We start from the raw sequence: 49,122 nt of genomic DNA on the forward strand, positions 1-49,122 counted from the left end.
CCGGCGCATCGCCACCCACGGCCACCGACCCCACCTGGATCCGGCGCGAGACCCGGCGCGGCGCGAGTGGCCTGTCCGGCATGGCGGGCAGGCCGAGTGCGATTGGTTCCGCTGAACTCATCGAGTCACCTTTGGCTTCCGGCGGCGGTTTCACGGGCGGCGCGCAGCGACTCCTTGAGAGAGCCCATGGTCGCCAGGACCGCGGTGGGCTCATAGCCGCAGTGGGCCATGCAGTTGTCGCAGCGCGGGTCCTTGCCGCGGCCGTACTTGTCCCAGTCGGTCTCCTCGACCAGCTGGCGGTAGGTCGGGACATAGCCGTCGCTCATCAGGTAGCAGGGTCGCTGCCAGCCGAAGAGGGAGTAGTTGGGGATGCCCCAGGCGGTGCACGGGAAGTCCGTCTTGCCTTCGAGGAAGTCGAGGAAGAGCGGGCTGTGGTTGAGCCGCCATCGGCGGCGGTTGCCTCCGGCGAACGCCTTCCGGAACAGCTCGCGGGTCTGCTCCACGCCCAGGAAGTGCTCCTGGTCGGGCGCCTTCTCATAGGCGTAGGCGGGCGAGATCATCATCTCGTCCACCTCGAGCTCGTCATTGAGGAAGTCGAGGACGTCCACGATGGTCTGGGGGGTGTCGGTATTGAAGAAGGTGGAATTGGTGGTGACCCGGAAGCCGCGCCGCTTGGCCTCCTTGATGGCCTCCACCGCCTCGTCGAACACCCCCTCCTTCGCGACCGATTCGTCATGCCGCTCCCGCAGCCCGTCGATGTGCACCGCGAAGGCGAAGTACGGGGAGGGGGTGAACAGATGCATCTTCTTCCGCAACAGCATCGCGTTGGTGCACAGGAAGACATACTTCTTCCGCTCCACCAGCTGCCGTGCGATCTCGTCGATCTGTGGATGCATCAGGGGTTCGCCGCCCGCGATGGACACCATCGGGGCACCCGACTCCAGCACCGCGCCCACCGCCTGGGCGACCGGCATGCGCTGCTTGAGGACCCCGGCCGGATGCTGGATCTTTCCGCAGCCCTCGCATTTGAGATTGCACGCGAAGAGCGGCTCGAGCTCGACGATCAGCGGGAACTTGTCCCGCCGTTTGATCATCTTCTGTTCAAAGAGATACGTCGCGACCCGGATGGTCTGGCGGAGAGGCATGGCCATCTAGCTCACCTCCTGGGAGCAGCGAAGAACGGTGCCAGTGAAAGAAAGCGGGAAGAACGGTTCGTAGAACCCGGAAAGCCGATATTCCACCGCGCAGGGTGCCAATTCGGACGAGTTCATGTTCAGGAGCGTCCACGACCACCCGGACGGCCGCAACCGGACGGACGCCGTGGCCGACGGCGGTGCGCAGGGTCGCGGCGGACTCCATGTCCACCGCGATGGCTCCGGTGCGGTGCAGCGCGGTCCGCTCCGCACCGCGCACCACATGGTCGGAGCCCACGACCGGGCCGATGTGCACGGCGCGGCGGGGGCCGCCCGGGAGCGGCCGTGACAGGGCGTCGGCGAGGATCCGGGTGCCGGTGCACACGGTGCGGCCCGCCGGATCGCGGGTCTCGGCGGCGACGACGAGGTCCCCCGGGTGCATCCCGGGGGCCAGCCCGGCGCAGAAGCCGGTGGCGATGACGGCGGTGCGCCACTCCCCGGACCCGCCGGACCCGCCGGTCAGCGCCCGGGTCACGGCGCGCTCGGCCGACTGCGGCCCCATACCGGTGCGCAGCACGGTCACCTCCCCGGCGGCGCCGGGGCCGGCGCCGCGCAGGGCGAACCGCTCGATGCCGAGCGCGCAGGCGATCAGCAGCGGCGCACCACCGGCCTCCGGGGCCGGATCGGCGGACATCAACTGCTCCGCGGTCGCGCCCCGGTGGGCTCGCCGTGGACAAACCGGCCGAGTGCCGTGACCGGGAAGACCTGACGGTACAGGTGGTAGTTGATGGAGAAGTCCCAGGGGAAACCGGTACCGGTGAAGTACGGCTCGTCCCAGGAGCCGTCCTCCCGCTGGGTCTCGGCGAGCCAGGTGACCCCGCGCTCGACGGCCGCGCCGCCCCGCTCCCCCGCCGCGAGCAGCGCGAGCAGCGCCCACGCGGTCTGGGAGGCGGTGGAGGCGCCCCGGCCCATCCACTCGGCGTCGAGGTAGGAGCGCTGGTCCTCGCCCCAGCCGCCGTCCTCGTTCTGGACGCTCTCCAGCCAGCGGACGGCCCGGCGGACCGCCGGATGGGAGGCGGGGACGCCCGCGGAGATCAGCGCGGGGACGACCGAGCCGGTGCCGTAGACGTAGTTGGTGCCCCAGCGGCCGAACCAGGCGCCGCTCGGCTCCTGCTCGGACAGCAGCCAGGAGATACCGCGCCGGGTGCGGGCGTCGTACGTCCTGCCCTCGTGCGCGAGCATCTCCACGACATGCGCGGTGACATCGGCCGACGGCGGGTCCACGACCTCGCCGAAGTCGCAGAACGGCAGCTTGTTGGGCAGCGGGCTGGTGTTGTCGACGTCGAACGCGCCCCACGCCCCGTTCTTGGACTGCATGCCCAGGGTCCAGCGCATGGCGCGCCGCACGGCCGCCTCGATCCGCGCGGGCTCGGGGTGGTCGACCCGGCGCAGCGCCAGGATGACCTCGGCGGTGTCGTCGATATCGGGGTAGTTGTCGTTGTGGAATTCGAACGCCCAGCCGCCGGAGGGCAGCCCCGGCCGCCGGACCGACCAGTCGCCGGGCCGGTCGATCTGCTCGGCCATCATCCAGTCGGCGGCCTTGACCAGCGCCGGATGGTCCGGGGCGAGTCCGGCGTCGGCGAGCGCGATGGCGGCCAGACAGGTGTCCCAGACCGGGGACTGACAGGCTTCGATCATCCGGCTGCCGTCCTCGCGCCACACCGCGAACCGGTCGAGCGACTCCAGACCGGCGCGCATCACGGGGTGGTCGAGGTCGTAGCCGAGCAGATGGAGGGCGATGACGGAGTAGACGGCGGGTGGCTGGATACCGCCCCAGCAGCCGTCGTTCTCCTGCCGCTCCACGATCCAGCGGGCGCAGGAGCGCAGCGCGGACCGGCGCAGCGGGCGGAGGGCGACCTTGTGGTAGGCGTGCAGCGCCCGGTCCAGCCGCTGGAAGACGCCGTCCCAGGTGGCGATGGGGGCCTGCGGAAGCGGCGGATTGGGCTTGCGGGGGTCGGTGTGGAGCTCGTCGAGGGGGAAGGGGGCCGGGCGCACGGGGCGTTTGGCCGAGACGACGGTGAGGGGCACGATGGTCTGCCGGGCCCAGCAGCCGAAGTCGTAGATGTTGAGCGGAAACCACTTCGGGAAGTAGATGATCTCCGGTGGCAGCTCGGGCAGGTCCTCCCAGCGCCACCAGCCGAAGAGGGCCAGCCAGATCCGGGTGAACACCCTGCTGGCCGCGACGCCGCCCCGGGAGCGCACCCAGGCGGAGGCGGCGGTCATATGGGGCGCGTCGGGCTCGTCGCCGGCCAGCCGCAGGGCGACATACGCCTCGATGGTGGTGGAGAGCTCGGGCGGGCCGCCGTGGAAGGTGGCCCAGGTGCCGTCGGGGGCCTGCTGGGAGCGCAGATAGCGGGCGGCGGCGTCGAGGGTGTCGGGGTCCTGGATGCCGAGGAACTGCCGGAGCATCAGATCCTCGGCGTCCATGGTGACGTTGGTCTCCAGGTCGCCCTTCCACCAGCCGCGCTCGTCCTGGCGGGACAGCAGGTGCTCCACCGCGCGGGCCGTCGCCTCGCGGGCGGCGCTCAAGGTCTTGGACTCGGATGACTCGGAGGGTTGGACGGTCGGTGTCGCTGTCATGGCTTCCCCTCGCAGTGTGTTCATCTGCCGTCTTTGGGGCTTCCGTCGGCCGACACCCCGGCTGGGTGCCGGCCGGCGACTGCGAACGCGAACTAGCGGTCCATGGCGATCATCTCTTTCGTACGACGACGAAGTCGGCGAGCGCCACGAACCGGGCCCGGATCTCGGCGGGCATGTCCACCGAGCCCAGCGCCTCCATGGCGGTCGCATGCTGTCTGCGGGCCTCCTGCGAGGTCCAGTCCCGGCCACCCGCTTGTTCGATCAACGCGGCGCGGACGGCGAATTCTTCCTCCGAGAAGTCCGCGAACTCCTCCTCCGGCTTGCGCGCGTCGGCCGCGAGGATCTGGGCCAGGCGCTCGGAGTCGGGGCCGCCGGCGGCGAGCGCGGCGACCACCGGCAGGGACTTCTTGCGCTGGCGCAGATCGCTCCAGGTCCGCTTGCCGGTGGCCTCCGGGTTGCCCCAGATGCCGAGCAGGTCGTCGACGGCCTGGAAGGCGAGGCCCAGGTGGTGGCCGTAGCGCTCCAGGATGTCGGCGGTGCGGTCGTCGGCGCCGCCGAGCACGGCGCCGATGGAGGCCGCGCAGGCGAGCAGGGCGCCGGTCTTGTTGCCCTCCATCTCCAGGCACTCCTCGACGGTGACCCGCTCGCGGTGCTCGAAGGAGATGTCCTGGGCCTGGCCGTCGATCAGTTTCCGGGTCGCCGCGGTGAGCCGGCGGGTGGCCCGCCCGGCCTCCACGGTGCCGATCTCCAGCAGTATCTCGTTGGCCAGGGCGAACAGGGCGTCACCGACCAGGATGGCCTGGGCCGGGCCGTGCTCCTTCCACACCGTGTTGCGGTGGCGGCGCTGCTCGTCCCCGTCCATCAGGTCGTCGTGGAGCAGCGAGAAGTTGTGCACCAGCTCGACCGCGACCGCGCCGGGCACCCCGGCCTCGGGGGCGGCGCCCGCCGCCTCGGCGGACAGCAGGGCGAGCGCGGGGCGCACGGCCTTGCCGCCGTCGCCCTCCGCCGGGTTGCCCTCGGCGTCGATCCAGCCGAAGTGGTACGCGGCGACGGTGTTCATGGGCGGAGCCAACCGGTGCACGGCGGCGCGCAGCACCGGCGTGGCGAGCGTGCGGCCGCGCTCCAGCAGCGGCATGACGCCTGCGGTGTCGGCAGCTGGGGTCGCCGAGGTCACGGTCTCTCCTCTGTTTTTGGTGGTGGTGCTCATGCCACCTCCTTGGGCGTCCCCCCGCCGAGGGCGGGGAGAGGGTTCACATGTGGGCGGCCGAGGTCGGTGAGGGCGGTGCGGGCTGCGGAAAGACCACTGCGCACGGCGCCCTCCATGGTCGCGGGCCAGCCGGTGGCGGTCCACGCACCGGCCAGGTAGAGGCCGGGCGCGTCGGTCGGGGCGGAGGGCCGCAGGAGGCCGACGCCGGGGACGGGTGCGAAGGTGGCGGTGCGCTCCCGGGTGACGAAGAAGTCCCGCACCCGGGCACCGCGGGCGACCGGAAGCAGCCGCTCCAGCTCGGGCAGATAGCGGGCGCGCAGCTCGGCCACCGGGCGGTCGATGTCGTCGTACGCGGCGGACTGCGACACCGCCAGGTACTGGCTGTCCCCGGCCCCGGGCGCGTCCCTCAGCCCCGAGGCGTCCGTACGGTCGAAGACCCACTGGACGGGGGAGCCGATCGCGGCGAAGAACGGACGGCGCAGCACCGTGCGGTCGTAGATCACATGCAGATTGAGGATGGGCGCGGAGCCGATGCGCAGCAGCCGGCCGGGGTCCTTCAGGGCGCCGTCGGGCAGCAGGGCGTGCGCCTCGCGCTGCGGTACGGCCAGCACGAGAACGTCCGCCTCGGCCGGCGAGCCGTCCGCCGGCCGCCCGGCGGTGGCGGCGCTCCAGCAGCCCTCGGGGGTGCGGGTGACGCCGGTCACCCGGGTGCGCAGCTCGGTCGTCACACCCGCCGCGTCCAGGGCGCGGCGGGCGTAGGTGTGGTGCAGCTCGCCCAGCGGGGCGCGGGCCCAGCCGATGTCGGCGGCGCCGGGCCGGGAGAGCAGCCCGGTCTTGAAGACCATCGCGGCCAGGCCGAGCGAGGCGTTGGAAGCGGTGGCGTTGAGCGTGGCCACGCCGACCAGGTCCCACAGCGCCTCGACGGCGCGCGGCGACTGGCCGTGGCGGCGCAGCCAGCCGGCGAAGTCCACCCCGTCCAGCTCCGGGTCCCGGGGGTCGAGCCGCCCCAGGGCGAGCGCGGCGCGGCCCACCTGGGCGCGCTCGGCGAGGGAGAGATGGGGGTAGGTGGCCAGGCTCGCGGACAGATGGAGCGGCACCGGCAGGGCGGTGCGGCGCAGCCGGCCGAGCCGCCGCCCGCTCCGCCCCCGGGCGTCGAGGACGGGGACGTCCAACCGGCCCTGGAGCGGGGCGAGTCGGGCGGCGCCGACCCGCTCCAGGAACCACTGGTAGGCGTCGCAGCAGCGCAGGTATACATGCTGGCCGTTGTCGACGCTCAGCACGCCCGCCGGGGAGGAGCGGTGGAAGGAGAAGGCGAGGCCCCCCAGCCGGGGACGCCCCTCGATCAGGGTGACCCGGAGCCCGGCGTCGGCCAGCGCGAGCGCCGCCGCCGTACCGGCGAGCCCGCCCCCGACCACCAGCGCGGCGCGCCCTCCGGGGCGTGGCCCGGCGGGCGGGGCGGGGTCCAGGGCCGAGTGGGTCACACCGCCCTCCCGGTACCGCGCCGCTCGACGGCGCGGGCGTCGAGACCGGCCAGCCCGCGCACCGCCACATACGCCTTCTCATGTCCGGGCAGCGAGACGCGGCCGCGCAGGACGGCCGCGGGGTCCTTGGCGATCCGGTCCAGGAGTCTGCGGTAGATGCCCGCCATGGCGGACACACACGCACCGCTGCGCCGGTCCAGCAGCGGCAGCAGCCGGAAGCCCTCGGCGAACAGGGCCCTGGCCCGGCGCACCTCGAAGTGGACCAGACCGGTGAAATCGGCGTCGGGCGGTGCGGTGGAGCTGCGGAACGCGGTGGCGCAGCCGAATTTGGCCAGGTCGTCGGCGGGCAGATAGGTGCGTCCGGTGGCGGCGTCCTCGCGGACGTCCCGGAGGATGTTGGTCAGCTGAAGGGCGAGCCCGAGGGTGTCGGCGTAGTACGGGGCGCGCTCGAGCTCGTCCTCGCTGTGGCCGGTGCCGGGGGCGGTGCCGAAGACGCCGAGCGACAGCCGTCCGATGGCGCCCGCCACACAGCGGCAGTAGACCTTGAGGTCGTCCCAGGTCTCGTAGGTCTGCCCGGCCACGTCCATCAGCACGCCGTCGATCAGCTCGTCCAGCGCGTCCAGCGGGATCGGGAAGCGGTGCGCGGCATGGGAGAGGGCGACGGCGACCGGGTCGGTGTCGTCCTCCTCGATCCCGCCGCTCCGCATCCGGTCCAGCAGGGCACGGGTGTCCGCCAGCCGGGTGCGCTTTTCCTCCGGGTCGAGGGGGCCGTCCCCGATGTCGTCGACCCGGCGGGAGAAGGCGTACAGAGCCGACATCGCATGGCGCTTCTCCGTCGGCAACAGCCTGATGCCGTAGGCGAAGTTGCGGGCCTGGTGGCCGGTCACGGCCTCGCAGTAGCGGTACGCCGCGAGTACTGGCGCGGACGCGTGCGGAGATCCCTTCACGGTCCGGCTCACCCCTCTCTTCGCAGTGTCGCCCCCACCTCGCGCAGCAGGCTGAGCTTGGTGGGCCTGGGCGGTCCAGGGAGTACGTCATGTCCCGCGGCCGCGACCGCCCGCAAGGCGGCCCGCCCCCCGGCCACGAATCCGGCGAGCAGCACCTTGAGCCTGCCGTGGACGCTACCCACCAGGGGGGTGCCTTCATTCAGCAGGGCCGCGGCGCGTTCCGCCTCCTTCGCGACCAGGGCGCGCAACCGTACGCCGCCCCTGGGGGCGGCGAGGTCGGCCTCGGTCACGCCGAAGCGTTTCATGTCCTCGGCGGGCAGGTAGACGCGGTCCCTGCGGAGGTCCTCGGCCACGTCCTGCACATGCTCGATGATCTGAAGGGCGGTGCAGATGGCGTCCGAGTGGCGGATCCGCTCGGGGCTGGTGGTACCGGTGATGCCGAGGACGAGCCGCCCGACCGGGTTGGCGGACAGCTCGCAGTAGCCGAGGAGATCCTGGTAGGTGGCGTACCGCCGGACGCTCTGGTCCTGGCGGTTGGCCTCGATCAGGCCGAGGAAGGGCTCGGGGGTGAGCCCATGGCGGCGGACGGTGGGGCGCAGCGCCCGCAGCAGCGGATGGCGCGGCTCCCCGGCGGGCCGGAAGACCCGGTGGAGGTCGGCCTCGAACGCGTCCAGCATCGCGAGCGCGTCGTCCGCCCGGTCGCGGTCGAGACCGAGCAGTTCGGCGTCGGCGCCGCCGGGGGCCAGATCGCCGTCGCCGATGTCGTCGACCAGCCGGGCATAGCCGTAAACGGCCATCAGATCGGTGCGCCAGGCGCGGGGGAGGAAGAAGGGAGCCACGGGAAAGTTCTCGTGGGCGGCCTTGTCGAGCACGGCACGGGCGGCTTCCTGCCCGCCGCTCCGGCTGCTCGACGTGGTATAGGACCCGCTGCGCTCGTCCTCCACGCTCACCGTGGACAGCCAGGCGTACGGGCGAGACCCAGGACGCCACCTGGGTCCCGGCGACCGGGCCCCGCGGGAGCGCTGGAGATGGGCCGTGTGGCCAATGCCGTCACATCCCCCGTTCTACACCGGTTACCAGGGTCGGCACGATCCGGACACGCCGCTCCGTCTTGTCAACGGACTCCGGCCCCGAGCCCCCGAACAGGGGACAAGGGCCCGGCTCCGGCATGATCCGGACAGGCATTGGCACAGCTTACGCCTCTCGGTGTACAGGTGTACGGGGCGATACCCCGATGTGACCTCCGAAGTGGCGCCGGGCGGGTGACCGGCGAACACCCCCGGACCGGTCTCCGGGGGCTTTCGGGTGACCTCAGACGACCTCTTCGTAGAACTCGGAGATATCCAGCACCCGGCACAGATCGCGCAGCTCGAACTCGAAGAAGCGCTGGCCCTCGGAGAGCGCGAAGGACATATGGCCGAGCGCCTCCATGGAGATCACCCCGTACAGCCGCACCCAGCAGCGGAGCATCACGGCGATGGCTCCCGGGGGCATGTCGACGTCCTGGTCCTCGCTGAGCACGGTGAGCGTGCGCGCGAGCCCGGGGTCGAGCTCCTCGACCTCGGGGGCGGGGAAGCCCCGCACCCGCCACAGATCGGCGACCAGATCGGAGTAGACGGAGCCGAAGACCCAGCTCATATGGCGCTCGGGCTTGGTCTCCTCGCGGCCGAGCCCCGGGGCCCAGGGGCCGAGGATGAGCCCGAACTCATGGGGGTGCTTGATCGCCCAGACGCGCAGCGCCCGGGCGCCGCTGATCCACCGGCGGCCCGGCTCCTCCTCGGGATGCTGGCCGAGGACCCCCTGCATGAAGCGGGCCATCTCCTCGAAGATGTCCACACGCAGCTGGAGGATCAGCGCGTCCCGGCTGCTGAAGTAGCGGTAGACGGCGGGCGCGGTCATGCCCATCTCACGCGCGATGGCCCGGATGGTCACATTTTCCGGGCCCTCCTGAACCAGGAGCGTCCGGGCGACGTCCTTGATTTCACGGATGGTCGCGATGCGCAGCCGCTCGCGCCGTGAGTACGGTGCGACGTGCGCTTCCCCTGGCGACACGCGTCCCCCTCCCTGATGCTGCGCCGCTCGACAACCCGGCGTACACGCACACGATACAGCGCCTCCGTTTAGTGAACAGCGGCGGTGACAGAGCCTCTGGTTCAACTGCTAGCTCCCCGACCCTGCCACAGATCCGTCGGGATGCCCCGCCGGATGGCTCAGCGACCACCGTCCGGGTCACCGGAGGGCGCGCGGGAGCGCGCCTGCATACGTCGGACATTCATTCGGGAGGAATGCGCGCGAGTGGTCCGGTAAGCGGCCGGGGAATCGCCGACCGCCATACGCGGTACCGCTCGGCGGTAAACAGGCGTAGCGGAGGTGAGATCGACTTCTTGTGCGCCTCGTCGGACGTGCGGAAAGGTCCCGTTCCCGCCACTTGGGCGGGGCGGAAAGGAAACCGACCGGTCGGGACACTGGTTTTCCACTTCGACCCGCCGGCGGGGGCCTCGAGCGCCCGGAGAAAACGGGTCATGGCATTGCGGCCGGCGGCGCCGCGGCGTTCGGCCACCGGAGGTTTCCGCGGCTCAGCCGGAGGATGCCGCCGTGCCGCGGGAGCACTTCCGCGCGGTTCGCCCGGGGCGATCTCCGCTCACACCGCCCGGCCCATCCGAATAGGAAGCGGCGGAAGCAAGGGCGGACACCGATGAGCGATATCGCCCTTGTCTCCCATATCCGGCACCCGGCCTGCGGACTTTCGCGGTGGACCGGCAGTGCGCCCACGAGAAGACCGGGCCGGGCGGTTCCCACGGGCCCCGCCCTTCGGGAGCTCCCGTACACCGTCCGCATTCCCGTCCGGATCACGGCGAGGAACGCTTTCCCGAAAAGCGTCAGGGCCCGTCGACAACACCTGCCCGCCGCGGCTCCCCAACCCCGGCGACGGCCGCGCCCATTACCACACCTGTTCGGTTTCTATTCGGTCAGCAGTTCAATCCGCAACCGTTCCCGCCGCGCTATCCCGGGCCGGAGCGAACGCACGAAATCAAGGAAGCCGGCGGCATCTCACTCGGCTGGGAACTCCGATTCCGCTTCCGCCGTCGGAGCGCGGCGGAAGAGTGCGCCCACGTCCATGATCATCACCTTGTGCGCATCCGCCAACCCGCCCTCCCCGAACGGCGTTTACGGTATTTTTACCAGCCGTACCGCCCGCGCGACAGACTACGGACGCGCGGCGCTCGCCGACGGGTGACGGCGGGGCCTCAAGGGCGGTGGGGGCAGGCGGCGGATTCGGCGGGGGCGGTGTGCCGGGACGGCCGGGGCGCGGCGGTGCCGCGCTCACGCGCGGTCACCGTCACCATCACGTCCTGGAGTGGCCGCAGCGAGATCACCGGTGAGCCGTGCCTCAGCTCGGTCCCCGGGATCCGGCTGACCCGGAAGCGCTGGTTCACCATCGCCACGATGATGCGCAGTTCCAGCAGCGCCATAAAGTTGCCGACGCACTGCCGGGGCCCGGAGCCGAACGGGAGATACGCCATCCGCGGCCGCTCCTTGATGGCCCGCGGGGTGAACCGGTACGGGTCGAAGGCCAGCGGGTTGTCGCAGTGGCGCGGGTTGTGGTGGGAGACCAGCGGGGACAGCAGCACCGAGGAGCCCGGCCCGATGTCGTAGCCGCCGAGGGTGTCCGCCTCGACCGCCGCCCTGGGGAAGATCCAGATCGGCGGGTGCATCCGCAGGCTCTCGTCCACCACCATCGTGGTGTACGTGAGCGAGTCGGCGCTCTCCGCGTCCGGCGGCCCGCCCCCGAGCACCGTGGCGATCTCGGCGTCCAGCTCCTCCTGGACGGCGGGGTGGGCGGCGATCGACAGCAGCGTCCAGCACAGGGCGACCGCGGTGGTCTCATGGCCGGCCAGATAGACGGTGAGCAGCTCGTCCTTGATCTACTGATCGGTTCAGGGCGCACCGGTGGCCGGGTCGGTGGCCCGCTCCATCAGCGCGATCAGCGGCCCCTCCCCGGTCTCCGCATGAGCCCGGCGCACATCGGCCACGATGCGGTCGAAGACCCGGTGGATCCGGAGGATCTTGCGCTGACGGTCCGTCGGCACCCAGGACGGCAGCATCTCGGTGGCGGTGCCGCGCCGGAACATCACCTCCACCACATCGTCCACGATCGTCTTCAGCAGGGCCGAGTCCGGCTTGATGTCGTAGGCGAACAGCGAGCGGCTGAGGGTGACCAGGGTCAGCCGCAGCATGTCGGTCATCAGGTCGACCGGCTCACCGGCGGCGGCCTTGCGCTCCCAGGTCTCCAGCATCTCCTCGGTGGCCCGGATGATGTTGGGGATGATGTCGGTGATGGCGTTCCTGAGGAAGACCGGCTGCACCGCCCGCCGGTGGGCGCGCCAGAACTCGCCGTCGGTGGTGAGCAGTCCCTTGCCCATGACGACGCCGAACTGCTCGTAGAGCGGGCCGCGGACGTAGTTGCCGTTGTTCTCCAGCAGCACCCGGCGCACCGCCTCGGGCTCGGTCACCTGGTGCACCAGGAAGGGGCCGAGCCGCATCCGGACGATCCCGCCGTGGTCGCGCTGGAGTCCGAGCAGGAATTCGGCGGTGTTCCACTTCCAGGGGCCCAGACTGCCCATCAGCGGGACGCCCTTGGGGCCGGGCGCCAGGCGCGGCGCGGAGGTCGCTGTGGTCATCGGTGGTCTCCTTGCTTTCGCGGCCGCGGCCCGCGGGGCACCGGGAAGAGGCGGCGCACGAAGAGATGGTCGAAAAGGGCGTCGGGCGCGAGGCGCCGCAGGGCGATCGTGCTGTGGGCGAGGAATCCGACGGGGTAGCGGGCCCGCGGCCGGGCGCCGCGGACGCCCTTGGCCACCACCTTCGCCACCCTCCGGGCCACATCGTCGGACTGGATGGCGAAGCTGCCCGCCAGGGTGCGGCGGCTGCCGGTGTAGATCGCCTCGAAGTACTCGGCGCTCTCCCGGCGGCTCGTCGATGACGATGCCGGGGATCTCCAGCTTGCGGCCCCGCGCCGGGATCAGGCCCGCGTAGTCGTCCCCCGTGTGGGTGCCGCGTGCGGTGAACCGGCTGACGACCTTGTTCCCCTCCAGGATCCAGTCGTCCACGGTGACCTGGAGATCGGGGAAGGAGGCGCGCTGGAGCCGCACCCACTCCTTGAGGTGCTCCACGCCGTCCTTGCCGTTGGCGGCGGTGCCGTGGCTGATGTGGTCCTCGGTGGCGCCCTCGTAGATGACGTCGAGATTGCCCTTGTTGAGGCACTGCTCGTAGTAGCGCTCCAGGACTGCCTTGTTCTGTTCGGGAGTTGACATGGACTGCCTTTCTATTCGGTCGGGGTTGCCAGTGGGCCGGGGAGTCCCGAGACGGTCGCCACGGGGTCCCCGGAGTCCGCGTCGGTGATCCGCCAGACGCCGAGCGAGGGATCGCCCTCGACACGGGTGGGTCCGCGCTCGGCGGAGTGCGGTGCGATACGGCCGAGGATCAGTGGATCGGCGGTGACCGAGAGCCCGTCGCCCTGGGTGGCGCAGCGCCGCACCACGTTCTCCAGGGCGGCGATCGGCAGGGCCGTCCCGGGCACCAGGGGGGTCGCCCACAGGTCGGCGGGCGGACAGCGCGGGACCTCGGCCACCACCCGGCCCTCCGGCCCCGCCGTCCATGGGGAGAGCGGCACCACGGCGCCGCGCCAGTGCAGGAAGGGCGGCCCGGAGCGCAGCGTGGTGTCTGGACGGCGGGGCGCGGCGGGGCGGGCGGCCGGGGCGCACCGGTCTGGTGGACGATGCGCAGGCTCGCCTCGGGGCCGTCCGCGGCCCCCTCGTGGCGGTAGCGGACCTCCACGATCCAGTCGTGTCCCTCGTGGAAGCCGCGGGCCTCGCGGACCAGCCGGATCGCGGGGCCGTCCGGGCGCAGCAGCGACACCCCGATCTTCTCCAGCAGACCGGCCCGCAGCGCGGGGAAGTCCTCCGGGACGATCCATTCGGCGGCCCGCAGGGCGTTCTCCAGCAGGAGGGAGGGCGGCAGCGCGGGGGCGCCGTCGATACGGAAGTCGCCCAGCGCGGGGGTGTGTCGGGGGGTCGAAGACGACACGTGCGGTCAGCCGGGCGTGCGGCTGGTAGGCGGTCACCTCGCCGAGGTGGAAGATCTTCGGATGGGCGGTGGCGAAGCCGGGCAGCGCGGGCACCACCGGATAGCCGACCGCCTGTCCCGGGTCGATGGCCCTGCCCAGCGGCCCGACGAAGGTGATCTCGCCCTCGGAGCCCGCCAGGAGTTCGGCCCGCCAGCGCTCCAGCCCGTCGGCCACGTCGATCGCGGCCATGTAGCGCAGGGTGGCGGCGAAGTTGGAGATCAGCCCGATGCGGTCCCAGGTGGGCCAGGCGAGGGTCATCACGGGGAACGCGGCCCGGCGGGCAGCCCATCGGCCCAGCCGCGCGAGACCGTCGTTGGCCGCCGCGTATTCGAGCTGGCCGACCATGCCGCCGAGGCGTCCGGTGAGGGAGCCGACGCCGCACCAGAACTTCAGATCGCGGTCGCGCACCTCCTCGAAGAGGTTGCGGAAGCCCTCGATCTTGACCTCGACGGTGCGCAGGATCTCCTCGTCGGTCTTCTTCGGCAGCCGGGCGGCGGTGTCCACCCCCGCGTTGTGCACCACTCCGGCGAGCCGGCCGCCCGCCAGCGCGTCCTCGCGCCGGATGAGCTCGCGCACCTGGGCGCGGTCGGTGACGTCGCAGCGCGCGTACTCGATGCGCAGCCCCTCCCGCCGGGCACCGGCCACATGGGTGGCCAGCTCCCACAGCCGGCGGGTGCGGGCCAGCCGGCCGCGGATCAGCGCGGGCGACCCGCCCTCGGCACGGCCCGCCCAGACCTCCTTCTCGTAACAGCCCGGTGAACAGCCCGGTGTACGGATGCGGGATGCCGCCCGGCGCGGCGCCCAGCAGCAGCGCCACGGCCGAGGAGCCGGGGTCGCCCAGGTCGTCGTAGAGGTGCTGGAGGGTCAGATAGGCGGCGTCGTGCAGGGCGGTGAGGGTGGGCGCGGGGCCGTCCGTGGCGGCCCGGCCGAGGTCGCCGACCACCCGGAGGTGGATGGTCCCGGGGCCCGCACCGGCCAGGGCCCGGCGGACCGACTCCTCGGTGACCTCGGGCAGGTGGTGCCAGCCGGGGCGCGGGGCCGCGAGCGGCGCCGTGGACAGGACGGTGAGATCCGCGTCCGGCGGTACGGCGGCGGCGAGCAACTCGGGGGCGTCGGTGAGCACCACCGCACCGGGGGGCAGGAACGGAGTGCGCTCGCGCACGGTACGCGCGGGCAGTTCGGTCAGAACGGGGATGAGACCGGTGTTCGCGAAACGGCTATTTGCCGGTCTCCTTCTCGTACGCCTTGATGACCTCGTCGGTCGGGCCGTCCATCAGCAGCTCGCCCTTCTCCAGCCACAGCACCCGGTCGCAAGTGTCCCGGATGGACTTGTTGTTGTGGCTGACGAGGAAGACCGTGCCGGCCTCCTGGCGGAGCTCGCGGATACGGGCCTCGGAGCGCTTCTGGAACTTCCTGTCACCGGTGGCCAGCGCCTCGTCGATCATCAGCACATCGTGGTCCTTGGCCGCGGCGATGGAGAAGCGCAGCCGGGCCGCCATACCGGAGGAGTAGGTCCGCATCGGCAGGGTGATGAAGTCACCCTTCTCATTGATGCCCGAGAAGTCCACGATGTCCTGGTAGCGATCCCGGATCTGCTCACGCGACATCCCCATGGCCAGACCGCCGAGAATCACGTTCCGCTCACCGGTGAGGTCGTTCATCAGCGCCGCGTTCACCCCGAGCAGCGACGGCTGGCCGTCGGTGTAGACCTTGCCGCGCTCGGTGGGCAGCAGCCCCGCGACGGCCTTGAGCAGCGTGGACTTACCGGAGCCGTTGGACCCGATCAGACCGATCGACTCGCCCTTGTACGCCACGAAGGTGACCCCGCGCACGGCGTGCACCTCGCGCATCCCCGGGGCGCCCTTGCGGCGCAGGATGCGGCTGAGGGCGGCGGTGGCGCTGCCCTTCCCCTTGGGGCCGCCGTTGACGCGGTAGACGATGTGGACGTCGTCCGCGACGACGGTGGGCACCCGCGACCGTGCGGAAGCCGCCTGCTCGGCCTTGCCGGCCTGCTCCGCCTGAGCGGCCTTGGCACCCTTGTCGAGAGTCTGCTCAGCCACGGCCGTACTGCTCCTCTGCCTTCCAGAAGTACACAAAGCCACCGGCGCCGAAGAGAACCGCCCAGCCCAGGGCCAGCGCCCAGACATGCGGCGGCAGGTTGGCCGCGGTGTAGTCGTCGATCAGCGCGTACCGCATCAGGTCCATGTACACGGCGGCCGGGTTCCCCAGCATGGCGTCCGAGATCCACTTGCTCGCCCCGGCGTGCTCCAGCGTACGGGCCAGCGGAAACATCACACCGGACGCGTACATCCAGGTACGGAGGATGAAGGGCAGCAGCTGGGCGAGGTCCGGGGTCTTGGCCCCCAGCCGAGCCATGATCAGCGAAAGCCCGGTGTTGAAGACGAACTGGAGCGCCAGCGTGGGAATGATCAGCAGCCAGGAGAAGGCCGGGTAGTGACCGAATCCCAGCAACACGACGACCAGCACGATCATCGAGAACAGCAGCTGCTGGAGCTGCTGGAGCGAGAACGAGATGGGGAGCGAGGCGCGGGGGAAGTGCAGGGCCCGCACCAGCCCGAGGTTCCCGGAGATCGCCCGTACACCCGCCATGGCGGACGCCTGGGTGAAGGTGAAGACGAACACCCCCGTCACCAGGAACGGAATGTACATGTCGTTCGGCATACCGCGGCTGCTCTTCAGCAGCAGGCCGAAGATGAAGAAGTACACCGCCGCGTTGAGCAGCGGGGTCGCCACCTGCCACACCTGCCCCAGCTTGGCCTGGCTGTACTGGGCAGTGAGCTTGGCCGACGAGAAGGCCACGATGAAGTGCCGCCGGCCCCACATCTGATTGATGTACTCGCGAAGGCCCACCCGGGCGCCACTGACCGACAGCCCGTACTTCTGCGCCAGCTCGGCCGGGGACAGGCCGTCGTCGGCTGATGGCGGGCCACTCACGGCTACCGCACCGTCGTGCGTAGTCTCGCTCACAGTTGACACTTTCGTCTTCAGGGTGCGCTGAGCGGGGCCGCGCCCCGGGTCGCGCCCGATGCTCTTCGTTACGAGCTTGTCAGATGACAGGAGGTCGGCCCAGTCGGGTCAGGCGCCATACCGTACGCCACTTCATGGGCCGACGTGGACCACACGGTGTCTTCCAGCCTTCTCTGAACCCTCCGAACCAGGCCCGAAGTGCGGTTTTCGAGGGACGCCTGGCCAGTGTGAGCAGCAGCCAGACGCCCAGATAGACGGGTACGAGCAGCGCAGGAAGGTTACGCCGGGCCAGCCAGACCCGGTTGCGGGCCACCATCCGGTGGTAGACCGCGTGCCTGCTCGGCGCGGTGGTCGGATGGTGCAGCACCATGTCCGACCGGTAATCGATCATCCATCCGGCATCCAGCGCCCGCCAGGCCAGGTCGGTCTCCTCATGGGCGTAGAAGAAGTCGTCCGGCAACCCCCCGACCTGCTGGAACACCGCGGTACGGACCGCGTTGGCACCGCCGAGGAAGGTGGTCACCCGGGAGGACCGCAGCGGGTCGGAGGCGCGCAGCCGGGGCACATGGCGACGCTGGGTGACACCGGTGTCGGGGTCGGCGATACGGAACGAGATGATGCCCAGCCCCGGATCGGCGGCGAACGCCGCACGGCACAGCTCGGCCGTGTCGGTGCCCGGCAGCAGCCCGTCGTCGTCGAGGAAGAGCAGCACATCGACGTCCGACCCGCCGGGCCCGAACGCCTCGATGCCGACGTTGCGCCCCGCGGGAATGCCCACGTTCTCCGGCAGCTCGACGGTCCGGACGCCCTCGGGGAGCGGTGGCAGCGGCGAGCCGTTGCCCACGACGACCGCCTCGACCGGGTCGCCGTCCTGCTTGGCGACCGAGTCCAGGAGTGCGCGCAGCTCCTCGGGACGGTTGCCCATCGTCAGGACGACCGCTCCGACCTTCATTGTGTTCATGCTCACTTGAGCCTGCTCGACGCGAGGATGGACACGAGGTGAAGCAGGGTTTGCAGCAGGGCGATACCGGCCAGTACGGCCACGCCCAGCCGGGTGAAGAACAGGTCGCCGCGCACCTGGTCCACGACCGCCAGCACGAGGATGAGCAGCGATGCCTCGATCCCGAGGACCAGCCGGTGGAACTTCAGCGCCGCGGCCGCCCTGCGGGCCAGCGCCACACCGGAGGAGCGCGGCTCGGAGGCCGCCTCCTTGACCGGCGGCAGACCGCCCTGGTGCCGGGCGACCCCGACGAGGTCGGTCTCGGCCTTGATCAGGATGGCGCCGAGCGCGGCGAGGGTGCCGAGGAACGCCCACAGCCAGTCGATCCGCCCGGAGCCCCACAGATCGGCGGCGCGCAGACCGAAGCCGACGAGCACGGCGGCGTCGCACAGGTAGGCGCCGACCCGGTCCAGATACACACCGCCCAGCGAGAACTGCTGCTTCCACCGGGCTATCTCGCCGTCCACGCAGTCCAGCAGCAGGTAGAGCTGGACCATCAGCACCCCGAGCACGGCGCCCGCGATCCCCGGCACCAGCAGGGCCGGGGCGGCGAGGACGCCGAAGACGGTCATCAGATACGTCAGCTGGTTGGGTGTGACCCGCGTGTTCACCAGGTACCGGTCGCAGCGCAGCGAGATCTCCCGCATGTACAGGCGCCCGGCCCAGTGTTCACCGCTCCGCCGGTCCTTCACCCCTTCGGGGTGGACGACCGGGCGGAGTTCAGCCACTGATGGTTTGACTGACTGCTTTGGCATAGTCGGCGTATGCGTCCCTGATCGCGTCGGTGGACAGGTCGAGGTGCTCGAGGATCGTGTAGCGGCCGGGGCGCGTCTTCGGAGCGAACTCCACGACCTGGACGAACTCGTCCACGGTGAAGCCGATCTCCTCGGGCAGCACCGGCAGACCGTGCCGGTGCAGCACCTCGGCCATATGCTGCGACTCCTCGTGCGCCCCGCGCAGACGCATCGCGAAGGCGGCGGCCAGGCCACACTGCTCGCCGTGGCTGGCGGCGCGCTTGGGGAAGAGGAGGTCGAAGGCGTGGTTGATCTCGTGGCAGGCACCGGAGGCCGGGCGGGAGTCCCCCGCGACCGACATGGAGATGCCGGTGAGCACCAGTCCCTCGGCCAGCACCTGGAGGAAGCCGTCGTCGCCGACCCCGCCGGGGTGGCGCAGCACGGCCTCGCCGGCCTGGCGCGCCATCGCGGCCGCGAGCCCGTCGATCTGTTCACCGGTCTCGCGGTGGGACAGCTCCCAGTCGGCGACCGCGGAGACGTTGGACAGCGCGTCGCCGATACCGGAGCGGACGAAGCGGACCGGCGCCTCCCGGATCACATCGAGGTCGATGACCACGGCGATCGGGTTGGGCACCCCGTACGAGCCGCGGCCCGCGTCGTTGTCGAGGGTCGCGACCGGGGAGCACAGACCGTCGTGCGAGAGGTTGGTGGCGACGGCGACCAGCGGAAGGCCGATGCGCGCCGCGGCGAACTTCGCACAGTCGATGATCTTTCCGCCGCCCAGCCCCACGACCGCGTCGTAGTGCCCCGACTTCATGCGGTCGGCGAGCTTGATCGCGTCGTCCAGGGTGCCGCCGCCGACCTCGTACCAGCTCGCGCCCGGCAGTGCGGGCGCCAGCCGCTCGCGCAGCACGGCGCCGGAGCCGCCGCTGATGGCGATCGCCAGCTTGCCGGAGGCGGAGATCCGCTGGTCGGCGAGGACCCCCGCGAGATCGTCCAGGGCGCCCGCGCGGATGTCGACGACGAGCGGCGAGGGGATGAGCCTCGTCAGTACAGGCACGCGATCTCACGGCCCTTCGCCAGATCGTCGTGGTTGTCGATCTCGACCCACTTGACGTCGCCGATCGGGGCCACGTCCACCTTGAAGCCCCGGTTGACCAGCTCCTGGTAGCCGTCCTCGTAGTAGAGGTCGGGGTCGCGCTCGAAGGTGGTCTTCAGCGCGTCCGCGAGGTCGGCGGCGGCCTCGCCCTCGATGAGGGTGACGCCGATGTACTCACCGGTGGCCTCGGCCGGGTCCATCAGCTTGGTGATCTTCTGGACGCCCTTGTCGGGGTCGGCGACGACCTTCATCTCCTCGTCGGCGAGCTGCTTGACGGTGTCCAGGGCGAGGATGATCTTCTGCCCGTTGCCGCGCGCGGCCAGCAGGGTCTTCTCGACCGAGACCGGGTGCACGGTGTCGCCGTTGGCGAGGATCACGGAGTGCTGGATCGCGTCACGGGCGCACCACAGGGAGTAGGCGTTGTTCCACTCCTCGGCCTTGTCGTTGTCGATCAGCGTGAGCTTCACGCCGTACTTCCGCTCCAGGGCCTCCTTGCGCTCGTACACGGCCTCCTTGCGGTAGCCGACGACGATGGCGACCTCGGTCAGACCGATCTCCGCGAAGTTGCCGAGGGTCAGGTCGAGGACGGTCGTCTCGTCTTCCTTTCCCTCGGGTCCCACCGGCACCAGGGCCTTGGGAAGCGTGTCGGTGTAGGGGCGCAGACGCCGTCCGGCGCCGGCCGCGAGCACGAGGCCGATCATGCGGGTTCTCCTGTTTCGTCGTGTACGGCGGGTGCTCCTGAGGACACCCAGAAGCGGATGCTCTCGGTGAGCACCGCCAGCGCGAGGGCCGCCGCCAAAGCGGTCAACGCGATGGTGAAACCTTGGTTCCGGTGGTGCAGCAGGGCAGCGGCGACCGTGACCGCCACCGTCCGCCCCTCGTGCCCGCCGATCGCCCGCACCAGCAGGTGCGGAGGCGCCCCCGTGCCGCCCCGGATGCGGTACACGGTGTCGTAGTGATGGTAGGCGACGGCCGCAATCAGCCCGAAAGCCGCCGGCAAGGCGCCGTTCACCTCCGAGCAAGCCGCAAGGATGAGGATGACGCCGTATTCGGCGACGCGGAAGAGCGGCGGCACCAGCCAGTCGAGCGGGCCCTTGAGGGGCGCGGCGACGGCGACGCCCGCGAGGACCGCGTAGAGCACCGCGCATCCGACCGGCACCCAGGAGCCGAAACCGGCGGCCGCGGTGCCGGCCAGGACGGCCGCGGCCCCGAGGGCGGCGGAGAGCGGGGCGAGGTACGAACTCGGCCCGCGGGAGGCGGCCTTGGCCACCAGCTCGGCCAGCGGACCGGTGTCCGCGAGCTGGGCGAGGGCGTGGGCGGCCCGGTCGGTGCGCTCCGCCCGGCGGGTCAGCGAGCGCAGCACCCGGCCGGCGGTGGTGTAGCAGGCGGCCAGCGCACAGCCGACGAGCAGCACATAGAAGGTGATACGGGGGGTGGTGAACGCCGTCAGCACGGCGATCATCGCCCAGCGCTCACCGATCGGCAGCACGATCATGCGGCGCACCCAGACCGTCCAGCCGACGCTGTCCAGGCGGCCGGAGAGGGCGGCGGTGGGGCTGGTGTTGCCGGTGGCGTCGTGGTTGGCCTCGTTGAAGGCGAAGTCCACGACATGGCGGCAGGTCTGGAGCACCATCGCGCCCAGCGCCAGCGCCCAGACGTCATCGCCGTCGGCGCGGGCGGCGCCGAGGGCGAGGCCCGCGTAGTAGGCGTACTCCTTGGCCCGGTCGAACGTGGCGTCCAGCCAGGCGCCGAGCGTGGAGTACTGGAGCGAGTAGCGGGCCAGCTGCCCGTCGGTGCAGTCGAGCACGAACGAGGCGATCAGCAGCACACCGGCCGAGACGAACCCGGGCCGGGTGCCGGTGGCGGCGCACGCCGCCGCGATGAGCGCGGTGAGCAGGGAAGCGGTGGTGACCTGATTGGGGGTCAGCCCGCGCCGGGCGCACCAGCGGGCGATATAGCGGGAGTACGGGCTGATGCAGAAGGTCGTGAAGAAGCCGTCCCGCGACTTCACGGCGGACCGCAGCCGCACCCGCTCGTCGTCCACCGCGTCCACGGCGTCCTGTGCCTTCGCCCGCGACAGCGCGTCCGCGGGCACGGCGGCCACGAGCACACCGAGCTCGGGCCGGTGCACGGGGACGCCTTCGGCGTCGAGGGCGGCAGCGAGGTCGTCCACGCGGGAGTGGGCGCCGGCGCCATGCATGGCCGCCACCTCGGCGGGGGCCACGGAGCGGGACTGCGTGGCGGGCCGGTGAGACGCCACGGCGTCCGCGTGTACGCCTGCGGCGGCGGCGCGGTCCGGCGAAGCTCCGTGCGTGGCCTCGCCGGGCGCGGCGGCAGTGAGCGCGTCGGCGGCGCCGGGGGCAGCGGCGGTCCCGGACGGTCGCGTCCGGCTCCGGCTTTCGGCGTACTCGCCCGATGCGTGTGCCGCGTCGGGCGCGCGAAGCGTGGCGTCCGCGCTCGAAGCCGCGCCTGCTCCGGGCGCGCCCGCGTCGCCGCCCCCGGCGTCCACGCCGGGGCGCGGGGCCGAGCCGAGGGGCGGCCGTGCCTGCCCCGCCCGGCCGGGCACGGTGGCGGGCACCCCTGTCGGCGCGGTCTCGCGCTCCAGGCTCTCGGCGGGGCCGAGGGCCCGAGCGGGGGCGGCGGTGGTCGCCCCGCCTCCGCTCCCGGAGGTCCGCGCCGTGGCAGTGGTAGCCGTCACCGCGCGGACCAGCGCCGTACGGGCCTCCGGCTGAACGCTGAGCGCGCCGCGCACCGCGGCCGCGGGGAAGCGGGGGTCGGTGAGGGCCAGCCGCAGGGCATGGACATGGCCGACGAACCGGGGGTCCACGAGGGCCACCCGCTCATGCGCCGGGACGGCGGCGAGCTCCGCCGTGACCCCGGCGGCGTCGTTCGCCGTACGCACGTCGAAGCCCAGCGACCGCAGGCCGTCCTCGAGGGACGAGCCGGCGACCGGCGCACCGGTGAGAATCGCGGTCGACAGACGAACTCACTCCTTGGCAGCTGACATGGTGGCCGCGCCGCTGATGGCGCGGGCAGGGGCCCTCCGGGCCATGGGCATCACACGCCCTCGCCCCGCTGGGGCGGGCGGCACGTCCGGCAGAGGCTATCGGATCGATGGAAGCCGCCGTTCACCGCGCATTCACCACACGATCGGGGGAACGACCACTTCCGCGTGACGTCGATCATCATGGTGGATGGCGGCTGCCCTCCACAAACGGCGACCGTCCCGGCCACGGATAGGGTGCGGGGCATGACATGGCTGATCACAGGTGGTGCCGGATATATCGGGTCGCATGTAGTGCGGGCCATGGCCGAGGCGGGCGAGTCCGTGGCCGTGCTCGACGATCTGTCCAGCGGCGTACGGGCGCGGCTGCCCGAGGATGTGCCGCTGGTCCGCGGCTCCGCCCTCGACCGTGAGCTGCTGGACCGCACCTTCGCCGAGCTGAACGTGACCGGTGTGGTGCATCTCGCGGCGAAGAAGCAGGTCGGGGAGTCCGTGGAGCAGCCGCTGCGCTACTACCGCGAGAATGTGCACGGGCTCACGGTGCTGCTGGAGGCGGCGGTCGCGGCCGGGGTCGGCCGCTTCCTCTTCTCCTCCTCCGCCGCCGTCTACGGCATGCCCGATGTGGAACTCGTCACCGAGGACACCCCGTGCCGGCCGATCAATCCGTACGGGGAGACCAAGCTGGCCGGAGAATGGCTGGTCAGAGCGGCGGGCGCGGCCCACTCCCTGTCCACGGCCTGTCTGCGCTACTTCAATGTGGCGGGTGCCACGCGCCCCGAGCTGTCCGACACCGGAGTGTTCAACATCATCCCGATGATGTTCGAGCGGATCACCGAGGGGCGGCCGCCCCGGATCTTCGGTGCCGACTACGACTCCCCCGACGGCACCTGTATCCGCGACTACATCCATGTCGAGGATCTGGCCTCCGCCCATCTGGCCGTGGCCCGCCGGCTGGCCGCGCAGCCGGGGCCGGGCGACCTCACGGTGAACATCGGCACCGGTCAGGGCGTCTCGGTGCGCGAGATGTCCGATCTCATCGGCGAGATCACCGGCCGCCCCGAGCTCACCCCCGTGGTCGAGCCGCGCCGGGCGGGCGATCCGGCGCGGGTCGTGGGATCCACCGAACTGATCGCCAAGGAGCTGGGCTGGAGCGCCCGGCACGATGTCCGCGCGATGGTGGAGTCGGCCTGGGAGGGCTGGTGCCTGCACCACCCCGAGGCCCGGCGCGGCTGACCGGAGCGCGTCCCGGCGCCGTAGTTCACTGGTGAGCAGGGGGCCGCGGCGCCGGGAGGAGGGCCCTACGCACATGGGCGCAGGCCATGACCACGCGCGCGGCCACCCCACCACGGGCGCCGCCCACCGCTGGCAGTTGCGGATCGCCCTGGGCATCACCCTCACCGTGATGGCCGTGGAGATCATCGGTGGTCTGCTCGCCGGCTCCCTGGCCCTGCTCGCGGACGCCGGCCATATGGCGACGGACGCGCTCGGGCTCTCGATGGCGCTGCTGGCGATCCACTTCGCGGGCCGTCCCCCGAGCCCGCACCGCACCTACGGCTATGCCCGCGCCGAGATCCTGGCGGCCCTGGGCAACTGTCTGCTGCTGTTCGGCGTCGGCGGCTACATCCTCTACGAGGCGGTGCTGCGGTTCCTCACCCCGACCGCCACCGAGGGCGGGCTGACCATCGTCTTCGGCGCCGTCGGCCTGGCGGCGAACCTGGTGTCGCTGGCCCTGCTCAGGGGCGGCCGGCGCACCAGCCTGAACGTCCGGGGCGCCTTCCTGGAGGTCGCGGCGGACGCGCTGGGCTCGGTGGCGGTGCTGGTGTCCGCCGGGATCATCCTCACGACCGGCTGGCAGACGGCCGATCCCCTGGCCTCGCTGGTGATCGCGCTCATGATCGTCCCGCGGGCGTACAAGCTGCTGCGCGAGACGCTGAACGTGCTCCTGGAGGCGGCGCCGCGCGATGTCGACATGGCGGCCGTACGCGCCCATATCCTCGGCCTGCCCGGGGTCGAGGGGCTGCACGACCTCCATGTGTGGACCATCACCTCGGGGATGCCGGTGCTCTCGGCGCATGTGGTGGTCGCCCCGGGGGCCCTGGACACGATGGGTCACGAGCGGATGCTGCACGCCCTCCAGGAATGTCTGGGGGAGCACTTCGATGTCGCGCACTGCACGTTCCAGCTGGAACCGGGTGGGCATGCTGATCACGAAGCCAAGCTGTGCCACTGACACGGTCACCGGGCACACGTGCGGCAGACTTGGACGTTCACGAGTCGGAACTATGAGGATGGTCATGCCGATCACACCTGCCAACGGCGGCTCCGCCAAGACCGCCGAGACCGCCGCACCCAGCGGTTCCGCGGAACCGATCATGCTCGAGCTGGTCGACGAGGACGGCACGACGATCGGTACCGCGGAGAAGCTCTCCGCGCATCTCGCACCCGGCAAGCTGCACCGGGCGTTCTCCGTCTTCCTCTTCGACGACGAGGGGCGGCTGCTGCTTCAGCGCCGTGCGCTGAGCAAATACCACTCCCCCGGGGTCTGGTCCAACACCTGCTGCGGCCACCCCTACCCCGGTGAGCCGCCGTTCGCGGCCGCCGCCCGGCGCACCGGTGAGGAGCTGGGCGCGGCGCCCGCGCTGCTGCGGGAGGCGGGCACGGTCCGCTACAACCACCCCGACCCGGCCTCTGGCCTGGTGGAGCAGGAGTACAACCACGTCTTCGCGGGGCTGGTGGGGGCCACTCCCAACCCGGATCCCGAGGAGATCAGCGAGATCGCCTTCGTCACCCCCGATGAGCTGGAGAAGCTGCTGCGCGACGCGGGGCCGTTCTCGGCGTGGTTCATGAACGTGCTGGACACGGCCCGCCCGACGGTCCGTGAGCTCACCGGGACGGCGGCCGGCTGGTAGTGGCGCCGGGCAGCGGAAGGGCGGCCCAGACCACCTTGCCGCCGCTCGCCGTGTGGTCGACGTCGTAGACCCCGCCGGCCTCCTCCGTGATCGCCGTCACGAGCAGCAGTCCACGCCCGCCGGTCCCGCCCTGGTCCGCCATCAGCGCGACGGGCCGGTAGGGATGGTTGTCCTCGACGGCGATCCTGACCCAGCCCCGGCTCAGGGAGACCTCGACGGCGATCTCGGGGGAGAGCAGCGCGGCGTGCCGTACCGCGTTGGTGACCAGCTCGGAGGCGATCAGGAGCAGACTCTCCACCAGTTCCTCGTCGACCGGCGCACGCTGATGGACCAGCAGCTCGCGCACCGCGCGCCGGGCCTGGGGCACGGAGGAGTCCAGGGCGGGTGCGGTGAACCGCCAGGTCCCCTCGTAGGCGGCCGGCGGCGGGGGCGCGGGCGGGGCGTGCCCCGGTTCGGAGGGGACTCTCCCGACGATCTCCATGTCCGATACTCACCCCTCGCCGCGGCCCGACCACTCATACCGAGTGTTGGGAAGCCCCGGTACTGACCGATGGAGTAGCCGGAACTTGGCGCTTATCGAGCGCTTTTGACCGTTGGCGTATGCCAGCGTCACGCGCTCGACTGTTCCTGCTCGCCTGGATTCCGACCATGGTGACTCTGGTTTGACCGTCTGTGCCCGGCCCCGACCGGGGCCGGGCACAGACGGTCGGGCACCGGCGGAGGTGCCCCGAGCGGCCCGGATACGATCCGCCGCGTGACTCCGCTCCCCCACCTGAAGGAGGGGGGCTTCCAACCCGAAGGTTGCGGTCCAGCCCGAACCGGTCCCTTCCGGGACAGAAGGAAAATATCACAGGCCAGGGAAGCGATTCCCCCACCGGCTGAAGCCGGTGGTCCCCTCGTTAGGAGACTGATGGAGCCCTGTCTGGAGCACGAGGTCGCCGACGGCATAGCGACCGTCGTCATCCACAATCCCGCCAAGCGCAACGCGATGACCCCTGGGATGTGGCGGGCGCTGCCGCCGCTGCTGGCCCGGCTCGCCGCCGACCCCGCCGTACGGGCGCTGGTCCTCACCGGCGACGGCGACACCTTCTGCGCGGGCGCCGACATCGGCTCCCTGAGCGGCACGTACGAGGCGACCACCGGGGTCGCGCTGCCCGCCGAGGAGGCACTGGCCGCCTTCCCCAAGCCGACCCTGGCCGCGCTGCGCGGCTACTGCGTGGGCGGCGGCTGCCAGCTCGCGGCCGCCTGCGATCTGCGGTTCGCCGAGGAGGGCACCCGCTTCGGGATCACCCCGGCCAAGCTGGGCATCGTCTACGCCCCCGGCTCGACCCGCCGGCTGGTCGAGCTGGTGGGCCCGGCCACCGCCAAGTTCCTGCTGTTCTCGGGCGAACTGATCGACGCCGAACGGGCGCTGCGCACCGGGCTGGTGGACGAGGTGCTGCCGGCGGGCGGACTCGACAAGCGGGTGGCGGAGTTCACGCGGGTGCTGGTCTCCCGGTCGCAGCTCACCCAGTCGGCGGTCAAGGAGTTCGCGGCCGGGCCCGTGGAGCCGGACCGGGTGGCGTACTGGCAGGAGCAGATACGGCACAGCGCGGAGGCCGCGGAGGGCATCGCGGCCTTCCTGGAACGCCGCACGCCGCGCTTCCGCTGGACGCCGCCGACCGGCTGAGCGGGGATGAGCCCACAGGCCGAGCGCGGGGTGAGCCGACCGGCTGAGCGCGGGGGTCGGCCGACCGTTTGAGCGCGGGGTGAAGGGCCGGATCGGGCGGGCCGTCGGGGCCCGGCAGGGCATCGCGGCGGCCGGGAGTGGCCGGATCCGGCGGGCCGGTGGGATCTTGGTGAGGTCCGGGCTACCGGGTGTGACTACCTGTCGGTAGCGTGCGGCCCATGACCACTCTCCCCGAGCTTGCCGCTCGTCGCTGCTACGGCGTCGTCAACCCGATCCACTCCGCCATCTACTTCTCCCCCGACTTCGGCGAGGAACTCGCCGAGCTGGGCCTGAAGGACAGCACGGCCGGCTACTTCATCGGCCGCGCGGCGCCGCTGGGACGGGTGTGCGCGGGCACCGTCACCGCGACCTTCTTCAACTTTAACCATGAGTTGATCGCCCGTCATATTCCGGCCGCGTGGGACGTGGTCTCCCCCGAGGCCGCCCTCGAGGCCCGGCTGCGGGCCGCCGACTCGGTGCTGCGGCGGGTGCTGGGCGAGGAGGTCATAGCCTCCAAGGAGGTGGCCGAGGCCGCGGAGCTGGCGCTGCGCGCCACCGAGGCGTGTACGCGCCAGGCGCGCCCCCTCTACGCGGCCCACGCCGATCTGCCCGTGCCGGACGCCCCGCATCTGGCGCTGTGGCACGCCGCCACGCTGCTGCGCGAACACCGCGGCGACGGCCATCTGATGACCTTGGTCGGCGCCGGGCTCGACCCGGTCGAGGCGCTGGCCTCGCACACCGCGACCGGTCAGGGCATGTCCACCAAGTGGATCCTGCGGACCCGCGGCTTCAGCGCCGAGGAGTGGGAGGCGGGCCGGCAGCGGCTGCGCGACCGCGGGGTGCTCACCGCCGACAACGAGCTGACGGAGGCGGGCGAGCGGCTGCGCAAGGACCTCGAGGCCGAGACCGACCGCCTGGACGCGGCCCCGTACGAGCACCTGGGCGCCGAGGGTGTGGCCCGGCTGACCGAGCTGGCCACCGCCCTCAGCACCACCGCCCGTGAGAACGGCGCCTTCCCGGCGGACCTCCGCGGCAAGGACTGACACCGACGGCCCGGCCGAGCCGCCCGTCCCGTGGCCGTGCCTCCCCCGGGGGCACGGCCACGGCCGCGGGGTGGCCGGGTTTGGCAGGGGCACATCGGGATACCCGCCTTGTTGTGCGCGATCGGCCGTCTGACAACCGGGCGCCCACACCGCGCGCCGCGTACGCCGGCACCAGCCCGTGCGCCGCGTTGCGAACGGTGCTCGGCGGCCGCCGCCGACCCGCCACCGACCGACAGGAGGTATCCCCGTGTTCCGCGCCATCGCCGACGTGCTCCGTGCCATCGGTGCCGCCATCGCGACCGTGGTGACGCTTCCCTTCCGCGCGCTGGCCCGCCTCTTCGGCGGCGCCTCGGACGCGGTGAGCGGACCGCGCCGCAGGCGGGTGTGATGACCGTTTCCGGCTGATACCGGTGTCCGACCGGCCCGTATCCGACCCTCCCGGCCCGCCGAAAGCGTCGGCCGCGACCGCTTCGTCAGTGCCACCTGCCACAATGCAGGAGCAGTGCAGACCGAAAGCGGAGCGTGATCGTGACGACGTCCATCGAAGGCAGGATCGCCGAGGAACTCGGCGTACGGGAACGGCAGGTCAAAGCCGCCGTCGAGCTGCTCGACGGCGGCTCCACCGTGCCGTTCATCGCGCGCTACCGCAAGGAAGCGACGGAGATGCTCGACGACGCGCAGCTGCGCTCCCTGGAGGAGCGGCTGCGCTATCTGCGGGAGCTCGAGGAGCGGCGCGCCGCCGTCCTCGAGTCGATCCGCTCCCAGGGCAAGCTGGACGAGGCCCTGGAGGCGCAGATCCTCGCCGCGGACTCCAAGGCCCGGCTGGAGGACATCTACCTCCCCTACAAGCCCAAGCGGCGCACGAAGGCGCAGATCGCCCGCGAGGCCGGGCTGGAGCCGCTCGCGGACGGGCTGCTGGGCGACCCGGCCGTGGAGCCCCTGGCCGCCGCGGCGGCCTTCGTGGACGCCGAGAAGGGCGTCGCGGACGCGGCCGCCGCGCTGGAGGGGGCCCGCGCCATCCTCACCGAGCGGTTCAGCGAGGACGCCGACCTCATCGGCGAGCTGCGTGAGCGCATGTGGGAGCACGGCCGGGTGGCCACCAAGGTGCGGGACGGCAAGGAGGAGGCGGGCGCCAAGTTCGCCGACTACTTCGACTTCGCCGAGCCGTTCACCGAGCTGCCCTCGCACCGGGTGCTGGCGATGTTCCGCGGTGAGAAGGAGGAGGTCCTCGACCTCACCCTGGAGCCGGAGGAGCCCTCCGAGGAGACCGGCCCCACCTCCTACGAGCGCTCCATCGCCCACCGCTTCGGCATCGCGGACCGCGGCCGCCCCGCCGACAAGTGGCTGGCCGACACGGTGCGCTGGGCCTGGCGCACCCGCGTCCTGGTCCACCTCGGCATCGATCTGCGGCTGCGGCTGCGGCAGGCCGCCGAGGACGAGGCCGTTCGCGTCTTCGCCGCCAACCTCCGCGATCTGCTGCTCGCCGCCCCGGCCGGGACGCGCGCCACGATGGGCCTCGACCCCGGCTTCCGTACGGGCGTGAAGGTGGCGGTGGTCGACGCGACCGGCAAGGTGGCGGCCACCGACACGATCTATCCGCACGTCCCCCGCAACCAGTGGGACGAGGCCATCGCCAAGCTGGCCGCGCTGGCGCGGGAGCACAAGGTGGAGCTCATCGCGATCGGCAACGGCACGGCGTCCCGCGAGACCGACAAGCTGGCGGGCGAGCTGTGCGGCAAGCACCCCGAGCTCAAGCTCACCAAGGTGATGGTCTCGGAGGCGGGCGCCTCGGTGTACTCGGCCTCCGCCTTCGCCTCGCAGGAGCTGCCGGAGCTCGATGTCTCGCTGCGCGGCGCCGTGTCCATCGCGCGCCGGCTCCAGGATCCACTGGCCGAGCTGGTCAAGATCGACCCGAAGTCGATCGGCGTCGGTCAGTACCAGCACGACCTGTCCGAGGTGAAGCTCTCCCGCTCGCTCGACGCGGTCGTCGAGGACTGTGTGAACGGCGTGGGGGTGGACGTCAACACGGCGTCCGCCCCGCTGCTCAGCCGGGTTTCGGGCATCGGCACCGGCCTCGCGGAGAACATCGTCTCCCACCGCGACGCCAACGGCCCGTTCCGCGACCGCAAGGCGCTCAAGGACGTGGCCCGGCTCGGCCCCAAGGCGTATGAGCAGTGCGCGGGCTTCCTGCGCATCCGCGGCGGCGACGACCCGCTGGACGCGTCGAGCGTGCACCCCGAGTCGTATCCGGTGGTGCGGCGGATGGCCACCAAGGCGGGCGGCGAGGTGGCCACCCTCATCGGCAACACGGGGGTGCTGCGGGGCCTGCGGCCGGACGAGTTCGTGGACGACGCCTTCGGTCTGCCGACCGTCACCGACATCCTCAAGGAGCTGGAGAAGCCGGGCCGCGACCCGCGTCCCGCCTTCAAGACGGCGACCTTCAAGGACGGCGTCGAGAAGATCGGCGACCTGTCCGCCGGGATGATCCTGGAGGGCGTGGTCACCAATGTCGCGGCGTTCGGGGCGTTCGTCGACGTCGGTGTGCACCAGGACGGTCTGGTGCACGTCTCCGCGATGTCCAAGACGTTCGTCAAGGACCCGCGGGATGTGGTCAAGCCCGGTGACATCGTGCGGGTCAAGGTCCTGGACGTCGACATCCCGCGCAAGCGGATCTCGCTGACGCTCCGGCTCGACGACGAGGCGGGCGCGCCATCCGGCGGCGGCCGTGACCGCAACCGCTCCGAGGACGCCCGCGGCCAGCGGGGCGGGGGCCGCCGCGGCGCGCCCCAGCAGCGCCAGGGCGGCGGCCGTGGCCAGCGCGGCGGCGGCCGCGACGCGGCCCCGGTGAACGGGGCGATGGCCGACGCCCTGCGGCGTGCGGGCCTGCTGGACCCGAAGAAGCGCTGAGCGCTCCGCTGGGAGTGCCCTGAGCTGCCGTCGATCGTCCGCGGCACCGTCGTGGCCGGTCGCGCCCGCGCGGCGGAGCCGCAGATCGACACAGCCCGGCGCCCCTTCGGGGCGCCACCGAACCGCAGCCGACCTCCGCCGATCCGCTCAGCCCTCCGGCGCCGAAACCGGCTCACCCCGCCCGGCCCCGCCATGACGGCGAGGCCGGGCGGGGCGAGCAGCGGGCGGCGGGACGACCAAGCGAGCCGATTCGGCCTCGTAACGCCCGGCGTGCGCGGCCCCGGCCACCGCTGAGAGGTGGTCGGAGCCGCGCGTCACCGTCGCGCGCGGCGCCTTCCTCAGGCGCCGTTCGACCATGCCCCCATGCCCCCGCCTGGGACCGCGGCGCGGCAGGCGCCTTCTGGCCGCCCGTTCTGATCCGGCATGATCCACGCGTCGTGGCGGCACGGGCCGACGGCGAGGTCGCCGCGGACCTGGGCCGCCGGGGAGAGGGCATGGGACCGACGCCCCTCCCCTAGCGTTCCACGGGGGTGATCCGCACCGTGTCGTTCGTTCGGGCCACCAGGAAGGACCGGCCGCGGATGGCGCGGGGGTCCAGGGGGACGCGGTGGGTGCCCGGGGGCAGGACGGCGTCGAGGAGTGCGTGCGTACGGGGGCGGGACAGCCGGTCGAGGCGATGGGCCACCAGCCGCACCCGGCAGGCCGACGCGATCTCGACCGCCGCCTCGGCGCCGCCCGCCACCGCCGTCAGGCCGAGCAGGCGGCGGTGGTCCTGGGAGGTGCGGTCCAGGGCCTGGACGACCTGGGCGACGAGCAGCGGGACGATCGGGGCGAGCGCCGTGACGCACACCGCCTCCGAGCGCGCCGCCGCGAAGGCCCGCCGGACCGCGTCGCGCTCATCCTCGCGCACCGTCCCGCCGAAGACCACCACACCGTATTTGCGCAGCTCATCCGCGTGAGCGCCCACGGCGTCCAGGGTGATCTCGGCGCCGATGCCGATACGGCGCAGCGCGGCGGCCAGCTTGGCGAGGAGGGCGGCGCGCGGCCCGATCAGCAGCGCCCTCGGGCCCGTGGGGGTCCCGGGCGCGGGCGCGCCGTCGGCCGTCAGCAGCCGCTTCAGCGCGGCTCGGTAACGCTCACCGTGGAAGCGGTAGGGGCCGATGTCGTGGTAGCCGTCGCGCTCGGCGTCCGGGGCCTCGCCGGTCTGCCAGCCGAAGTCGCGCCAGACGACGTCCGGACCGTCCCGTTCGATGACGGCGGTGAGGGCCCCGCACTCCGGCCCCTCGCACTCCGGGCAGCCGTAGATGATGAACCGGCTCCCGTCCAGCGGCGGCTCCGCATCCAGCAGCAGCCTCCGGACCTGGTCGGCGAAGGCGGCGGGCCCGGTGTGGGCGGTGAGCGGTGAGACCGCGTCGAGGTCGGCGAGGCGCGCCAGCAGGGGTCTGCCGTCCACCACAAAGTCCAGGAAGTCGCGGTGGGTTCGGTACGCGCCGTCGGCCTGCACACCGCCCGCGCGCATCGCCGGCACCAGCCCGAAGGTCACGTACTCGGAGGTCATGTCCCAAGTATTCCCGGTTCGGGCGGTTTCGGGGGGAAACCGGCGGTGCGCCGGGCGGCCCGGGTCGCCGCCCGGCTCTCCTCGGGGTGCCAGGACGGCCGCCCAACTCTCCCCCGGCACACACGACGCGCCGCCCGGACCGACGGGGGTCCGGGCGGCGGGGTACGGTCACGCCCGGCACACGGGCGGGCGGAGAGCGACCGGCGGAACCGGCCTAACGGGCCTCGGCGACGGAGGCCCGGTCGCCCGATTCGGCCGCGCCGTCCTCGTTCCCCGACGGGGAGTCGGACGCGGAGGGGCTCGCCGGGCCGATGCGGATCTCGAACTCGCCGTCGTACTTCTCATGACCGGCGATGACCGCCATCTCGACGGCCTCCTCGCCCTTCTCGCCCCGGACGATCAGCGGATCGCGGCGCAGATCCTTCAGCAGCGCCCAGCACAGCCCGACCATCACCAGCGTGAAGGGGGCCGCCACCAGGATCGTCAGATTCTGGAGCCCGGTGAGGGCGTCGCCCCCACCACCGCCGATCAGCAGCATCACGGCCGCCACCGCGCCCGTGACCACGCCCCAGAAGATGACGACGAAGCGGGTCGGCTCGAACGCGCCCTTCTGCGAGAGCGTGCCCATCACGATGGACGCCGCGTCGGCGCCGGAGACGAAGAAGATGCCGACCAGGACCATCACCAGCACGCTCATCACACCGGCGACCGGGTACTGGTCCAGCACCCCGAACAGCTGCCCCTCGGGGGTGGTTTCCTTCCCCAGCCGGCCCGCGGCCTGGAGCTTCATCGACGAGCCGCCGAAGATGGCGAACCACAGCAGGCTGACGGTGCTCGGGACCAGGATCACACCGCCCACGAACTGCCGGATGGTGCGGCCGCGGCTGATCCGGGCGATGAACATGCCCACGAACGGCGTCCAGGAGATCCACCAGGCCCAGTAGAAGACCGTCCAGCTGCTCAGCCAGTCCGCGACCGACTTGCCGCCGGTGGCCTCGGTGCGGCCCACCAGCTGCGGCAGATCGCCGATGTAGGAGCCGATCGAGGTCGGCAGCAGATCGAGGATGATGATGGTCGGCCCGGCCACGAAGACGAAGACCGCGAGGAAGAGCGCCAGCACCATATTGATGTTGGACAGCCACTGGATGCCCTTGGCGACACCCGAGACGGCGGACGCGATGAAGGCCGCGGTCAGGATCGCGATGACGGCGACCAGCAGCCCCGTGCCCACATCGCTCTTCCAGCCCAGCACCTCCACACCGCTGCCGATCTGGAGCGCGCCGAGGCCGAGCGAGGCGGCGGAGCCGAAGAGCGTGGCGAAGATGGCCAGGATGTCGATGACCCGGCCGCCCCAGCCGTTGGCGTTCTTCGAGCCGATGAGCGGGGTGAAGACCGCGCTGATCGTCTGCCGGCGGCCGCGGCGGAAGGTGCTGTACGCGATGGCCAGGCCGACGACCGCGTAGATGGCCCAGGGGTGCAGCGTCCAGTGGAAGAGCGTGGTGGACATCGCGGTCTGCATCTTCTCGGCCGCGCTGGCGGGGTCGGTCCCGGGTGGCGGGGACACGAAGTGCGCCAGCGGCTCACTGACGCCGTAGAACATCAGACCGATGCCCATGCCCGCGCTGAACATCATCGCGACCCATGAGACGGTCCGGAATTCGGGTTCCTCACCCTCCTTTCCAAGGGTGATCTTGCCGTAGCGGCTCATGGCCAGCCAGAGGGCGAAGATCACAAATCCCGACGCGGCCAGGACGAAGGCCCATCCGCCGTTGTGGATCAGCCCGGAGAGCATGCTGTCCGAGACGCTCTCCAGGGTGTCGCTGGCCACCGCCCCCCAGATGACGAAGGCGACCGTGAGCGCGGCGGAGACGCCGAAAACCACACGGTCCGTGCTGGGGGACCGATGGGTCCCGGCGTGGTCGGGGCCGGGAAGATCCGCGGTCACCGGCGGATCGCCGCTGACGTCCCCCGTAGTTGTACCTGTCTGCGGCACGCAAGAGCCCTTTCACTGGAGGTTTATCTGACGAACTTTCGGCTACCCAGGACTCTGAGATGCATGCCAACCGACCCTGAGGGCCGGTGTTTTCGTGTGCCCTCGGGGCGTTCGCGCCCTCGGGGCGTCAGCTCAGCACGTGTCCACCGGCTGCCCGGCGGTGAGGTGGTACGCGGCCCGCCCGTCCAGCAGCAGCGGCACCAGCGCACGGGCCGACTGGCGCAGCGGTACGAAGGCGCCCCCTTGGCCGCGGCGGCGGGGACCCACCGACACGGTCAGTCGTGGGTGGAGACGGACGGGAGCGGGGTCCGGTGGTGCGGGGCCCGTACGCCCTTCAGGGGCGGGGTGGCCGCCGTGCGCGAGGGGGCGGCCGCGGCCTTCGGGGCGCCGCCGACCAGCGGCAGCCGGGCCGAGGTGCGGGGCAGGTCGAGGGTCAGCCGCGGGGTGGTGGACGGCGGCTCGACAAGGCCCGCGTCGGTGCCCGCGACGATCAGGCCGAGGCGGTGGCCGGCCGGGACCACATGGTCGGTCGCCGCGAGGTCCAGGGTGATGGTGTACGCCTTGCCCGGGGTCAGCGGGCGGGCCTTGCCGTCGTCCGCGTAGTGCCCGAGGTCGGCCCAGCCCCGGCTGAAGACCGTGTGGTCCACGTCCGCCCGGTCCGCGGCGGTCTCCTTGAAGCAGGCGCTGTCGCCCGCCGTGGAACTGCCCCAGCAGGTGCGATTGTCCAAGGTGGTGATGCCCTCGCCGGCCGCGGTGTAGTTCCGGATGGTGGCCGGGCCGAGGTCGACCAGGACCGCGGAGAGATGGGCGTCGGCGGTGGAGGGCGTGGCGGTGACGGTGACCGTGCCGGAGCCTGACAGCCGCAGGTCCCGCTCGAGCGGACCGGTGGTGAAGCCCGCCTTGCCGGGCGTCGAGGTGTCGATCGCCGCGGACCAGTCGGCCTCGCTCAGCGCGGGGTCGTCGGTGAAGGTCTCCGTCGAGCCGGGCTCGGCCCGCTCGGTGCCGAGCACGCCCACTCCGGCGGTGGCGCCGCCGCGCGGGCGCAGAGTGGTCTGCCGGGTGCCGGACGGGGGCCAGACCCGGTCGGTGGACCACTGGTCGGGGGCGCGCTCGACATCGGCCATCGGCTCGCGCTCGATGCCGTTGTCGATCCCGAGCAGATAGTGGTCGAACCAGCGGTGCAGGGTGCGCACCCACTCCTCGCGCCGGAAGTCGAACGGGTCGACGTGCCCGGTCTGGGAGAGCCAGATCTTGCGCTCGACGCCCGCGTCGGCGAGGGCGTTCCACCACTGTCCGAGGTGCTTGGTGCGCACGTTGAGGTCCTGCGCGCCGTGGACGGCGAAGACGCTGGCCCGCACCTTGCCGGCGTCCGGCACATAGTGGCGGTCGTTCCACAGACCGGTCCAGTCGCCGTTGCGCGGGGCGCCCTCGACGAGACGTTTCTGTACGGCGGCGCAGCGAGTGTGTGCGGCCCGGCTCTCGACGAGGTCCGCCCCGATCAAGCGGCCGACCTCGTCGAGAGCCGGGCACCCTGCTGGTTAAGTCGTACCAGGAGGAGGTGACTCCGCTCCCTCGCCTGAAGGAAAGGGGGCTTCCAACCCGAAGGTTGCGGTCCAGCCCGAACCGATCCCTCGCGGGAAAAGTGCAAATTACCCTAAATCAGGGAAGTGGTCCAATCGGCCTTGACGGTCCGTCCGCCGGTGGCGGTGGTGTATCCGGTCGCGCGGCCGTTCAGCCAGTCGACCACGGCCTTGGCGGACAGGATGTCGGAGCGGCCGCCGACGTCCACACAGCCGTCGGAGCGGTTGGTTCCGGCGAGGTCGACCAGGACGGTGGCGTAGCCGCGCGGTACGAAGTAGTTGTCGTAGAAGAGCGGGAAGCGGACCGGATTCCCGGCGGCGTCATAGGTCTTGGTCTGGCTCTCGTTGCCGCGCCCGCAGCAGGAGTAGTACGGGCTGGCGTCCATGATGACGGGGACGCGGCGGCCCTGCGCCTCGGGTTCGCGCGGCCGCACGATGTCGACGGCGACCCGGTCGGTCCGTCCGTCCGCGTCGCCGTCGATCGTGGTGTCCACCCATACGGATTCGCGGATGGCGTTCTCGTAGGAGTAGACGGGTCTGCTTTCGGATCTGCTGTCCGCTGTGCTCCCCGGTGCGGCGGAGGCGGCGTGGGCGGCCGGGGCGCCGAGCGGTGGCAGCAGGGACATGGCGGCGGCGACCAGCGCGGTGACCGCCGACAGTACGAGTGTGGTCCAGGGTATGCGGGATCTCCGCGTCTCTAGCAGCACGGCCGGACGGTAGCGCGAGTCAACTCCCGTACAGAAGAGGGCGATAGATGACGTGAACGGGTCCGAGTCGGTGCGCGTTGCGGCCAGATGTCGATTGGATGTCGGACGGCGTGATGGACGCGAGGTGCGGATGAGGAGTACATAGGCTCACGAGTGATCGTTCTCCCCTACGAGTTGGAGGACTCGTGCGTCACCACAGACTTCTCGTCCCGGGCGCGGCCGCGGCCTGCCTGCTGCTGGCGATCCCGGCGTCGGCGGCCGATGCCACGCCAGGCGCCCCGGGCATCGGGGACTCCTACTACCCCTCGTACGGCAACGGCGGGTACGACGTCTCCCACTACGGCCTGCGGCTGAAGTACCAGCCGAAGACGGACCGGCTGGAGGGCACGGCGACGATCGTGGCCGAGGCCCGGCAGGATCTGTCCCGGTTCAACCTGGACTTCGCGCTCGATGTGAGCGAGGTGCTGGTGGGCGGGAAGAAGGCCGCGTTCACGGCGACCGGCGACCACGAGCTGGAGATCACCCCGGCCGCGCCGCTGACCTCCGGCCGCTCCTTCACCGTGGTCGTGCGCTACAGCGGGACGCCCTCGAAGGTCGTGGCGAGCGGTTTCACCTCCTGGCTGCGCACCCCGGACGGCGGGATCGCGGCCAATGAGCCGGAGTCGGCGTGGTGGTGGTTCCCGAGCAATGACCACCCGCTCGACAAGGCCACCTTCGACGTATCGGTGGCGGTGCCGGACGGAACGCAGGCGATCAGCAACGGCACCCTTCAGTCGACCAGCTCCCAGCTGGGCTGGACCCGCTACAACTGGCGCTCCAGCAAGCCGCAGGCCACATATCTGACCACGCTCGCGGTCGGCAAGTTCGACATCACCACGGACACGACCGCGAACGGTCTGCCGGTGATCAACGCCTACAGCAAGGACCTCGGGGACAACGCGGGGGCGGCGCGGGCGAGCGTGGAGCGGTCGGCGGAGATCGTGGACTGGGAGTCCTCGGTCTTCGGCCCGTACCCGTTCGACGCGCTGGGCGGCTATGTGCCCAATGTGCCCACGGGCTATGCGCTGGAGACCCAGACCCGGCCGTTCTACAGCCCGAAGGGGTTCGCCAAGGGCGCGAACACCTCGTTGATCGTGCATGAGCTGGCCCATCAGTGGTTCGGCGACAGCGTCTCGCTGAAGGACTGGCGGGATATCTGGATCAACGAGGGCTTCGCCAGCTACGCGCAGTGGCTGTGGTCGGAGAAGGAGGGCGAGGGCACCGCGCAGGAGCTGGCGGACTACACCTACGCCTCCTACCCGGCCGACGACCCCTTCTGGAAGGTCGAGCCGGGCGACCCGGGTCCGGAGAACCAGTTCCATGACGCGGTGTACGACCGGGGCGCGCTGGCCCTCCAGGCGCTGCGGAACCACATCGGCGACAAGGACTTCTTCGCGATCCTCAAGGGCTGGACGGCGGAGCACCGGTACGGGAACGCCTCGGTCGAGGACTTCGTGACCTATGCGGAGAAGGAGTCGGGCAAGCCGCTGGCCGCGCTCTTCGACACCTGGCTGTTCACCCCGTCCAAGCCGGCCGCGGCGCAGGCGCGGGCGGCGGCGGTGAGCCCGGCCGAGGCGCCGGTGCGGCCGAAGTCGTGGCAGCGGATCCAGGACACGCACAGCGCCCACGGCCGCTGAGCCGTCTCCGGGCCCCGGCCGGGTCGGCCACCCCGGCCGGGGCCTCGTGCGTTCATGGCCCCAGCCCACGGCCGCCCGCGCGGGCGCGGCGCCGGGCCTCGCGTGCCAGGGGGAGATAGCGCAGCCGCTCGGGCAGCAGCGGGACCACCACCCGCACGGCCCGCCCGAACCACCGCAGCCGCCGCTCCTGCGCCCGTGTCCACCCCAGCCCGATCGCCTCCCGCGCGTCCGGCGGCATCAGCCCGACGGTGAGGAACGCCCGGAAGCGGGTGAACAGCGGGCGCAGCAGCGGCCACAGCAGACGGAGCGGCGGCGGGCCCGGCGGAGGCACGGGGGCGTCGGGCGCGGCCAGTTCACGGACGACGGCGGTCGGCTCGAGCCGCTCCCGCACCATCGCGCGGTAGTAGGGCCAGAACTCCTCGACGGATCCCGGCATCTCGCGGTCGTCGATGCCCAGCACCCGTCCGACCCGCAGCCATTCCCCGTACAGCCGCCGCTCCTCGGCCGCGGTGAAGGGGCGGGTGCCCAGATAGCGCTGGGCGCGCAGATAGACCGGATAGCCGGTGGCGTGCACCCAGGCGTAGACGGGCGGGTCCAGCGCCCGGTAGGGGCGGCCGTGCGCGTCGACGCCCTGGATGGACGCGTGGAGCCTGCGCAGCCGGCGCCCCTCCGCCTCGGCCTGTGCCCCGCCGTAGACCCACAGCTGCACCGACCGCAGGGAGCGCTCCCCGCGCCCCCAGGGGTCGGTGCGGAAGACGGAGTACTGGTCCACGCCCGCCCCGACGGCCGGATGCGCCACCTGCATGGTCATCGCGGCCGGCAGGGCGAGCACACTGCGCAGCTCCCCCGCCACGGTCCACAGGATGCCGCCGACAGGGGGCGGATCGTGGCCTTCGGTGGTGCGGCGGGGGCTCTGCGTGCTCATGGGACCTGCGGTGGTGCGGTTACTTCTCTCCTGTTCCAGTGTGCGCGCCCGCGCCGCCGGTGAGCGGGCGCAGGGTGAGCGTGTAGTCATAGGCCCTGTCGGCCTTCACCCGGTACTGGTCGCGCACCGGGTTGGGGGTGTCGCCCACGCCGGTGACCGCGTGGTCGGCGTGCAGGGTGTTCCAGCCGTCGTTGCGCTTCAGGAAGTGCGGATAGGCGGCGCGGTCGAGCTCGTCGTACGCGGTGGCGCCCGCCTCCAGATCGCCGGAGACCAGCAGTCCGGCACCGCCGCCGTCGGTGAGGGACGCCCAGCGCACATCGTCGTGGTTGCCGTGGTCCTGGGGCTTCAGATACTCGACGTACTGGTCCTGGACCGAGGAGGACCACACGCCCATGGGCGTGCCGTCCTTACGGTCGTTGAGGTTCTCCACCGGTCCGCGCCCGTACCACCGGAAGGTGCCGTAGCGCTCGGGCACCTTCAGCCGGAGGCCGACCCTGGGGAGGTACGACAGGGTGCGGAAGCCGCCGCGCGCCTCGACCTGGTGCCGGATCCCGACCTGGCCCGCGCCGTCGACCCGGTAGGCCACGGTCTGGCCGAAGGACGCACCGGTCACATCGGGCGCGGCGGCGGTGGAGCGCACGGTGACGGTGACCGTGCCGTCGTCGCCGGGGGTCACCTCCACCCCGTCGACGGTGGTGCGCAGCCGGTCCAGGCCCAGGGAGCGCCAGCGCTTGCCCTCGGCGGTGCCCCAGTCGGAGCGCTCATTGCTGATCGGGGAGCGCCAGGCGTCCAGTTCGGGGCCGGAGCGGAGCAGTTCACGGCCCCCGACGCGCATCGAGGTGAGCGTGCCCTCCTTCTTGCCGAAGGTGTAGCGGAAGCCGTCGCCGCTGACCCGCACGGTGTCGCCGCTCTCGACGGCCTCGGCGGACCGGCCGGCGGCCTGGGCGGGCTCGGGCTCGGGCACCTTGTCGCCGCCGACCGCGAACTGGCCGAAGGACACCACATGCCCGGCCCCGGCCCAGTCGGTGGAGTGCGCGGTGACGGCCCGTACGGTCAGATGGCGCTCATAGCCGCCGGGGTTGGCGGGCGGGGCCGGGAGCTGGACCACGGCGCTCTCGCCGGGGGCGACGTCCAGCGCACGGGTGCCGCTCGCGACGGTCCGCGCGCCCTCGGTCACCGTCCAGCGCAGCGCGAGATCGCCGGTGCCGGTGAAGGCGCGCTCATTGGTGACCCTCACCTTGCCGGTGCGGGCGCCCTCGCCGCCCGGGTCGGTGATACGGATCGGGGCCTGCACCCAGGCCAGCTGGACGGTCTCCGGCTCCGGGTCGCGGTCGGCCGTGACCAGGCCGTCCACACCGGATTCATAGAGCCCGTAGGAGAGGTAGCTGCCCTTGCGGGTGAAGTCGTCGAAGTCGAGGGCGATCAGGGCGTCGCGCCGGGGGTCCCGGTCCTGGGCGAGCGACTCGGCGCCGAGCGCGGTGTCATAGACCCTGACCTGGTCGATGGTGCCCTTGGCGGTCCGGCCGGTCCAGCCGTCCTCCATGGTGTCGTTGTTCCGGCCGACGCCGAGGTCGAAGCCGGTGTAGTCGATGCGCCCGCTCCACGCGGTCTCGGCGAGCTCCTTACGGTCGACATAGAGGCGCAGCGCGGTGCCGTCGTAGGTGCCGGTCACCCGGTGCCAGGCGCCGGTCCAGCCGTCGGGCACGGGGGCGGTGACGGTACGGGGCTCACCACCGCTGGTGATCGTGAATTCGAGGGTGTTCTCGTCCTTCATCCGCAGGACGTACTGGTCGCCCTTGCTGATGATGGTGAAGTCCCCGGTCCAGGGCTCGGCCGGTTTGACGCGGGCGTCGAGGGTGACGGCGGTGCCGGTGAGGTCCAGCTTCGGATCGCGGTAGATCTCCACGAAGTCGTCAAGACCGGACAGATACAGCGCCTTGCCCCTCCCTCCGTATCCGTCGACCCGCTTCGGCTTGCCGGACAGGGAGGCGGCGATGTCATTGCCGGAGGAGTCGGGGGTGGTGATCAGCGGACGGCGGATGTTCTGCTCGGCCCAGTCCCAGATGAAGCCGCCCTGGGCGCTGGGGTAGGCGCGCATGACCTCCCAGAACTCACGGAAGTTGCCGAGGCTGTTGCCCATGGCGTGGGCGTACTCACCCATCACGATGGGCTTGGTGAAGGTCTTGGCCTTGGTTTCGAGGGAGGCCGGGGTCGGATAGCGGGGTCCGGCGATGTCCGCGTAAGGCGCGTCCCCGTCGGGGCCGTTGGACTGGTGGTAGAGCGGGCGGGTGGGCTCGTTGGCCCGGGTCCACTCGGCCATCGCGTAGTGCGCCTTGCCCAGTCCGGCCTCGTTTCCGGTGTCCCACATGATGACGCTGGGGTGGTTCTTGTCGCGCTCCACCATGCCCTGGTGGCGGTCGAGGAACGCCTTCTGCCATTCGGGGCGCTCGGCCAGGCAGTCGTCCGGGCAGTTCTCGTGGCTGTGGGTCTCGACCTCCATCTCGTCGTCGATCAGGATGCCCTCGCGGTCGGCGAGTTCGTAGAGGTACGGGTCCGAGGGGTAGTGGGAGGTGCGGATGGCGTTGACGTTCAGCCGCTTCATCAGCCGGATGTCCTGCTCCATCCGGGCGCGGGTGGCATGGCGGCCGGTGGCCGGGTCGGTCTCGGCGCGGTTGACGCCACGGATCAGGATGCGCTTGCCGTTGAGCGTGAGCTGTTTGTCCTTGACCTCGATCTCACGGAATCCGACGCTCTGGCGCACGGTCTGGATCGCCTTGCCCTCGGGATCGCGCAGGGTGAGCACCAGCGCATAGAGATTCGGCGCCTCGTCCGACCACTTCGCCGGGTTGGTGATCCGCCCGGTCAGCTCGGCCTTCCCGGCCTTCTCCTCGGCCGCCAGCCGCCGTATCACACGCCCCTCGCGGTCGTAGAGCACACCGGTGACCCGATGCGGTCCGCTCGTGTCGCCTCCGGTGCGCGCGATGTCCACTTCGGTGCGCAGCGTGGCGTCCCGGTAGGAGGCGTCGAGATCGGTGGTGACGTACGCGTCCTCCATGCGGGTCGTGGGCGTGGAGTACAGCGATACGGAGCGGAAGATGCCCGCGTAGCGCCACTGGTCGTAGTCCTCCAGATACGACCCCGCGCTCCAGCGGTGCACCTGGAGGGCGATCCGGTTGGTGGCGCCGGGACGCAGATAGTCGGTCACATCGAATTCGGCGGGCACATAGCCGCCCTGGTCGTAGCCGACGTAGTGGCCGTTGATCCACAGGAACCAGCCGGAGGTGACCCCGTCGAAGCGGATCATCTGCCGGCGCCCGTCCCAGCTCCGGGGCACCGTGACATCCCGGACGTACGCCCCGGTCGGATTGGTGTCGCGGGGCACCTTGGGCGGGTCGTCGGGCGCCATCTCGCTCTGGACGTTGCGGAACACCGGATGGTCGAGGTCGTCGGTCTGCCAGGTGTGGGGCACCTGGACGCGCCGCCACGCCGAGGCGTCGTAGCCGTCCTTCCAGAAGCCGCTCGGGGCGTCCTCCGGCCGGTCGGCCAGGGCGAACCGCCAAGCCCCGTCCAGGCTGCGCTCCCATCGGCCACGGTCGGGCCCGTCCGGCCGCAGCCGGGTGTGCGGGGGCTCCTGGCCCTCGCCGGTCCGCTCCGGGTCCTCGAGGTACGTGTGCAGATCGGCGGGGAACTTGCCCGCGTCCGACGCCTTGCCGACGGCCGTGTCCGCGGCCGTGAGGCCGAGGCCGACGGCGGTGGTCATGGCCAGCACCGCACCGATCAGTCGTCGTATCCCATGCCTGCCGCGTTTTGAGCTCAATCCGACCCCACCTCACAGATTCGGAAGAAAACCAACACAGCGGAACGGCGACGCACGCTATTCATCGGTAAAGAGAGCGTCAACAGGCCGTACCGATCCGGTGGTGAGCGACTGGCGGCGGGAGGTTTCACAGCGGTGATGCGACAGCAATACTGATGAACCCGACCGGGCAGCAGCACAGCAGCGGTACGGCGGAGCAGGACGACACGGAGAGCGAGGCACGGCCGATGACCACCCCCGGCACCGAGGAACCCACCCTCACCGTCGACGAACTGGCGGCCCGCGCCGGGGTGACCGTGCGCACCGTGCGCTTCTACGGCACCCGCGGACTGCTTCCGCCGCCGGTGATCGGCCCGCGCCGGGTCGGCCACTACGGCCCCGAGCACCTCTCCCGACTGGCGCTGATCGAACAGTTGCAGCGCCACGGCATGACCCTGTCCGCCATCGAGCGCTATCTGAGCCAATTGCCACCGGATCTGAGCGAGGACGATCTGGCGATCCACCGCGCGCTGGTGGCCTCCTGGGGTCCGGACTCCCCCGAGGAGACGACCCGCGAGCAGCTGGACCGGCGGGCCGGGCGGGAGCTCTCGGAGGAGGACATCGAGCGGCTGGCCTCTCTGGACGCTCTGGAGCGCACCGACGACCCGGATCGCTTCCGGATCGACCCCAAGGTGCTCCACCTGGGGCTGCGGCTGCTGGACGTGCCGATCGAGCTGGAGACGATACGCGCGGCCCATACGGTCGTCCTGGAGTACACCCGCTCCGCGGCGCGGGACCTCGGCCGGCTGTTCCGGGACGAGGTGTGGGGGCCCGAGCGCGATCATGAGTCCGGGAGCGGACCGGAGCGGATACAGGCGAAGAAGTCGCTGTCGGCCCATATGCAGCCGCTGGTGGTGGAGGCGCTGGTGATCGCGTTCCAGCGGTCGATGAAGCAGGAGCTGCGGGCCTGGTACGGGCAGGACGCCGAGGGTGCGGAAAGCGCCGGAGGCGCGGAGAGCAGGGAGAGCGCGGAGCGCACGGAGAACGCCGAGCGCACGGAGAACGCCGAGCGCGTGGACTGAGCCCGGCCCGGGGCGGCGTGGCGGCCGCCCCGGGGGACCGGCCGTGGTCGGCGGCCCGGGTCAGCGGTCGCGGTCGGCGGCCCCGGTCAGCGGTCGCCGATGAGCGCGGCGGCGAGTTCCTCGGGGCGGGCGGCGAACGGCGAATGGCTGCCCGGCAGCGGCCGTACGGTGAAGGGGCGGTCCGGCATGGCCGCGTCGGCCTCCGCGATCATCAGGTCTTGCAGTGCGGGGGTGCACGCCCAGTCCTCGGCGCACCGGATGAAGGTGCGCGGGATCCGGCCCCACCGCTCCCGGGTCAGGGCGATCGGGGTGGTCGGCACCGCGAGGGGCAGATCGGGGCTCAGGGCGTGGTACCAGCGGGCGAAGGACTCGGCGGGGACGTCGTGGTAGTAGGTCAGCCGCAGCTTCTCCACATACTCCGGATCGGCGGAGAACGGATTGATCCGGAACGCGCCGATGGCCTCCGGGTCGCCCAGCATCAGCCCCTGCCCCCGCACGGTCGCGGTCTGTTCCGGGGAGGCCAGATAGTCGGCGAAGCGGGGGCGCCCGGCGGGGACGAAGGACGACAGATGGATCAGCTCGTCGACGAGTTCGGGCGCCCGCTCCGCGGCCAGGGAGGAGGGGGCGCCACCGGCGCTGTGCGAGACCAGGGCGACCTTCGGATACCGGCGGACCGACCGCAGCGCGGCGATCACGGCCCCGGCGCACTCCTCCAGGGTCACCCCGGCCAGCGCCGACCTCTCGGTCGCGTAACCCGGCTGGCCGAGGAGGTGGGTCCCCGAGGGCAGCGGTGCGTCGAAGCCGTGCCCCGGCAGGTCGACGGCGAGGGCGGCCGCGCCGAGCCGGGCCAGGGCGCGCTGGGTGGGCGCCCACTGCCAGGAGGCGTGCCAGGCGCCATGGACCAGCACGAAGACGGTGCCGGAGGGCTGGGGGCCGGAATCGTTCAGGGGGGTTATGGGGCTCTTGGCGCTCATGGGGACAGTCCACCGGGACGACACGGCGTTATCCATCGCGATATCTGACAACCCCGTCATCGATATGCCCTGGATATCGCCTCGGTTATCCTCGGTCCGATGGAGTCACGACATCTGCGGTACGCCCTGGCGCTGGCCGAGCATCAGCACTTCGGACGGGCGGCGGCCGCCCTCGGGATCGCCCAGCCGCCGCTGTCCCAGCAGATCGCGGCGCTGGAGCGGGAGCTGGGCGCGCGGCTCTTCGACCGTACGGCGCGTGGGGTGTTCCCGACCGCCGCGGGCGAGGCGTTCCTGGCCAGGGCGCGCCGGGCGCTGGCCGAGATGTCGGCCGCCGCCTCCGACGCGGGCCGGGCGGCCCGGGGCGAGACGGGCCGGCTGCGGCTCGGCTTCATCGGCTCGGCGCTGCTGGAGCTTCTGCCGTCCGTACTGGGCGGTTTCGTCCGCGACCGCCCCGAGGTGCGGCTGGGGCTCCAGGAGATGTCGACCCGGCGGTCCACGGCGGCGCTGCTCGCGGGTGAGCTGGACATCGCCATCGGGCGCGGTGCGCCCCGGGGCGCCGGTGCCGAGGAGCTGGTGTCGGTCACGGTCGGCCGGGACCATCTGGTGGCGGTCGTCGGCGCGGCCCATCCCTTCGCCGGGCAGCGCGGGGTGAGCGTCGAGCAGCTCAGGGGGCAGCATCTGATCACCGCGCCCGCGGACGAGGAGCCGGTGGTCGCCGCGTGGCTGACCACGCTGCTGGGCGAGGGCTCCGAGGCGCCCGCGCGGGCCGGTGGGTTCACGGAGGCGCGGGATGTGCACACCATCATCGGGCTGGCCTCGTGCGGGGTCGGGGTGGGGCTCGGCCCGGCGTGTCTGCGGGTGGCGGCGCGGCCGGACATCCGGGTGTGCGAGGTGAGTCCGCGGGTGGAGCTGCCGGAGCTGGTGATGTCGTTCCGCGCCCAGGACCGCTCCCCCGTACTGGCGGCCTTCCTGGACACCACCCGGGAGCGGTGCCCGGGGGTGAGCGAGCGGCTCGAACGCCGTCTCGGCGCGCGCTGAGGGGCCGGACCGGCGGGCCCGTCAGCGGTACGGAAAGCGGCGTGGAAGTTCGTACGGGCGGCCACCGGTCGCCCGACGGAACTGTCCCCCGCCCCTTCCCGCAGCATCGATACGCGACTCCGCCACGGGGCAGGGGCTCCTCCTCAGGGCACGGCCCCCGCCTCGGGACAGCGGCCCCCGCCTCAGGACAGCGGCCCCCGCCTCAGGACAGGGACTCCGCCTCGGAGCAGCGGCTCCACCCCCGGCCCCCGCCTCAGGACAGCGGCCCCGCCTCCGGACAGGCCCCCCACCTCCGGACAGGGGCTCCGCCTCGGGGCAGCGGCTCCACCCCCGGCCCCCGGGGTCTGGGGCGGAGCCCCAGTTGAGGGAAGGGGCGGGGAGGGGAAAGCATCGATATGCTGCTCCGCCGCGTGGCCCGCCGCAGGCGTCACCGCCCGCCGGACACCCCCGCCTAGTCCGCGAAGCGCTCCCCCCGCTCCGCCTTCTCCAGCAGCAGCGCGGGCGGGGCGAACCGCTCCCCGTACGCCGCCTCCAACTGCCGGGCGCGGGCCACGAAACCGGCCACGCCGCCCTCGTATCCATTGATGTACTGAAGCACCCCGCCCGTCCAGCCGGGGAAGCCGATACCGAGGATGGAACCGATGTTGGCGTCGGCGACGGAGGTCAGCACGCCCTCCTCCAGCAGCCGCACCGTGTCGATGGCCTCACAGAAGAGCATCCGCTCCTTCATGTCCTCCATGGGGATCCGGGTGCCCTCACCACGGGAGCCACCGGAAACACCGGAACCGCCGGAACCACCAGATCCGCCCGAGCCGTCGGAGCCACCGGATCCGCCCGCGCCGCCCGCGCCGCCCGGTGCGAAGTGCTCACGCAGCCCCGGCCACAGCCGGGTGCGCCGGCCGGTCGTCTCGTCGTAGTCGTAGAAGCCCGCCCCGCCACTGCGGCCGGGGCGCCCGAACTCCTCCACCATGCGGTCGATGACCGCGTCGGCCGGATGCGGCCGCCACTCGCCGCCCGCCTCCTCGGTCGCCCGGCGCGTCTCCTCACGGATCTTGCGCGGCAGGGTGAGGGTCAGCTCGTCCATCAGGGAGAGCACCTTGGCCGGGTAGCCGGCCTGGGCCGCGGCCTGCTCCACGGAGGCCGGGTCGATGCCCTCCCCCACCATCGCCACGCCCTCGTTGAGGAAGTGGCCGATGACACGGGAGGTGAAGAAGCCGCGGGAGTCATTAACCACGATCGGGGTCTTGCTGATCTGCCGCACCAGATCGAAGGCGCGGGCCAGCGCCTTGTCGCCGGTGCGCTCGCCCTTGATGATCTCGACCAGCGGCATCTTGTCCACGGGCGAGAAGAAGTGCAGTCCGATGAAGTCCTCGGCGCGCTGCACCCCCTCCGAGAGCAGGGTGATGGGGAGGGTGGAGGTGTTGGAGCACAGCAAGACGTCCGGGGCGACGACGCCCTCGATCTCCTGGAACACCTTGTGCTTGAGCGCCGGATCCTCGAAGACCGCCTCGATGACCGCGTCACAGCCCTCGAGGTCGCGGAGGTCGGCGGTCGGGGTGATCCGGGCCAGCAGCCCGTCCCGCTTCGCCTCGGTGGTCCGGCCCTTGGCGAGCGCCTTGGCCAGCAGCCCCTCGGAGTACGCCTTGCCCTTTTCGGCGGCCTCCACGGACACGTCCTTGAGGACGACCTCGATGCCCGCCTTGGCGCAGGCGTACGCGATGCCCGCGCCCATCATCCCGGCGCCCAGCACCGCGACCTTACGGACCTGCTGGGGCTCGATCCCCCGGGGCCGGTTGGCACCGGAGTTGACCGCCTGGAGATCGAAGAAGAACGCCTGAATCATGTTCTTGGCGGTCTGGCCGACGACCAGCTCGGTGAAGTACCGGGCCTCGATGGTCTGCGCGGTCTCGAAGTCCACCTGGGCCCCCTCGACGGCGGCGGCCAGGATATTGCGCTGCGCCGGATAGGGCGCGCCGTTCAGCTGCTTGCGCAGATTGGCGGGGAAGGCGGGCAGGTTGACGGCGAACTTCGGCTGCGCCGGGGTGCCGCCCGGAATCCGGTAGTCCTTGTCGTCCCAGGGCTGTGCCGACTCGGGGTGGGCGGCGATGAACGCGCGGGCCAGGGTCAGCATCTCCTCGCGGGTGGCGGCGACCTCGTGCACCAGCCCCGCCTCCTGGGCGCGCCGGGGGCTGTAGCGCATGCCCTGGAGCAGCCACTTGAGCAGCGCGTCGGTGACGCCGAGCAGCCGTACGGTACGGGCGACGCCCCCGCTGCCCGGGAGCAGGCCCAGGGTGACCTCGGGGAAGCCGATACGGGATCCGGGGGCGTCGAGGGCGATGCGGTGGTGGCAGGTGAGCGCGATCTCCAGCCCGCCGCCGAGCGCCGCGCCGTTGATCGCGGCGACCACGGGCCTGCCGAGTGTCTCGATGCGGCGCAGCGCGCGCTTGATGCGGAGGTTCTTGTCGTAGACCTCCTGGGCCTGGTCGGGCCCGACCTCGATGAGGTCGTTGAGGTCGCCACCGGCGAAGAAGGTCTTCTTGGCGGAGGTGACGATGATGCCGCTGATCGATTCGCGCTCGGCCTCGGCGCGGTCGGCGATCGCGTCGAGGGAGTCGATGAACGCGGCGTTCATGGTGTTGGCGGACTGGTCGGGGTCGTCGAGCACCAGGGTGACGACGCCTTCGTCGTCCTGCTCCCAGCGGATGGTCGAGGCGGTGGTGGGGTGGGTCATCTGAGGTCTCCAGGACGAAGGGGCGGGGGGCGGGGCGGGGGGGGGACAGGGGGCGGGGGCTTGGGGGGGGGGGGGCGGCGGCGGCCCCCGCGTCCGGGGGGGGCGGGGGGGTCCTGCGGCGGAACCGGCCCTCGGCCC

The 49,122-nt window shown here is 71.8% G+C and carries 35 protein-coding genes and 3 pseudogenes; 11 read left to right on the forward strand and 27 right to left on the reverse strand.

Going from position 1 to position 49,122, the window contains the following annotated elements:
- The 11 genes and pseudogenes from NQU54_RS40215 to NQU54_RS40265 all read right to left on the reverse strand — a co-directional run.
- A pseudogene (locus NQU54_RS40215) lies at positions 1–121 on the reverse strand (flavodoxin-dependent (E)-4-hydroxy-3-methylbut-2-enyl-diphosphate synthase); the annotation flags it as partial.
- Positions 122–125: 4 nt separating this feature from the next.
- Positions 126–1,151, reverse strand: a complete 1,026-nt coding sequence (gene hpnH, locus NQU54_RS40220; RefSeq protein WP_167504826.1) for an adenosyl-hopene transferase HpnH — start codon at positions 1,149–1,151, stop codon at positions 126–128.
- Positions 1,102–1,827, reverse strand: coding sequence for a phosphorylase family protein (locus NQU54_RS40225; protein WP_257635311.1), 726 nt, complete (start codon positions 1,825–1,827; stop codon positions 1,102–1,104). The genes hpnH and NQU54_RS40225 overlap by 50 nt, the downstream gene beginning before the upstream one ends.
- A complete protein-coding gene (gene shc / locus NQU54_RS40230; protein ID WP_257635312.1) occupies positions 1,827–3,773 on the reverse strand; it encodes a squalene--hopene cyclase in 1,947 nt (648 codons plus the stop codon). Before shc ends, NQU54_RS40225 begins: the two co-directional genes overlap by 1 nt.
- 109 nt (positions 3,774–3,882) lie before the next feature.
- Positions 3,883–4,980: a polyprenyl synthetase family protein gene (locus tag NQU54_RS40235; protein WP_069872375.1), complete on the reverse strand. Its 1,098-nt coding sequence runs from the start codon at positions 4,978–4,980 to the stop codon at positions 3,883–3,885.
- Entirely contained in the window at positions 4,977–6,461 is a 1,485-nt protein-coding gene (gene hpnE / locus NQU54_RS40240; RefSeq protein WP_257635313.1) for a hydroxysqualene dehydroxylase HpnE, read from the reverse strand. The genes NQU54_RS40235 and hpnE overlap by 4 nt, the downstream gene beginning before the upstream one ends.
- Positions 6,458–7,420: a presqualene diphosphate synthase HpnD gene (hpnD, locus tag NQU54_RS40245; protein ID WP_372506297.1), complete on the reverse strand. Its 963-nt coding sequence runs from the start codon at positions 7,418–7,420 to the stop codon at positions 6,458–6,460. The genes hpnE and hpnD overlap by 4 nt, the downstream gene beginning before the upstream one ends.
- Positions 7,417–8,280, reverse strand: a complete 864-nt coding sequence (gene hpnC / locus NQU54_RS40250; RefSeq protein ID WP_257635333.1) for a squalene synthase HpnC — start codon at positions 8,278–8,280, stop codon at positions 7,417–7,419. The genes hpnD and hpnC overlap by 4 nt, the downstream gene beginning before the upstream one ends.
- Positions 8,281–8,719: 439 nt before the next feature.
- Entirely contained in the window at positions 8,720–9,460 is a 741-nt protein-coding gene (locus NQU54_RS40255; protein WP_257635315.1) for a TetR/AcrR family transcriptional regulator, read from the reverse strand.
- A 1,196-nt stretch (positions 9,461–10,656) separates the two neighbouring features.
- Positions 10,657–12,720: pseudogene (locus NQU54_RS40260) on the reverse strand (cytochrome P450).
- An 11-nt stretch (positions 12,721–12,731) separates the two neighbouring features.
- Complete coding sequence (locus tag NQU54_RS40265) at positions 12,732–14,177, reverse strand: KR domain-containing protein (protein ID WP_257635316.1); 1,446 nt, start codon at positions 14,175–14,177, stop codon at positions 12,732–12,734.
- A gap of 130 nt (positions 14,178–14,307) precedes the next feature.
- On the opposite strand from NQU54_RS40265, the gene NQU54_RS40270 reads away from it, so the two are divergent.
- Positions 14,308–14,781, forward strand: a complete 474-nt coding sequence (locus NQU54_RS40270; protein ID WP_257635317.1) for a hypothetical protein — start codon at positions 14,308–14,310, stop codon at positions 14,779–14,781.
- Here the strand turns inward: NQU54_RS40270 and NQU54_RS40275 are convergent.
- The 7 genes from NQU54_RS40275 to NQU54_RS40305 form a co-directional block, all read right to left on the reverse strand.
- Positions 14,750–15,592 (reverse strand): ABC transporter ATP-binding protein, encoded by an 843-nt coding sequence (locus tag NQU54_RS40275; protein ID WP_257635318.1) that lies wholly within the window; start codon positions 15,590–15,592, stop codon positions 14,750–14,752. The two genes, NQU54_RS40270 and NQU54_RS40275, sit on opposite strands and share 32 nt — an antisense overlap.
- Positions 15,585–16,520, reverse strand: coding sequence for an ABC transporter permease (locus NQU54_RS40280; protein WP_093706328.1), 936 nt, complete (start codon positions 16,518–16,520; stop codon positions 15,585–15,587). The genes NQU54_RS40275 and NQU54_RS40280 overlap by 8 nt, the downstream gene beginning before the upstream one ends.
- 79 nt (positions 16,521–16,599) lie before the next feature.
- Complete coding sequence (locus NQU54_RS40285) at positions 16,600–17,472, reverse strand: glycosyltransferase family 2 protein (protein WP_069872392.1); 873 nt, start codon at positions 17,470–17,472, stop codon at positions 16,600–16,602.
- A gap of 11 nt (positions 17,473–17,483) precedes the next feature.
- A complete protein-coding gene (locus NQU54_RS40290) occupies positions 17,484–18,275 on the reverse strand; it encodes a CDP-alcohol phosphatidyltransferase family protein (RefSeq protein ID WP_079153687.1) in 792 nt (263 codons plus the stop codon).
- Positions 18,241–19,314: an iron-containing alcohol dehydrogenase family protein gene (locus NQU54_RS40295; RefSeq protein WP_257635319.1), complete on the reverse strand. Its 1,074-nt coding sequence runs from the start codon at positions 19,312–19,314 to the stop codon at positions 18,241–18,243. Before NQU54_RS40295 ends, NQU54_RS40290 begins: the two co-directional genes overlap by 35 nt.
- Entirely contained in the window at positions 19,302–20,054 is a 753-nt protein-coding gene (locus NQU54_RS40300) for a phosphocholine cytidylyltransferase family protein (protein ID WP_069872403.1), read from the reverse strand. Before NQU54_RS40300 ends, NQU54_RS40295 begins: the two co-directional genes overlap by 13 nt.
- Positions 20,051–22,255 carry a DUF5941 domain-containing protein gene (locus tag NQU54_RS40305; protein ID WP_441005761.1) on the reverse strand — a complete coding sequence of 735 codons (2,205 nt, stop codon included), beginning with the start codon at positions 22,253–22,255 and terminating at the stop codon, positions 20,051–20,053. Before NQU54_RS40305 ends, NQU54_RS40300 begins: the two co-directional genes overlap by 4 nt.
- Positions 22,256–22,603: 348 nt before the next feature.
- Here NQU54_RS40305 and galE point away from each other — a divergent pair, with 348 nt between their 5' ends.
- From galE to idi, 3 genes are all read left to right on the forward strand, one after another.
- Entirely contained in the window at positions 22,604–23,590 is a 987-nt protein-coding gene (gene galE, locus NQU54_RS40310; RefSeq protein WP_257635320.1) for a UDP-glucose 4-epimerase GalE, read from the forward strand.
- A 73-nt stretch (positions 23,591–23,663) separates the two neighbouring features.
- Positions 23,664–24,587 carry a cation diffusion facilitator family transporter gene (locus NQU54_RS40315; protein ID WP_257635321.1) on the forward strand — a complete coding sequence of 308 codons (924 nt, stop codon included), beginning with the start codon at positions 23,664–23,666 and terminating at the stop codon, positions 24,585–24,587.
- 64 nt (positions 24,588–24,651) lie between these two features.
- Positions 24,652–25,266: an isopentenyl-diphosphate Delta-isomerase gene (idi, locus tag NQU54_RS40320; protein ID WP_069872410.1), complete on the forward strand. Its 615-nt coding sequence runs from the start codon at positions 24,652–24,654 to the stop codon at positions 25,264–25,266.
- Here idi and NQU54_RS40325 read toward each other — a convergent pair.
- Positions 25,241–25,747, reverse strand: coding sequence for an ATP-binding protein (locus NQU54_RS40325; RefSeq protein WP_069872413.1), 507 nt, complete (start codon positions 25,745–25,747; stop codon positions 25,241–25,243). The two genes, idi and NQU54_RS40325, sit on opposite strands and share 26 nt — an antisense overlap.
- A gap of 429 nt (positions 25,748–26,176) precedes the next feature.
- Between NQU54_RS40325 and NQU54_RS40330 the strand changes: the two genes are divergently transcribed.
- The 4 genes from NQU54_RS40330 to NQU54_RS40345 all read left to right on the forward strand — a co-directional run bounded on the left by NQU54_RS40330 (position 26,177) and on the right by NQU54_RS40345 (position 30,924).
- Complete coding sequence (locus NQU54_RS40330) at positions 26,177–26,935, forward strand: enoyl-CoA hydratase/isomerase family protein (RefSeq protein WP_257635322.1); 759 nt, start codon at positions 26,177–26,179, stop codon at positions 26,933–26,935.
- 218 nt (positions 26,936–27,153) lie between these two features.
- Entirely contained in the window at positions 27,154–28,017 is an 864-nt protein-coding gene (locus NQU54_RS40335) for an SCO6745 family protein (RefSeq protein WP_257635323.1), read from the forward strand.
- A 247-nt stretch (positions 28,018–28,264) separates the two neighbouring features.
- Complete coding sequence (locus tag NQU54_RS40340) at positions 28,265–28,405, forward strand: LPFR motif small protein (RefSeq protein WP_167459952.1); 141 nt, start codon at positions 28,265–28,267, stop codon at positions 28,403–28,405.
- Positions 28,406–28,545: 140 nt separating this feature from the next.
- On the forward strand, positions 28,546–30,924 hold the full coding sequence (locus NQU54_RS40345; RefSeq protein WP_257635324.1) for a Tex family protein: 2,379 nt from the start codon (positions 28,546–28,548) through the stop codon (positions 30,922–30,924).
- Positions 30,925–31,438: 514 nt separating this feature from the next.
- On the opposite strand, the gene NQU54_RS40350 is transcribed toward NQU54_RS40345, so the two are convergent.
- From NQU54_RS40350 to NQU54_RS40365, 4 genes and pseudogenes are all read right to left on the reverse strand, one after another.
- Positions 31,439–32,482, reverse strand: coding sequence for an oxidoreductase (locus NQU54_RS40350; RefSeq protein WP_257635325.1), 1,044 nt, complete (start codon positions 32,480–32,482; stop codon positions 31,439–31,441).
- Positions 32,483–32,696: 214 nt separating this feature from the next.
- Positions 32,697–34,475, reverse strand: coding sequence for a BCCT family transporter (locus NQU54_RS40355; RefSeq protein ID WP_372506301.1), 1,779 nt, complete (start codon positions 34,473–34,475; stop codon positions 32,697–32,699).
- Positions 34,476–34,607: 132 nt separating this feature from the next.
- The gene (locus tag NQU54_RS40360) at positions 34,608–34,748 is read right to left on the reverse strand and encodes a hypothetical protein (protein ID WP_257635336.1); all 141 of its coding nucleotides are present in this window, start codon (positions 34,746–34,748) and stop codon (positions 34,608–34,610) included.
- A 2-nt stretch (positions 34,749–34,750) separates the two neighbouring features.
- Positions 34,751–36,681, reverse strand: a pseudogene (locus tag NQU54_RS40365) (Xaa-Pro dipeptidyl-peptidase).
- A 266-nt stretch (positions 36,682–36,947) separates the two neighbouring features.
- Between NQU54_RS40365 and NQU54_RS40370 the strand changes: the two are divergent.
- Positions 36,948–38,438, forward strand: coding sequence for a M1 family metallopeptidase (locus tag NQU54_RS40370; RefSeq protein WP_257635327.1), 1,491 nt, complete (start codon positions 36,948–36,950; stop codon positions 38,436–38,438).
- 52 nt (positions 38,439–38,490) lie between these two features.
- Here NQU54_RS40370 and NQU54_RS40375 read toward each other — a convergent pair whose 3' ends face one another.
- Together NQU54_RS40375 and NQU54_RS40380 are read right to left on the reverse strand one after the other, a co-directional pair.
- A complete protein-coding gene (locus tag NQU54_RS40375) occupies positions 38,491–39,363 on the reverse strand; it encodes an oxygenase MpaB family protein (RefSeq protein ID WP_257635328.1) in 873 nt (290 codons plus the stop codon).
- 19 nt (positions 39,364–39,382) lie between these two features.
- Entirely contained in the window at positions 39,383–43,123 is a 3,741-nt protein-coding gene (locus tag NQU54_RS40380; RefSeq protein ID WP_257635329.1) for a glycoside hydrolase family 2 TIM barrel-domain containing protein, read from the reverse strand.
- A 284-nt stretch (positions 43,124–43,407) separates the two neighbouring features.
- Here NQU54_RS40380 and NQU54_RS40385 point away from each other — a divergent pair, with 284 nt between their 5' ends.
- Entirely contained in the window at positions 43,408–44,241 is an 834-nt protein-coding gene (locus NQU54_RS40385; protein ID WP_257635335.1) for a MerR family transcriptional regulator, read from the forward strand.
- A gap of 86 nt (positions 44,242–44,327) precedes the next feature.
- On the opposite strand, the gene NQU54_RS40390 is transcribed toward NQU54_RS40385, so the two are convergent.
- Positions 44,328–45,215 carry an alpha/beta fold hydrolase gene (locus tag NQU54_RS40390; RefSeq protein WP_257635330.1) on the reverse strand — a complete coding sequence of 296 codons (888 nt, stop codon included), beginning with the start codon at positions 45,213–45,215 and terminating at the stop codon, positions 44,328–44,330.
- Between the two features lie 99 nt (positions 45,216–45,314).
- On the opposite strand from NQU54_RS40390, the gene NQU54_RS40395 reads away from it, so the two are divergent.
- On the forward strand, positions 45,315–46,253 hold the full coding sequence (locus NQU54_RS40395; RefSeq protein WP_257635331.1) for a LysR family transcriptional regulator: 939 nt from the start codon (positions 45,315–45,317) through the stop codon (positions 46,251–46,253).
- A gap of 451 nt (positions 46,254–46,704) precedes the next feature.
- Here NQU54_RS40395 and NQU54_RS40400 read toward each other — a convergent pair whose 3' ends face one another.
- Positions 46,705–48,984, reverse strand: coding sequence for a 3-hydroxyacyl-CoA dehydrogenase NAD-binding domain-containing protein (locus NQU54_RS40400; protein ID WP_257635332.1), 2,280 nt, complete (start codon positions 48,982–48,984; stop codon positions 46,705–46,707).
- Between the last annotated feature and the right edge of the window lie 138 nt (positions 48,985–49,122).

It is taken from the genome of Streptomyces malaysiensis subsp. samsunensis, assembly GCF_024519315.1.
Lineage (GTDB): Bacteria > Actinomycetota > Actinomycetes > Streptomycetales > Streptomycetaceae > Streptomyces > Streptomyces malaysiensis.

Coding starts and splice junctions, on each gene's coding strand:
- hpnH (WP_167504826.1), bottom strand. CDS start 1,151: ATGGCCATGCCTCTCCGCCAGACCATCCGGGTCGCGACGTATCTCTTT.
- NQU54_RS40225 (WP_257635311.1), bottom strand. CDS start 1,827: ATGTCCGCCGATCCGGCCCCGGAGGCCGGTGGTGCGCCGCTGCTGATC.
- shc (WP_257635312.1), bottom strand. CDS start 3,773: ATGACAGCGACACCGACCGTCCAACCCTCCGAGTCATCCGAGTCCAAG.
- NQU54_RS40235 (WP_069872375.1), bottom strand. CDS start 4,980: ATGAGCACCACCACCAAAAACAGAGGAGAGACCGTGACCTCGGCGACC.
- NQU54_RS40270 (WP_257635317.1), top strand. CDS start 14,308: ATGCGGGATGCCGCCCGGCGCGGCGCCCAGCAGCAGCGCCACGGCCGA.
- NQU54_RS40285 (WP_069872392.1), bottom strand. CDS start 17,472: ATGAAGGTCGGAGCGGTCGTCCTGACGATGGGCAACCGTCCCGAGGAG.
- NQU54_RS40290 (WP_079153687.1), bottom strand. CDS start 18,275: ATGCCAAAGCAGTCAGTCAAACCATCAGTGGCTGAACTCCGCCCGGTC.
- NQU54_RS40300 (WP_069872403.1), bottom strand. CDS start 20,054: ATGATCGGCCTCGTGCTCGCGGCCGGCGCCGGACGGCGTCTGCGCCCC.
- galE (WP_257635320.1), top strand. CDS start 22,604: ATGACATGGCTGATCACAGGTGGTGCCGGATATATCGGGTCGCATGTA.
- NQU54_RS40315 (WP_257635321.1), top strand. CDS start 23,664: ATGGGCGCAGGCCATGACCACGCGCGCGGCCACCCCACCACGGGCGCC.
- idi (WP_069872410.1), top strand. CDS start 24,652: ATGCCGATCACACCTGCCAACGGCGGCTCCGCCAAGACCGCCGAGACC.
- NQU54_RS40325 (WP_069872413.1), bottom strand. CDS start 25,747: ATGGAGATCGTCGGGAGAGTCCCCTCCGAACCGGGGCACGCCCCGCCC.
- NQU54_RS40330 (WP_257635322.1), top strand. CDS start 26,177: ATGGAGCCCTGTCTGGAGCACGAGGTCGCCGACGGCATAGCGACCGTC.
- NQU54_RS40335 (WP_257635323.1), top strand. CDS start 27,154: ATGACCACTCTCCCCGAGCTTGCCGCTCGTCGCTGCTACGGCGTCGTC.
- NQU54_RS40350 (WP_257635325.1), bottom strand. CDS start 32,482: ATGACCTCCGAGTACGTGACCTTCGGGCTGGTGCCGGCGATGCGCGCG.
- NQU54_RS40375 (WP_257635328.1), bottom strand. CDS start 39,363: ATGAGCACGCAGAGCCCCCGCCGCACCACCGAAGGCCACGATCCGCCC.
- NQU54_RS40380 (WP_257635329.1), bottom strand. CDS start 43,123: ATGACCACCGCCGTCGGCCTCGGCCTCACGGCCGCGGACACGGCCGTC.
- NQU54_RS40385 (WP_257635335.1), top strand. CDS start 43,408: ATGACCACCCCCGGCACCGAGGAACCCACCCTCACCGTCGACGAACTG.
- NQU54_RS40390 (WP_257635330.1), bottom strand. CDS start 45,215: ATGAGCGCCAAGAGCCCCATAACCCCCCTGAACGATTCCGGCCCCCAG.
- NQU54_RS40395 (WP_257635331.1), top strand. CDS start 45,315: ATGGAGTCACGACATCTGCGGTACGCCCTGGCGCTGGCCGAGCATCAG.
- NQU54_RS40400 (WP_257635332.1), bottom strand. CDS start 48,984: ATGACCCACCCCACCACCGCCTCGACCATCCGCTGGGAGCAGGACGAC.